This window comes from Variovorax sp. PAMC28562, from assembly GCF_014303735.1.
Classification (GTDB): domain Bacteria; phylum Pseudomonadota; class Gammaproteobacteria; order Burkholderiales; family Burkholderiaceae_C; genus Variovorax.
Map to the genome: position 1 here is coordinate 1,251,320 of NZ_CP060296.1, position 56,444 is coordinate 1,307,763.

Consider the following 56,444-nt stretch of genomic DNA (forward strand, 5'->3'; position numbering starts at 1 on the left):
CGGGTGGCGGCGATTCGACGGCTGGGCGTCGAGCCTGTGACGCAAGCCCGCGCCGAGCGCGTCGGCAGCAACGAGGATCGATGGCGCGTTCTCATGGAAGCCGGTGGCGGCACGTGGAACGGAGAAGCCAGGCTCGACACCACGCCCGCCGGACTGCTGCGTGTCACAGGTCGATTCGAAGCAAAGGCGATCGACATCGAGAGCCTGGTGAAAGCATTCGACCGGCGTGCGCCACTGGCCGGCAAACTTTCGGGCACGACCGAGATCGATGTCGAGGGCGAGCAGGTCACCGAGTTCGCCCGAAAGCTGCACACGCGCACGCGGTTCTCGGTCAAGCCCGCAGCGCTGACACGAATCGATCTCGCCAAAGCAGTCAGCACCGCCGGCATCAGCCGCGGCGGCCGCACGCCGCTCGATGAGCTCAGCGGCACGCTCGACACCCAAGGCACCGACGACGGCGTCGTCCTCAAGTACACCAACCTGAAGGCACGTTCCGGCGTGCTCACCGCCACGGGCAACGTGCGATTGTTCAACCGCAAGATCGATGGCGATGTGGCGGTCGACATCGTCGACGGCGTGGTCGGCGTGCCATTGAAAGTGGCTGGCACGGTCGATGAGCCGGAGGTGTCGCTGACTGGCGCTGCGCTCACCGGGGCTGCGATAGGTACCGCGGTGCTGCCGGGCGTGGGAACCGCGATCGGGGCGCGTATCGGGCAGAAGGTCGAGCAGATGTTCGGTGGGAAGAAGGACGATAGAGCGAAGGCCGGGGTGGGGCGGCCTTAGCTGCTTGGCTGGTTGTGTGCCGTTGCAGGCAATCAGACCCCCAGCCACCCAGCCAGTTCATCGGGCGCCGCACTCAATTCAGCGGAAGAGGACGCCAGCACGATGCGCCCCTTCTCCATCACCACCGCCCGGTCGGTATGGGCCAGCACGCGGCGCCAGTCGCGGTCCACGATGAGCGTCGCGATACCGGTGGCCCTGATGTCGCCGATCACGCGCCAGATCTCCGCGACCACCAGCGGCGCGAGTCCTTCGGTCGCTTCGTCGAGCACCAGCAGGCGCGGGTTCGTCATCAGGGCCCGGCCGATCGCGAGCATCTGCTGCTCGCCGCCCGACAGTTGCTGCCCGCCGAAATTGAGCCGCTCGGACAGCCGCGGAAAGGTCGCCATCACGCGCTCGAAAGTCCAGTCGCGAGCGCCGCCGATGCCCGCCCGTTCGCTCATCACCAGGTTCTCTCGCACCGACAGATTGGGGAAGATGCCGCGGCCCTCGGGCACGTAGCCGATGCCGCGTCGCGCCATCTTCTCCGGTGCGCTGCCGGTCACGTCGATGCCGTCGAGCAGTAAACGGCCCGACGCCGGCCGCACGTAGCCCATCAGCGTGCGGATGAGCGTGGTCTTGCCCATGCCGTTGCGCCCGAGCAAGCCGAGCGACGTGGCGGCAGGGAGTTCGATATCGACACCGCGCAGGATGTGGCTGTCGCCGTAGTACGTGTTGATGGCTTCGATCTGGAGCACGTCAATGTCCTTCGCCGAGGTAGGCGGTGCGCACATCGGCGTTGTTGCGGATCGCGGCCGGATCGCCGGTCGCGATGACGGTACCGTTCACCATCACCGTGATGCGATCGGCGATGCGAAACACCGCGTCCATGTCGTGCTCCACCAGCAGGATCGCATGCGTCTTTTTCAGACGCGTCAGCAAGGCGAGCATGCGTTCGGTTTCTTCAGCGCCCATGCCTGCGAGCGGTTCGTCGAGCAGCAGCACGCGCGGCTTCGTCGCCAGGCACATCGCGACTTCGAGCTGTCGCTTGGCACCGTGGCTCAGCGTACCGGCAATGCGCCCTGCATCGGCCTCGAGGCCGGCGGCAGCGAGTGCTTCTCCCGCCGCTGCATTGCTCGCCGCGCAACTGCCCGATGCCTGCCAGACCGCCCACGGCCGTGCCGTCGCGGCCTGCGCCGAAAGCCGGCAGTTCTCGTGCACGCTGAACTCCGGAAAGATCGTGGTGCGCTGGTAGCTGCGACCCACTCCGTCACGCGCGCGGCGCGACTGCGCGCGCGTCGTGATGTCGACACCATCGAGCGCCACGCGCCCGCTCGATGCGGCGATCTCGCCCGACAGCATGTTGATCAAAGTCGACTTGCCTGCGCCGTTGGTGCCGATCACCGCGTGGATTTCGCCGCGGTGCAGGTCGATGCTGACTGCGTTGACGGCGACGAGCCCGCCGAAGCGGCGCGTCAATGCATCGACGGACAACAGCGCGCTCATGCTGGCGCCCTCGTCATGTCGCCGCCCTCGGCGAGAGCCGCGCCGCGATGCCGATGATCCCCTTGGGCAGCAGTGCGACGAACGCGATGATCGACAGGCCCAGCGTCAGCTGCCAGTGATCCGCCAGCGGACCGACCACGGCGTGCGTCGACAACAGCTCCTTCAACAGCGTGAAGGCGACAGCACCGATCACTGCGCCGCGCAGGTGGCCGAGACCGCCCAGGATGATCATCAACAGCACCTCGCCGGAGTTGTGCCATGCCAGCAATTCAGGATTGACCACGCCGTCGCGTGCGGCCAGCAAGAAGCCCGCGAGCCCGGCCAGTGCGCCGGCAATGACGAAGGCCGCGAGCTTGTAGCCATACACCGGATAGCCCGCCGCCCGCATGCGCTGTTCGTTGACGCGGATGCCGGCCAGTGCCGCGCCGAACCGCGAGCGCCGGATCAACGCCAGCAAGCCGAAAGTGAACACCAGCGCCGCCAGCACGAAGTAGAACTGCATGCTGCGGTTCTCCATATCGAGCGCGCCCAGCGCGGGCCGCACGTACATGTAGATGCCGTCGCTGCCGCCGCCGAGCTTGGTGTCGTGGAACACGAAGAACGCCATCTGTGCGAAGGCCAGCGTGACCATGATGAAGTACACGCCGCGCGTGCGCAGGCTCAACGCACCGACCACCAGCGCATAGGCCGCTGCCGAGCCCATCGCGAGCGGCAGCAGCCATGCGATGGAGCCGCCTTCGGCGCCCGAGCCGAGCACCGTCGCGTAGGCACCGATGCCGTAGAACGCCGCATGGCCCAGGCTCACCAGCCCGGTCATGCCGACCAGCAGTTCGAGGCTCAGCGCAAAGATCGACAGGATCATCACCTTGACGATGAAATCCGAAACGTACGGGCTCAGCAGTGGGCCGAGCAGCGCCAGTGCAATGGCACAGGCGAGCGGAAGAAATCGGTTGAACTGGTGCATCAAGCCCTGCGCCCCATAAGACCTTCAGGCCGCCAGATCAGCACGATCGCCATCAGCACATAGATACCCATGCCGCTCACTTCGGCAAAGAGCACCTTGCCGAAGGTGTCGACGAAGCCGACCAGAAGCGATGCCACCAGTGCCCCGGTGATCGAGCCGATACCGCCGATCACCACGACCACGAAGCAGACGATGAGCACGCTGGCGCCCATGCCGGGATAGACCGAAGACATCGGTGCCGCGATCATCCCGGCCAATGCGGCGAGCGCTACGCCGGCGGCGAAGACGATGCGGTAGAGCTTGCGGATGTCGATGCCCAGGCCGCGCACCATGTCGCGGTTGCTGCCACCAGCGCGAATCATCATGCCCAACCGCGTGCGGTTCACGACGAAGTAGAGAGCGGCCGCCAGCACGATGCAGGCGGCCGATGCGAAGAGCCGATACCACGGGTAGCTCATGAGGTCGCCGAGCGCGAAGCTGCCTTCGAGCCACGGTGGCGCCTTGACGCCGTGCACGTCGTTGCCGACGAGGATCGAGCGCACCTCTTCGAACATCAGGATGAGGCCGTAGGTCATCAGCACTTGCTGCAAATGGTCGCGCTGGTACAGGTAGCTGAAGAAGGCCCATTCGAGCAGATAGCCGAACACCGCAGCGAGCACCACGCCGGCCAGCAGCATGACTATGAACTGGTCGCCGAAGAGCGGTGCCAGCGCGAACGCCATGTAGGCACCCAGCATGTAGAAGCTGCCGTGTGCCAGATTGATGACGCCCATGATCCCGAAGATCAGCGTCAGCCCCGACGCCACCAGGAACAGCAGCAAGCCGTACTGCACGGCGTTCAGGCACTGGACGAGAAAGGTCCCCAATTCCACGCGGTCGATCTCGCTTCAGGCCATCACATGCGGCAGCCGCGGGCCGGGTCGGCCAAAGCCTTGCTGGCAATGCTGATCATCTTGTTTTCCTTGCCCTCGACCTTGCGCAGATAGATGTCCTGCACCGGGTTGTGCGACTTGCTGATGGAGAACGCGCCGCGTGGGCTGTCGATCTTCGTCTTCTCGATAGCGGCTGCGAACTCGGCCTTCTTCGAGATGTCGCCCTTGACCGCGGCGAGGCCGATGCCGAGCATCTGCGCCGCGTCGTAGCCCTGCACCGCATACACGTCGGGCTGCAGCTTGAACATCTTGGCGTAGGCCGTGCGAAAGCTCGTGTCGCGCGGTGTGTTGAGGCCATCGGCGTAATGCAGCGCGGTCAGGATGCCCTGCGCCGCGTCGCCCTGCGCATCCAGCGTGCCATCCGTCAGGAAGCCGGGGCCGTACAGCGGGATGGTCTTGTTGAGACCTGCCGCGGCATAGTCCTTGACGAACTTCACCGCGCCACCGCCTGCGAAGAAGGCGAAGACGGCATCCGGCTTGGCCGCCGCGATCTCGGTCAGCAGCGCCTGGAACTCGACATTGGGGAACGGCACGTTGAGCTGCTTGCTGACCTGCCCGCCGTTCTTCTCGAAGCCTTCCTTGAAGCCGTTGACCGCTTCGTCACCTGCCGCGTACTTCCAGGTGATGGTGATCGCCTTCTTCTTTTTTTCCTGCCTGGCTGCGACCTCGCCCATGGCGTAGGCGGGCTGCCAGTTGGTGAACGAACTGCGGAAGATGTTGGGCGCGCACATCGGGCCCGTCACTGCATCCGCGCCGGCGTTAGGCACGATCAGGATCGTGCCGCTCTCCTTCGCCGCCTTGGCCATCGCCATCGCCACACCCGAGTGCACTGTGCCGACAATGACATCGACGTTGTCGCGCTTGATCAGCTTGTTGACGTTGTCGGTGGCTTTGGACGGATCGGACTCGTCGTCGACCTTCACGTACTCGATCTCGCGGCCACCGAGCTTGCCGCCTTGCTCTTCGACGCGCAGCTTGAAGCCGTTTTCAATCGCGACACCCAGCGCGGTGTAGGTGCCGCTGTAGGGCAGCATCAGCCCGACCTTGAGTTTGGCTTGCTGTGCATGACCGAGCGTGGCGATGCAGGCCAAAGTCAACGCCGTGAACGTGGCACGTGCGGCGCAGGTGAAGCGAGGGGTCATGAAAGTCTCCTTTTATTGATGAACGAAACGGTCGCCAATATGGCTTGTTCCGGCTGATCGCGATGCGGGGAATGCCCGCAGTCGGCCAGCTCGAGCAACTCGGTTTGCGGCAGGCGCCGCTTGATGCCGCGAATCTGTTGAAGCGTGCCGTATTCGTCGTCGACGCCCTGCATCGCCAGCACTGGGCAGTCGATGCCGGTCAGCTCGGCCTCGATGTTCCAGTGCCTGAAACTCTGGTGCAGCCAGATGCGGCTCCATCCCAGAAAGGCCGAGTCGGCGCTGTCGTGATAGCGACCCAGTCGCTGCGGCAGGTCAGTGGTCTCGTAGGCTGCGCGCGCCTGTTCGATGGCCTGCACCGTCTTGTCTTCGACAAGGATGTGCGGCGCGGCGACCACGAGGCCCGCCACCTGTTCGGGCGAATGGGCGGCGAACAGCAGCGCGATGGAGCCGCCATCGCTGTGGCCGAACAACCAGATGGGTTCGTTGATGCCGAGGGCGCCCAGCAGCCTGGGCAGCACCTCTTGCGCCTGCCGGTGCATGAAGTCGAGCTCCCATTTCTCGTTGACGCCGCGGGGTGTGGAGCGACCGTAGCCGGGGCGCGAAAACACCAGCCCCCGAAAGCCGCCCGCCTCGCACAGCCGCTGCGGGAAATCCTTCCACATCGCAACCGAGCCGAGGCCTTCGTGCAGAAACACGATCAACGGTGCACCGACGCGCTCGGGCGCGATGCGCACGACCTCGATGCGCACCGCGCGCTCGCGCCACTGGAGGGTGGCGAATTCGCAATCCGACGTCACGCGGCCTGTTCCCGCTCGCGCAGGCGGAAGCGCTGGATCTTGCCGGTGGCGGTCTTGGGCAGTTCGTCGACGAACTCGATGAAGCGTGGGTATTTGTAGGGCGCCAGTCGGTTTTTGACGAAGGCCTTGAGCTCGTCGTCGCTGGCGGTCTGGCCGGCCTTGAGCACCACGTAGGCCTTGGTCTTGGTCAAGCCGTCCGCATCCGGTTTGCCGATCACCGCGGCTTCGAGCACGGCCGGGTGCAGCATCAGCGTCGACTCGACCTCGAAGGGCGAAACGTAGATCCCGCTGACCTTCAGCATGTCGTCGCTGCGGCCGGCATAGGTGTAGTAGCCGTCTGCATCGCGCGAGTATTTGTCGCCGCTCTGGGTCCAGCCGTCCTTGAAGGTGGCGGCTGTTTTTTCGGGATTGGCCCAGTACATCAGCGCGGCGCTCGGGCCTTTGATGTAGAGGTCGCCGACCTCGCCGTCGGCCACGGCGTTGCCGTCTTCACCGCGCAGCTCGATCGCATAGCCTTCGACCGGCTTGCCCGTGGTGCCGTAACGAATGTCGCCCGGCCGGTTCGAGATGAAGACGTGCAGCATCTCGGTGGAACCGATGCCGTCGATGATTTCGCAGTCGTAGTGCGCCTTGAAGCGCTGTGCGATCTCGCCCGGCAAAGCTTCGCCGGCAGACGAGCACATGCGCAGTGCGACGGTGTCGGCCATCGGCAATGCAGGCGAGGCGAGCATGCCCGCGAAGCCGGTCGGCGCGCCGAAGAAGACGGTCGGCTTCATCGCCGCAGCTACGCCGTGCGCGGCATTGCCGGTCCAGCGCTTGAACGTGGCATCGGGCGTCGGGCGTTCGGCCATCAGCACCACGGTCGCACCCACCGACAGCGGAAAGGTCAGTGCGTTGCCCAGCCCATAGGCGAAGTACAGCTTGGCGGCCGAGAAACACACGTCGTCTTCGGTCAGCGCCAGCACCGGCTTGCCGAACAGTTCTGCCGTCCACCACAGGCTGCCGTGCGCGTGCACCGTGCCCTTGGGGCGCCCGGTCGAGCCGGAGGAATAGAGCCAGAAGGCGTGGTCGGTCGGCTCGGTTGCCAGCGGCTCGGCCATCGGCATGTGGCTGGCGATCATCGAGTCGAAATCCAGTGCGCCGTCGGGCAGTGTGGTGATCGGATGCGATACGAAGAGCCGACGCAGCGCGTGCGGTGCGCGCGACATGCCGTCCTGCAACACCGGCAGCAAGGCGCCCGACACCAGCGCCGCGACCGAGCCGCTGTGGTCCAGCATGTAGGCGTAGTCGTCTGCCGTGAGCAGTGTGTTGACGGCCACCGGCACCACGCCGGCATACAGGCAACCGAGGAAACTGACGGGCCAGTCGATGCTGTCGAGTTGCAGCAGCAGTACGCGCTCCCCGCGCCTGATTCCCGCAGTGAGGAGTGCGGTGGCAAAACGACGTGCCCGATCTTCGAGCTGGCCGTAGCTGAGCGCGCCATGGTCGTCGAGGTAAGCAGTTTTTTGCGCACGTCCGCGGTTCAGTGCAAACAGGTGCTCTGAAAAATTGAAGGGGCTCGGCAGGCTCATCGTGGGTCTCCGTCTCGATCACTTGCGGTATCAGTTCATGTGCAGTATCTTGCTTGTGCACGCACCATAAGCACGGCCCCATAGGGTGTCAAGCAATATAGTGCATGTATGGTGTTTACCCCGAGGGATCGAATGAACGAGCAAGTCGAGGCGGTGCTGTCGGCACCCGAAGAGATCGCGGAGAGCGAGGAAAAGAATCCACTGCTGGTGGCGCTGGGCGACCGGGTGCGCAACCTGCGCGCCCAACGCGGGCTCACGCGCAAGGCGGTGGCGAAGACAGCCGGCGTGTCGGAGCGGCACCTGGCCAACCTCGAATACGGCACCGGCAATGCATCGATCCTGGTGTTGCAGCAGGTCGCGACCGCACTGCACTGCCCGCTGGCCGAGCTGGTCGGCGACTTCACGACGAGTTCGCCTGAATGGCTGTTGATTCGAGAGCTGCTGGAGCACCGCGACGAGGCCGATCTGCGCCGCGTGCGCGTGGCCATCGGTGAGCTGCTCGGCACCGCGGGCGTCGACGCGGCACGGCACCGGCGCATCGCGCTCGTGGGCCTGCGCGGCGCAGGAAAATCCACGCTCGGCCAAATGCTCGCGGACGAGCTGGAACTGCCCTTTGTCGAGCTCAGCCGCGAGGTCGAAAAGCTGGCCGGCTGCAGCGTGCGTGAGATCCACGATTTGTATGGCACCAACGCCTATCGCCGCTACGAGCGGCGTGCGCTGGAAGAGGCGATCCAGATCTATGGCGAGGTCGTCATCGCGACGCCGGGCGGCATCGTGTCGGACCCGGCCACCTTCAATGAACTGCTGGCGCATTGCACCACCGTGTGGCTGCAGGCCGCACCCGAAGAGCACATGGGCCGGGTGGTCGCGCAGGGCGACACGCGGCCCATGGCGGCCAGCAAGGAAGCGATGCAGGACCTCAAGCGCATTCTCGACGGCCGGGCGGCTTTCTATTCGAAGGCCGACCTGACGATCGACACGCACGGCCAGACGCTGCAGCAAAGTTTCGACGCGCTGCGCAGCGCGGTGCTGCCTGTGGTCGGCGCGCAAAACGGCACCTGAGGCCGATTTTGAAATAAGGCATTCCAGTCGTCGGGCGGTATTGACTCGCTCCGTTGCATGCACGATCATGCATGCGATCGGAGAAAGACGGCGCACGGACATGCACTATCTTTCATGTTTGCCAAAGTCTTCAGGAGATAACCCACCATGAGCGACCTTTCTCAGCCCCTGCAGCTCCACCTGGCTCCGCAACCGCCCCGCGTCGATTACCGGACCGACCCCACCCAGTACCGCCACTGGAAGCTGGACGTCGAAGGCGCCGTGGCCCGCCTGTCGCTCGACATCGCCGAGGACGGCGGCATCCGCCCCGGCTACAAGCTCAAGCTCAACAGCTACGACCTGGGCGTCGACATCGAACTGAGCGATGCGCTGAACCGCGTGCGCTTCGAGCATCCGGAAGTGAAGTCGGTCATCGTCACCAGCGCCAAGGACCGCATCTTTTGTTCGGGCGCCAACATCTTCATGCTGGGCGTGTCGAGCCACGCCTGGAAGGTCAACTTCTGCAAGTTCACCAATGAAACGCGCAACGGCATCGAAGACACGTCGAAGCATTCGGGCCTCAAGTTCCTGGCCGCAGTCAACGGTGCCTGCGCCGGTGGCGGTTATGAACTGGCGCTGGCCTGCGACGAGATCGTGCTGGTCGACGACCGCTCGTCTTCGGTGTCGCTGCCCGAGGTGCCGCTGCTCGGCGTGCTGCCCGGCACCGGCGGCCTGACGCGCGTGACCGACAAGCGCCATGTGCGGCACGATCTGGCCGACATTTTCTGCACCAGCGTCGAAGGCGTGCGCGGCCAGCGCGCGGTCGACTGGCGACTGGTCGATGCCATCGCCAAGCCGGCACAGTTCGCGGCAGCGGTGCAGGAGCGGGCTGCGAAGTTGGGCGAGGGCAGCCTGCGTTCCGGCGTTGCAGGCAAGGGCGTGCCGCTGACCCGCATCGAGCGCACCGACAGCGCCGACGGCATCGCCTACGAGCATGTCACGGTCGTCATCGACCGCACGCGCCGCACCGCGACGCTGACGGTCAAGGCGCCGCCGTCGGCCCAGCCGACCGACATCGCCGGCATCGAGGCGGCAGGTGCTGCGTGGTGGCCATTGGCGATGTGCCGCCAGCTCGACGACGCGATCCTCAATCTGCGCACCAACGAACTCGACATCGGCACCTGGCTCCTGAAAACCGAAGGCGACGCGCAAGCCGTGCTCGCCAGCGACGCGACATTGCTCGCCCACAAAGACCATTGGCTGGTGCGCGAAACCATCGGTGCGCTGCGTCGAACGCTGGCGCGGCTCGATGTGTCGTCGCGCAGCCTGTTCGCGCTGGTCGAGCCGGGCTCGTGCTTTGCCGGCACGCTGGCCGAAATCGCCTTTGCAGCCGACCGCAGCTACATGCTGGCGCTGCCCGACGATGCCGCCAAGGCACCGAAGCTCACGCTCAACGAATTCAACTTCGGCTTCTATCCGATGGTGAACGACCAGAGTCGGCTGCAGCGCCGCTTCTACGAAGAGGCTGCGCCGCTCGAAGCGGTGCGCGGCGCGGCGGGTCAAGCGCTCGATGCCGACGCTGCACTCGCGCTCGGACTGGTCACCGCCGCACCGGACGACATCGATTGGAACGACGAGATCCGCATCGCGATCGAAGAGCGCGCTGCCATGTCGCCCGACTCGCTGACCGGCCTCGAAGCCAACTTGCGTTTCGCCAGCAAGGAGAACATGAACACGCGCATCTTCGGCCGGCTCACCGCCTGGCAGAACTGGATCTTCCAGCGCCCCAACGCCGTCGGCCCCAAGGGTGCGCTGAAGGTCTACGGCACGGGCGAAAAGGCCGGCTTCGACACAACCCGTGTCTGAACTACATCCACAGAGACAACCCAAGGAACAACGATGAGCACCGTCAACTACAGCGAGAAGATCCCGAACAACGTCAACCTGGGTGAAGACCGCACGCTGCAGCGCGCGCTCGAAGGCTGGCAACCCAACTTCATCAACTGGTGGGACGACGTCGGCCCGGACGGATCGACCGACCACGATGTGTACCTGCGCACGGCCGTGAGCGTCGACCCGCAGGGCTGGGCGCAGTTCGGCCACGTCAAGATGCGCGACTACCGCTGGGGTATTTTTTTGAACCCGGGCGATGCCAACCGCGAGATCCACTTCGGCGACCACAAGGGCGAGAAGGCCTGGCAGGACGTCCCCGGCGAGCACCGCGCCAACCTGAAACGCATCATCGTGACGCAGGGCGATACCGAACCCGCATCGGTCGAGCAGCAGCGCCACCTGGGGCTGACCGCGCCGTCGATGTACGACCTGCGCAACCTCTACCAGATCAACGTCGAAGAAGGCCGCCACCTGTGGGCCATGGTGTATTTGTTGCACAAGCACTTCGGGCGCGACGGCCGCGAAGAAGCGGAGGCACTGTTGCAGCGCACTTCCGGCGACGTGGACAACCCGCGCATCCTGGGCGCCTTCAACGAGAAGACGCCCGATTGGCTGGCGTTCTTCATGTTCACCTACTTCACCGACCGCGACGGCAAGTTCCAGCTGTCGGCGTTGGCCGAAAGTGCCTTCGATCCGCTGGCACGCACCACCAAGTTCATGCTGACCGAAGAGGCGCATCACATGTTCGTCGGCGAGAGCGGCGTGTCGCGCGTGCTGTCGCGTACCGCTGCCGTCATGAACGAACTCAAGACCGAAGACGCCGGACTGATCCGGGCCGCGGGTGCCATCGACCTGGGCACGATCCAGCGTTACCTCAACTTCCACTACAGCGTGACCATCGACCTGTTCGGCGCCGACCAGTCGAGCAATGCCGCCATCTTCTACAGCTCGGGCCTGAAGGGCCGCTACGAGGAAGGCAAGCGCGGTGACGACCACATCCTCAAGGGCCAGACCTACAAGATCCTGGAGGTGCAAAACGGCCAGTTGCAGGAAAAGGACGTGCCGATGCTCAATGCCCTCAACGAGGTGCTGCGCGACGACTTCATCAAGGACTCGGTGGCCGGTGTCGGCCGCTGGAACAAGGTGCTGGAAAAGGCCGGCATCCCGACGCGTCTGGTGGTCCCGCACAAGGCTTTCAACCGACAGATCGGCGCACTGGCCGGCATCAAGATGTCGCCGCTCGGCGTGGTCGTGAACGAAGTCGAATGGGCTGCCAAGAAAAACGAATGGCTGCCGACGCCCGGCGACTTCGCCTTCGTCGCATCGCTGATGGGCCGCGTGGTCGACCCCGGCAAGTTCGCTGGCTGGATCGCGCCACCGGTGATGGGTGTGAACCGGCAGCCGGTGGATTTCGAGTACGTGCGCTTCAACTGAATCGCCATGAACATGGTCGTTGAAGCCGGCGTCATCAAGCAGCACTTGATCGACCCGGAGATCTGCATCCGCTGCAACACCTGCGAGGCGACCTGCCCCATTGGTGCGATCACGCACGACGACAACAACTACGTCGTGCGGGCGGACGTGTGCAACGGTTGCATGGCCTGCATCTCGCCGTGCCCGACCGGCTCGATCGACAACTGGCGCACCGTGCCAATGGCACGTGCGTACTCGATCGAGGAGCAACTCACCTGGGAAGAGCTGCCAGCAGAACTTACGACGGAACAGCTCGCTGGGGAAGGCGTTTCGCCGAGCGCAGCCGAAGCAGTGGAAGCGCCCGCAACGGCCGCGACGCAATCCGCTGCGACGGCCGAGCCCGGCACCGTGCCTTTCAATTCATCGGCTTTCGGCGCGACGATGCCGCCCTGGTCGGCCGCGCACGCTTACACCAATCTGTTCTCGCCGAAGAAGGCAACCAGCGCGACGGTGGTCGGCAACTTCAACTGCACCGAGGCCGGCTTCGACAGCCAGACGCACCACGTCGTACTGGACTTCGGCACGATGCCGTTTCCCGTGCTCGAAGGCCAGTCGATCGGCATCGTGCCGCCGGGCACCGACGCGATGGGCCGCGCCCACCAGCCACGCCAATACTCAGTCGCGAGCGCGCGCAACGGCGAGCGCCCCGGCTACAACAACCTGTCGCTCACGGTCAAGCGCGTCACCGAAGATCACGTCGGCAACGCCGTGCAGGGCATAGCGTCCAACTACGTCTGCGACCTGAAAGTCGGCGACAAGGTCACGGTGGTCGGCCCGTTCGGCTCGACCTTCCTGATGCCGAACCACCCCCGGTCGCACATCGTGATGATCTGCACCGGCACCGGCAGCGCGCCGATGCGGGCCATGACCGAATGGCGAAGGCGCCTGCGCAAGAGCGGCAAGTTCGAAGGCGGCAAGTTGCTGCTGTTCTTCGGCGCGCGCACGCAGCAGGAGCTGCCGTACTTCGGCCCGCTGCAGTCGCTGCCGAAAGATTTCATCGACATCAACTTCGCCTTCTCACGCACGCCTAACCAGCCCAAGCGCTACGTGCAGGACCTGATGCGCGAGCGCGCCGCCGACCTCGTCGCGCTGCTCAAGGACGAGCAGAGCCACTTCTTCGTGTGCGGCCTGAAGAGCATGGAAGAGGGTGTGGTGCTGGCGCTGCGCGACGTGGCGCAAGAGGCCGGGCTCGACTGGGAAACCGTGGGTGCTGGTCTCAAGCGCGAAGGCCGCCTGCACCTCGAGACCTATTGAGCGTGCCGAAGATCGATCCGCGACAATCCGGCGCATGAAGTTCGCCGAGTTCCACGCAGGCCAGCGCATCGAGGCAGGGCCACATCACGTGACCGAAGCCGAGGTGCTGTCGTTCGCCACCGCATGGGACCCGCAGTGGTTTCACACCGACGCCGAGGCCGCGGCCAAAGGTCCGTTCGGTGGCCTGATCGCCAGCGGCTGGCACACCTGCGGCATCGCGATGCAACTGGTCGTCGGCGCGGCGCTGGCCGGCTCGGAATCCTTCGCCTCGCCGGGGCTGGCCTACGTGCGCTGGCCGAACCCGGTGCGTCCTGGCGACGCGCTGAAACTCGTCGTCGACGTGATCGAGGTGCGTCGCTCGGAGAGCAAGCCGCGGCTGGGGATCCTGCGCTGGCGCTGGCAGCTCTTCAACCAGCGCGGACTCGAGGTGCTGGACCTCGAAGCGACCAGCCTGTTTCGGCTGAACCCGATGCTGTGAGGTCGATGAAGCGCGTCGTCGCACAGGCGACCTCGCGCCTCCGTCACCGGGCATTCCCGCTGGATCTGCGCCAGCTCAGCCGATACGCTCAGGCCCCATGACTGCCCCTTTCGTTCCCCAGATCCGTCTCTATCAAAACTGGCTGCGCGACACGCGCGGCATCGCCTTCGATTCGTACGATGCGCTGTGGCGCTGGTCGGTCACCGACCTCGATGCTTTCTGGCAAAGCATCTGGGACTTCAGCCGCATGCAGTCGCCGACGCCACACACCGCCGTGCTGGCCGAGCGCCGGATGCCGGGTGCTGTCTGGTTCCCCGGCGCCAAGGTCAACTACGCGCGCGAAGTGCTGCGCCACGTCAAGGCGGCGCATGCGGCCGGCATGCCCGCGATGGTCACGGACAACGAGCTCGGCGAAGTGCGCGAGATGTCGTGGCCCGAGCTCCAGCGCCAGGTCGCTTCGGTCGCGCTCACGTTGCGTGGCATGGGAGTGCAGCGCGGCGATCGGGTCGCCGCCTACCTGCCGAACGTGCCCGAAACGATGGTGGCCTTCCTCGCGTGTTCGAGCCTCGGGGCCGTGTGGAGCGTGTGTGCGCCCGACATGGGCACCGCCGCGGTGGTCGACCGCTTTCGACAGATCGAACCCAAGGTGCTGATCGCGGCCGATGGCGTGCACTACGGAGGCAAGCCGATCGACCGCAGCATGGTGGTGCGCGAGTTGCGCGATGCGCTGCCGAGCGTGCAGAGCCTGCTGGTCTTGCGCACACCGTTCGCGGCCGAGGCGGTCGCGGCAGAAAGCGACTGGGCCACGGCCACGGCGCGCGACGATGCCGAGGTCCACGCCTTCGAGCCCGAGTGGCTGCCCTTCGATCACCCCATCTGGATCCTGTATTCGAGCGGCACCACCGGCCTGCCCAAGCCGATCGTGCACGGCCACGGCGGCATCATCCTCACGATGTACGCGTGCGGCCTGCACAACGATGTCGGCGCCAGCTACAGCGCCAACAACCTGGGTGAGCGCTACCACTGGTACAGCTCGACCGGCTGGGTCATGTGGAACGCGCAGCTGTCGGGGCTCGCCTTCGGCGCGACCATCTGCATCTACGACGGTCATCCGGCCGGCAGCAAGGACAAGCCCGACTGGAGCGTGTTGTGGCGCTTCGTGGTGCGGCACAAGGTCACGTTCTTCGGCGCGGGCGCCGCCTACTACGCCAACTGCATGAAGTCCGGCATCGAACTCAAGGACAGCGGCGACCTGTCACGTGTGCGGGCGCTCGGCAGCACCGGCTCGCCATTGGCCGAAGACGTGCAGCGCTGGGGCACCTCGCAGCTGAAGGCGGCCGGTGCGGACCACGTGTGGTGGTGCAACATTTCGGGCGGCACGGATTTTTGCGGCGCCTTCGTCGGCAGCCACCGCGAATTGCCCGAAGTGCCCGGCCAGATGCAATGCCGCCAGATCGGCCATGCGGTCGAAGCCTGGAACGAGCAAGGGCTCCCGGTCATCGGCGAGGTCGGCGAGCTGGTCTGCGTGCAACCGATTCCCTCGATGCCGCTCTACCTGTGGGGCGACACCGACAACGCGCGCTACCTGTCGAGCTACTTCGACACCTATCCCGGCGTGTGGCGACATGGCGACTGGCTCAGGATCGGCCTCGACGGCGGCTGCATCATCTACGGGCGCAGCGACGCGACCATCAACCGCCAGGGCCTCCGCATGGGCACCAGCGAGATCTACAGCGCGGTCGAAGGCCTGCCGGAAGTGCTCGATTCGATGGTCGTCGATCTCGAGTACCTGGGGCGCGACAGCTACATGCCGTTGTTCGTCGTGCTGCGCCCTGGCATCGCGCTCGACGATGCGATGCGCGCCAAGCTCAACAACGCGATCAAGACGCAGTTGTCGCCGCGTTTTCTGCCCAACGACATCTTCGAAGTACCGGAGATTCCGCGCACGCTGTCGGGCAAGAAGCAGGAACTGCCGATCAAGAAGCTGCTGCTCGGCCAGCCGATCGAGAAGGTGGTCAACAAGGAAGCGATGGCCAACCCGGGCAGCCTGAATTGGTACCTGGCGCTGGCGGCGGACGAGCGCATTCAGCGGCTGCGCGCGGTGGCCGCCTGATTGCCCAAAGGAAACCGGTCAGCGTCGCGATGAGCGAAGACGCTGGCTCGGTGCGGCTTTGCCCTTGAACGAAAGCCACTGGACTCTCTACTGCGACGGCAGCGCCATGCCCAATCCCGGGCGCATAGGTCTCGGCGCGGTCCTCACCGGACCTGATGGCACGCGCCACGAACTGTCGGTGGCAACGCACGCCATCGGCTGCAACAACGAGGCGGAACTGAAGGCGCTGACGCACGGCCTCGAAGCAGCGAAGGCGCTGGGTGCGACGGACGTGCGTGCCTACAGCGACAACAGCGTGCTCGTCGAGCAGCTCGGTGCGAAGACCGCAGGGGCGGTGAAGCCGATCGCGCGCCTCGCGCACTTGTTCGACGACGCGCGCACCTTGCTCGATTCGTTCGACCACGTAAGCGTCGAATGGATCCCGCGCCATCGCAACGCGCAGGCCGATGCACTCGCGCGTTCAGCCTTGGGGCTGGAGCCCAAGCGCGTGGCGCGCTTCGGCAAACGGGGAGCTGATCTGATTCGCAACAAAGCGAACTCGGTTCAGGGAAAGCACTGACTACTTTCGCACGGCAGCGCGTAAAAATGAATCGATAGGAACACAAGCGAACTGTTCGCTTTGTTCACTCAGTGCTCTGTCCAAGGAAAACTCCCATGTCCCGAACCATCAGTAGAACCATGCGTTGGGTGGCTGCAGCGGCCGCCACCGTTGCCATGTCAGGTGCGGCGCTGGCCGCCGATGTCGAGATCCTGCCGAACGGGCTGATGGCGCCGACCACGACAGAGCAAACCAAGCCCGACCAGTTCAAGAAGGCGCCGCCGTGGCGCATCGGCGTGTCGTTCGGCGGTGTGGGCAACACATGGATCGTCCAGATGATCCAGGAGATGAAATACGAAGCGTCGCTCCACAAGGAGATCGGCGAGTTCATCTTCGTGGAGGCCAACTGGCAAGCCGCCAAGCAGGTCGCCGACGTGGAAGACCTGCTGACCAAGAAAGTCGATGCGATCATCATCGGGCCGATCTCGGCCGCCATTGGCGCGCCGTTGTCCGCGAAGGCCGTCAAGCAGGGCATTCCGGTCGTCGTCTTCGGTGCCTTCGGCAAGGCGATGCAGTCGACCACCGAGATCGGCGCGGGGGGCGAGGTGTTCGGCCGCCAGGGCGGCGAATTTCTGCGCAAGGAACTCAATGGCAAGGGCAGCGTCTGGGCCTTTCGCGGCGTTGCCGGTGTCGATGAAGAGACGCTCCGCTATGACGGCTTTCGCAAGTCGCTGGTCGGCTCCGACATCAAGATAACCAACGAGGTGTTCGGCGACTGGGGCTACGCCAAGGGCAAGCAGCTCTGCGAGAACCTGGTGTTGTCGGGCAACGCGGTCGACGGCATCTGGTTCTCCGGTGCCGAGATGACCCGGGCGTGCCTGGACGTGTTCAAGGAAAGCGGCAAGGCGCTGGTGCCGATGACCGGCGAAGGCAACAACGGTTTTCTGCGGGCCTGGAAGCAGACCGGCGTGAAGAGCGTCGCTCCGTTGTTCACGCCCGGACTCGGCGCCGCGGTGGTGCGTGCGTCCGTCGCTTTGCTCGAAGGCAAGCCGCTCTACAAGTCGTACTTTTCGGCGCCCGCTGCCGTGCAACAGGGCGATCTCGACAAGTTCTACCGGCCCGACCTGAACGACGCCTACTGGCTGCCTTCGACCTTGCCCGAAGCCAAGCTCAAGGAAATGTTCCACCGCTGAGTCAGCGTCATGTCCACGAACACGGCACAGCCGCCGAGGACCGGCGACGGGGCGGTGCGCGACCTGATCGTGGTGCGCGGCGTCTCGAAAGCGTTCGGATCCACCGCGGCGCTGCGCGATGTCAGCCTGGTGGGTCGCTCGGCTTCCATTCATGCCATCACCGGCGAGAACGGTGCCGGCAAGTCGACCCTCATGAAACTGCTGGCTGGCGTGCACCGGCCGGATGCAGGGGAGCTCTTGGTCGACGGCCAGTCGCTGCGGTTGAACAGCCCGACCGCTGCGCGCCACGCCGGCATCTCGACCGTGTTCCAGGAGCTGACCGTATTGCCCAACCTGACGGTCGGCGAGAACCTGATGCTGGGGCGGGAGCCGACGTATTTCGGCATGCTCGACCGCTCCCGCATGCTGCGTGAAGCGCGCGACGTCTTGCGCCGCATCGGCATCGAGCTCGATCCGGATCGCCTCTGTGGCAGCCTGACCGTCGGCGAGCAGCAGTTGGTCGAGGTCGCCAAAGGCGTGTCGACCGACGCCAAGGTCTTCATATTCGACGAGCCCACGGCCGCGCTGAATCGCGCGGAGGTCGACAAGCTCGAAGCTCTGCTGGCGAGCCTGAAGGCGCAGGGCAAGCTGGTCTTCTATATCAGCCATCGGCTCGACGAAATTTTCAGGCTGTGCGACACGGTGACGGTGCTGAAGGACGGGCAACTCGTCGCCACCGAACCCACCACGGCGCTGACGCCCGAGCGGCTCGTCACCTTGATGGTCGGGCGTCCGCTGCAGGCCTTGTTCCCGCCGCGCGACGGCAGCGATTCCGGAGCTCTCGCGCTCGACGTCCGTTCGCTTACGCCGCACGCCAGTGGACCGGCGGCGCGCTTCCAACTGCGGCATGGCGAGATCGTCGGTCTCGGCGGTCTGGAGGGTCAGGGCCAACGCGAGATCGTGCGGTCGTTGGCCGGCGTGATGCGCCCCGCGCACAGCGACGTATGGAGAAGCCGCGCGGGCGAACAGCCCGCGCGTTTCGACCCGCGCGAGGGTGTCGTGCGGGTCGTGGAAAACGGCCTCGGCCTGATTCCGGAGGACCGAAAACTGGAGGGCCTGTATCTGGAGCTGCCGATCATCGACAACGTCTGGCTGGGCGGGCTGCGCGGCATGGGGCTGCTGCGCAAGGCGCCGCGCGATCGCTCGGTCGTGACGCGCATCGCCGAGCGCATGCAGCTGCGGGCACGCGACTTGGCGCAAGAGGTGGGCGCGCTGTCGGGGGGCAACCAGCAGAAGGTGATGCTCGGTCGCTGGCTCGCGGCCGGCGTCGATACCTTGCTGGTCGAGCAGCCGACCCGCGGCGTCGACGTGGGCGCCAAGGCCGAGATCTACACCCTGCTGCGCGAGTTCGTCCAACAGGGCGGCGCGGTGCTCGCGGTATCGAGCGATTTGCTGGAACTCATCGGCCTGTGCGACCGGATCCTCATGGTGCGCGGCGGCGAGATCGTCGGTGACGTCCAGGCCGAGGCGGCCACCGAAGAATCGCTGCTGGCGCTCGCGCTTTCCGGTGCGTGCGAGACGGCCGCATGAGCAAGACGCGCTCCGGCCTCAGCCGCTACACGATCGGCCTGCCGATCCTGCTGTTCATCGTGCTCGCGGCGGCGGTGCCTAATTTTTCGGAGACACGCAACCTGGCCAACATCAGTGCGCAGATCACCGCGCTGCTGATCGTCACGCTGGGTCAGCTGGTGGTCGCGCTCATCGCCGGAATCGACCTGTCGGTAGGCTCGGTGATGAGCCTCGCGAGCTGCATCGTGGCGACCCATGCCGACCCGGTCGTGGGCATCGCGCTGGCACTGGCGTTGGGCGTTGTCGTGGGCCTCGTCAATGGCCTTGGCGTGGCGTTCGCCAACATCCATCCGCTGGTGATGACGCTCAGCTCGATGACGTTTCTGCAGGGCCTGGCCTACCTGATCCTTCCGATCCCGGGCGGCCAGGTGGCGCCCGGTCTGGGCCTGCTGGCCAATGGCAGCCTGTGGGGTGTTCCGCTGGCGCTGTTCTGGTGTGTGCTGTTCGCCGCGCTGGTGGCATGGCTGCTGCACCGCTCGCGTCTGGGGCTGCACATCTTCGCGGTCGGCGCCAACGCCCGCAGCGCCAGCCTCAACGGGGTGCGCACCCAGGGCGTCGTGGTCGCGGCTTACGTCATCTGCAGTCTGCTGGCGGTGGTCGCAGGGGTTTACCTGGCAGCCCGCGTCGCGTCGGGCGACCCGAGCATGGGCGCGTCGTTCAGTCTGGAGTCGGTGACCGCCATCGCCCTTGGCGGCGTTCAGCTCACGGGCGGTGTCGGCAGCATCATCGGGGTCGTCACCGGAGCCCTCAGCCTCGGCTTGATCACCAACGGCATCAACCTCTTCGGCATCTCGCCTTTCCTGCGCGGCGCGATCACCGGCGTTCTGTTGCTGGCGGCCGTGTGTTCGCAGCGTCGCGCGGCGGTGGGCTTGTGAGCACGCAAGCGCCGTCGGTTCCGGGCGTGGTCGCAGTGGGCCGTGCTGCGTCGCGCTGGCGCGCGATCGCTGCGGCGATCGTCGCCGTGCCGCCGGCCTATCCCGGAACCGTGATCCTGCTGTTGCTGGCCGCCTTCATGCGGCCCCAGTTGCTGTCGCTCACGCTGCTTCCGTTGATCGTCCGCCAAGCAGCGCCGCTCGGCCTCGCGGTGATCGGGCAGTCGCTCGTCATGCGGGCGCGATCGATCGACCTGAGTTCCGGCGGCGTGATCGTCGCCGTGTCGTACATCCTGACGAGCGGCCTGTTCCGGGTGCCCGATGCCGTCGCGATGGCGATGTGCGTGGTGCTCGGGTTGGTGGTCGGGACGATCAACGGGCTCCTGATCGTGCGCGCCCGGGCGTCGTCGATGATCGTGACGCTCTCCGCCGCGATGATCCTGCTCGGCGTCGTGATCGCGCTGTCGCAGTTCCGTGCGCCGGGTGATGCGCCAGAGTTCCTGAGGGAGCTCGCGCGGTTGCGATTGAGCGGCATACCCGTGCCGGTGCTGGTCTGGCTGGCCATGCTGATTCCTGCCGCTCTGCTGCTCAAGGTGACCGTGTTCGGGCGCTACCTGGACGCGGTCGGCGCGAACCCGCAGGCCGCCGCGCTGTCCGGCATTCCGTACTTGCGCGTGATCTTCGTCGGGCATGTCGCCTCGGCCCTGATCTCGGTGTTGTGCGGCTTCATCCTGGTGGGCTTCGTCGGTGTCGGGAGCGTCACGCTCGGGCAGGAACTGGCGCTGAATTCACTCGCCGCAGCGATTCTCGGTGGCGTCAACTTCGGCAACGGCAAGGGCGGCATGGCGGGGCCGGCGGTGGCCGCTTTCATGCTCACCTTCCTGTTCAACTTTCTGACCAGCCTCGGCCTCGGCGAGCCGGGTCGACTGATGCTGCAGGGCGCCATCATCGCCGGCGCTGCGTTGATCTACAGCATCGGAAAACGTTGACCGGGCCACGACCCGCTTTTTCTTGAGACAAGGAAATCCCATGACAGACGAACCCATCCTTTCCGGCGCCGAACCCTTCTTCTTCAAGGGCAACGACATCGGGGTGTTGCTGTGCCATGGCTTCACCGGCACCACGCAGAGCATGCGTTACCTCGGTGAGCAGTTGCACGGCGCCGGCTACACCGTCATCGGCCCGCGCCTCAAAGGCCACGGCATATCGCCGCAGGCGATGGCCAAAACGACCGCCGGTGACTGGATCGATTCGGTCGACGAGGCACTGGTCGAGTTGCGCAAGACGTGCTCGAAAATCTTCATGGCCGGTCTTTCTATGGGCGGCACGCTGACGCTCTACACCGCGGCGAAGCACGCCGATGTCATCCAGGGCGCGATCCCGATCAACGCTGTCGTGCACATTGGAAAAGCCGAGATGGCCGGCGTGGCGTTCGACCGCTCGATGCCCGAGACGCTCCCGGGCATCGGCTCTGATGTGAAAGACCCGAACGTCACCGAGCTCGCATACAAGGAGGTGCCGGTGTCGGCATTCAGTCAAGTCTATGCGCTGGCGGCGGTGACGCAAGACCTGCTTCCACTCATCAAGTGCCCGACGCTGGTGATCCAGTCGCGCGAGGACCATGTCGTCAATCCGTCCAACGGCCCGCGCATCGTCGGACTCGTGGGTTCGGGTCGCGTCGAACTGCTGTGGCTCGACGATTCGTATCATGTCGCCACGATCGACAACGACAAGGACCTGATCGCGCGCCAGACCATTGCCTTCATCCGCTCGATCGCGGGCGTCTGACCGGGCCGGTGCGGCTTGCAGCGCGGGTTCGTGAGCAAGATATGAATGCAGGTTTAAACCCGATGGCGTCGATCGAAGCGGCCAGCTCCAAAAACGCCATGCGCCGCGTCTTCGACGTGCAGCGCGCCGCCTTCGCCGCCGACATGGCGCCGTCGCATGCGGTGCGGCTCGACCGGCTCGACCGCCTCTTCGCCATGACCGAGCGCATCGCGTCGGCCCTCGAAAGCGCCGCCTCTGCCGACTTCGGCCATCGCCCCGTGCAGGTCACGCGCCTGGCCGACGTGATCATGGTGCTGTCTGCCATCAAGCATGCGCGCCGCCATCTCAAGGCGTGGATGAAAGCCCGCCGCGCGCCGACGGCGTTGGCCTTTTGGCCGGGCTCGAACCGCATCGTTGCGCAACCGCTCGGCGTGGTCGGCGTAGTGAGCCCGTGGAACTACCCGTACCAGCTGGCGATGGGCCCGGCGATTGCCGCACTCGCCGCCGGCAATCGGGTGATGATCAAGCCGTCGGAACTGACGCCGCGAACATCGGAGCTGATGCGGCAGGCTGTCGCCGAGACTTTCGCGCCCGACGAGTTGACCATCGTCACCGGCGACGCCGACATCGGCACGGCGTTCGTCGCGTTGCCGTTCGACCATCTGCTCTTCACCGGCTCTACCGCGGTGGGCCGCCGCGTCGCGCTCGCGGCTGCGGTCAACCTCACACCGGTCACGCTGGAACTCGGGGGCAAATCCCCTGCGTTGTTGAGCCCCGACGTGAATATGAAGCACGCCGCCGCGCGGCTGGTCATGGGCAAATTGTTCAACGCCGGCCAGACCTGCATCGCGCCCGATTACGTGGCCGTGCATCGCCAGGCCATCGACGCGTTCGCGGAGGCGATGCGCCTTGCGGTGTCGCGGCAATACCCGACCATCGCGGGCAATGCCGACTACACCGGCATCGTTAGCGAGCGCCATTTCGCGCGGCTGCAGGCGCTGGTCGACGATGCGCGTGTGCGCGGCGCGCGTGTCATACCGCTGCATCCCGAAGGCCTGGCCGCGCAGGCCGACACGCGCACCTTCCCGCCGATGCTCATCCTCGACGCGACCGACGACATGCGGGTGATGCAGGAAGAAATCTTCGGCCCGCTGTTGCCGGTGCTGGCCTACGACGCACTCGACGACGCCATCGGCTACGTCAACCGGCACGAGCGCCCGCTGGCGCTGTACTGGTTCGGCGCCGACAAGGCCGACCGCGACAAGGTGCTGGCCCGCACCATCTCGGGCGGCGTCACGGTCAACGATTGCATGTGGCACTTCGGGCAGGAAGACCTGCCCTTCGGCGGCGTGGGCGCGAGCGGCATGGGGGCGTACCACGGGGAGTACGGCTTTCGCACCTTCAGCATGAACAAGCCGGTGTTCTTTCAGTCGCCGCTGTCGGGTACGCGCCTGCTGTTTCCGCCGTACGGAAAGACATTCGAGCGGATGACGCGGCTGCTCAAGATCATCACCTGATAAGCAAGCGCTCGGCCTATAGCCAGTTGCCGCCGCTCGGCATCTGGATCGTCGTCTCCGGCGTGCCGCTGTCGACCAGCGAGCCGACCGCGATGCCCAGGATCGAGACGAAGATGCTGGCGAAAAAGGCGGTCCAGAAGCCCGACACCTTGAAGCCGCGCACCAGCGCCGACACCAGCAACACCATCAGCGCGTTGATCACGAGCAGAAAGAGCCCGAAGGTGAGCAGCGTGAGCGGCAAGGTCAGCACGATGAGCAATGGCTTGACCAGCGCGTTGGCCAGGCCGAGCAGCAGGGCGGAGACGACGAGCGCCGAAGTGCTTTCGAACTTCAGGCCTCGGAAGATCAGGCTGGCGACCCACAGCGACAGTGCCGTGATGGCCCACTGAACGAGAAAAGGCATCAGGTTTTGCATCGATCGATCATAGGGCGATCAGCCGGTGCACCACCGTTCAGCGCGCGTCGTGAAAGATCAGCCCCATCGTCTCGCGCCGACCCGATCGCACGCGGCTGACGCCGTGCCGCATCGCTACGCGATAGACGCCACGCGTCCCCGTCACCGGCCGTTGGTTGACCGCGAAGATCACCGCTTCCCCCTGCGCCAGCGGCACGACCTCGGCCCGTGACTGCATGCGCGGTCGTTGCTCGGTCAGGACGAACTCGCCGCCGCTGAAATTTTGCGGCGCACTCAGCAGCACGGTGAGCTGCAGCGGGAATTGCAGGTCGCCGTACAGATCCTGGTGCAGGCAGTTGTAGTCGCCGGCGTCGTAGCGCAGCAGCAGCGGTGTCGGGCGGAGTTGACCGGCGCCATGACACCGTGCGAGGTAGCTGGCGTGGTCGAGCGGGTAGTCGGCCGGCAGCTTCATCGCGCTCGCCCATGCGTTGGCGAGCGGCGCGAGGCGCGTGTACATCGCGCTGCGCAACCCGACGATGGCCTCCGGCAGCGGGTTGTCGAAGTACTGGTACTCACCCTGGCCGAAGCCGTAGCGCTGCATGACGACGCGGCTGCGAAACAGCGCGGGGCGGTCGTACAGGGCGGTGAGCGCATGGCATTCGGCGGCGGTGAGCAAGGGGCCGGTGGCGGCGCAGCCGCGTGCGGCGAGATCGTCGAACAGGCGTGGCCAGTCGAGCCGGTCCAGGCGGTCCGTGGGGGTTTGAGTCATGGGTCGGGGCAGAAAAAGCAGCAGCGTGTGCCACAGGGAAAGCGGAAAGGGCGGGGTGGCTTTGGTCGATCGCGCAGTCTGCTGCTGCTTGCTGCAAGGTGCACGCCGTTTCCGGACCCGTGTTTGCAGAATAATCGGGGCCGGCAGCAACAAGGAGACAGCATGGGCGCGCAGTGGAAAGCAAAACACAAGGACCTGGCGGCCAACGCCCGAGGTCGGGTCTTCGGCAAATTGGCGAAGGACATCATGATCGCGGCGCGCGGCGGCGCCGACCCGGCCTCGAACGCCCGGCTGCGGCTGGTGGTCGAGCAGGCGCGCAAGGTGTCGATGCCCAAGGAAACGCTCGACCGCGCCATCAAGAAGGGCGCCGGCCTGACCGGCGAGGCGGTGCACTTCGATCATGTGATCTACGAAGGCTTTACGCCGCATCTCGTGCCGTTGATGGTCGAGTGCCTGACCGATAACGTGAACCGCACTGCATCCGAAATGCGGGTGCTGTTTCGCAAGGGCCAGCTCGGATCGTCGGGCTCGGTGGCGTGGGATTTTGACCACGTCGGCATGATCGAGGCCGAGCCTTCGACCAAGGATGCAGACCCGGAAGTGGCTGCCATCGAAGCCGGCGCGCAAGACATGGAGCCGGGCGCGGAAGACGGCACGACGATGTTTTTGACCGACCCCGCCGACCTCGATCTGGTGAGCCGCGCGTTGCCGGCGCAAGGCTTTTCGGTGCTGTCGGCCAAGCTCGGCTACAAGGCGAAGAACCCGGTCGATCCGGCCACGCTGAGCGCCGAACATCTGGAAGAGGTCGAAGCGTTTCTGGCGGCGATCGATGCCAACGACGACGTGCAGAACGTGTTCGCGGGATTGGCGGGCTAGACCTGCAAAGCAGGAACGGCGCGCTGTCCGATTGCCATGCGGCACAACGGGCGTCAGCATCTTCTCCAGTGCACGCATACCGCGCAACGTAACCCGAACCTAAAGGACATTGCATGGCATCCCTTTCCGACAATTCCCCCGTCTGGTTCATCACCGGCTGCTCCACCGGCTTCGGCCATGAACTCGCCACACTCGTGCTCGCGCGCGGCGGACGTGCAGTGGTCACGGCGCGCGACAAGGCAAGGCTGGCTCCCTTGATCGAAGGCGCTGGCGATCGCGCACTGGCACTCGATCTCGATGTGACCGATGCGGCGCAGATCGCGTCGGCTGTCGCGGCCGCCGAGTCGAAGTTCGGCCGCATCGACGTGCTCGTCAACAACGCGGGCTATGGCTATCAATCGTCGGTGGAAGAAGGCGACGAGGCCGAGATCCGCGCGCAGTTCGATGCCAACGTGTTCGGTCTCTTCGCGATGACGCGCGCGGTGTTGCCCGGCATGCGCGCACGGCGCAAGGGCCATGTGCTCAATGTCACCTCGGTGGCAGGCTTCCTCGGCTTTCCGGGCTCCGGCTACTACGCGGCGAGCAAGCACGCGGTCGAAGGTTTCTCGGATGCGCTCGCGTTCGAAGGCGAGCCGCTGGGCATCAAGGTGACCTGCGTGGCACCAGGTCCGTTTCGTACCGACTGGGCCGGTCGCTCGCTGAAGCAGACGCCCAACCGCATCGCCGACTACGCCGAAACGGCCGGCGCACGGATGAACACGACCGCGACCAAAACTGGCACGCAGCCTGGTGACCCGGCACGCGCCGCGGCCGCGATGATCCACATCACCGAGATCGACAATCCGCCGCGGCATCTGGTGCTCGGCGCCATCGGTTTCGAGAACGTGACCAAGACGTTGAAGAAGAGCCTGGCAGAGATCGAGCAGTGGAAAGAAACCAGCGTGGGCACCGACTTTCCGGCCACGTGATTGCAGCGTTACGCGCGCGCCTGGCCCACCAGCCACTCCCCGAACGACTTCAACAGCGCCCGCTCGTCGCCGCGATCGGGCATCACCAGGTAGTAGTTGCGCTCGCCGGACAACGGCTTGGCACACGCTACGACCAGGTCGCCGCGACGCAGCTCGTCTTCGACCAGCATCGTCGGCATCAGCGCGACGCCCAAGCCATGCGTCGCTGCGCCGGCAAGGATCGAGAACAGCTCGTAGCGCGGGCCGCTGCGTGCGTTGGGCGCGTCGACTTGCTGCGCGTCGCACCATTGCCGCCAGCCATCCGGTCGCGTGCTCATTTGAAGCAACGGCAGCTTCGCGATGGCTGCCGGCGTGACGGCCTTGCCGCGCGGTAAAAGGCGTGGGCTGCATACCGGCACCACGTCTTCTCGCATCAAAAGCAGCGCGCGCGTGCCGGCCCAGTTGGCGACCTGCGCAGGCGTGCCGGCATACAGCGCGGCGTCGAACTCGGCGTCGGCGAACAGAAAGGGGCGTGTGCGGGTTTCGATGTGCACGACCACGTCGGGCTGCAGCCGCGCGAAGTCGGGCAGGCGCGGCACCAGCCAGCGCGTGGCAAAGGTCGGCACTGCGGCCAGCGCCAGGGAGCCGCCCTCGCCCTGGTGTGCCATGGCGTCGAGCGTGTCGCGCTCCATGGCTTCGAGGCGCTTGGTGATCTGGCGTGCGTACGCAGCACCGCTGGCGGTGAGCGCCACGCCGTGCCGGGTGCGGCGGAACAGGGCGATGCCGACGAAAGCTTCGAGCGTCGCGATCTGGCGCGAGACCGCGCTTTGCGTCAACGCCAGCTCTTGCGCGGCGCGCGTGTAGCTTTCGTGGCGGGCCGCAGCGTCGAAGCAGACCAGTGTTTGAAGGGGCGGAATCTTGCGGCGCATTCAGGGCTTTCGGAGGTTCATGTATTCCATCGACGCATATCTGACTGAGTATTGCTCGTTTGCGCCAGGCTGCGTGCGTCGCTACGATCAAGCCAATCACCTCACCTCATTTCCGGAGACAGCCTCATGGCCGCCAAAGCGCAATTTCACTGGGACGATCCACTCCTGCTCGACCAGCAACTCACCGAAGACGAGCGCATGGTGCGCGACGCGGCCAACGCCTACTGCCAGGAGCGGCTGTTGCCGCGCGTGGTCGAAGGCTTTCGCTCGGGCGAGACCGACCCGGCGATCTTTCGCGAAATGGGCGCACTGGGCTTGCTTGGCCCGACGATCCCTGAAGAGTACGGCGGCCCCGGCCTCAACTACGTCTGCTACGGCCTGATCGCGCGTGAAGTCGAGCGCGTCGACTCGGGCTACCGCTCGATGGCCAGCGTGCAAAGCTCGCTCGTCATGGTGCCGATCTACGAATTCGGCACTGAGGCGCAAAAGCAGAAGTACCTGCCCAAGCTCGCGACCGGCGAGTGGATCGGCTGCTTCGGCCTGACCGAACCCGACCACGGCTCCGACCCCAGCAGCATGGTCACGCGCGCCAAGAAGGTGCCGGGCGGTTATTCGATCAGCGGCGCCAAGATGTGGATCAGCAATTCGCCGATCGCCGATGTTTTCGTCGTGTGGGCCAAAGAGGTGAGCGAGAGCGGCACGGTCGGTCCGATCCGCGGCTTCGTACTTGAAAAGGGCATGAAGGGTTTGAGCGCTCCGGCCATCCACAGCAAGGTCGGCCTGCGTGCCAGCATCACTGGCGAGATCGTGATGGACGGCGTGTTCTGCCCTGAAGAAAACGCCTTCCCTGAAGTGCAGGGTTTGAAAGGTCCGTTCACCTGCTTGAACAGCGCACGCTACGGTATCTCCTGGGGCGCTCTCGGTGCGGCTGAAGACTGCATGCACCGTGCACGCCAGTACGTGCTCGACCGCAAGCAGTTCGGCCGCCCGCTCGCCGCCAACCAGCTGATCCAGAAGAAACTGGCCGACATGCAGACCGAGATCGCGCTGGGTCTGCAGGGCTGCCTGCGCCTCGGTCGCATGAAGGACGAAGGCACGGCGTCGGTCGAGATCACCTCGATCATGAAGCGCAACTCGTGCGGCAAGGCACTCGACATCGCACGGCTGGCGCGCGACATGATGGGTGGCAACGGCATCAGCGACGAGTACGGCGTCGCGCGGCACTTGGTCAACCTCGAAGTGGTCAACACCTACGAGGGCACGCACGACATCCATGCGCTGATCCTGGGCCGCGCCATCACCGGCATCGCTGCTTTCGCGAACTGATCCGACCAGACTTCATTGGGTAGACATGGCAGCAGCAGCCCTCGACGGCATCAAGGTTCTCGATCTTTCGCGCGTGCTCGCAGGCCCGTGGTGCACGCAGATCCTGGCCGACCTGGGCGCCGATGTCGTCAAGATCGAGCGACCTGGCGTGGGCGACGACACGCGCACCTGGGGCCCGCCTTTCCTGAAAGATGCGGAAGGCAACACGACCAATCAGTCGACCTACTACACCGCATGCAACCGCAACAAGCGCTCGGTCACCATCGACATGACGACGGCCGAAGGCCAGGCGCTGTTGAAGCGCATGGCGGCGCAGAGCGACATCCTGGTGGAGAACTTCAAGACCGGCGGACTCGCGCAATACGGGCTCGACCAAGAGAGCCTGCGGGCTGCCAATCCACGGCTTATCTACTGCAGCGTGACCGGCTTCGGTCACGATGGTCCGCACGCCACGCGCGCTGGCTATGACCTGATGATCCAGGCGACCAGCGGCATGATGAGCATCACCGGCCGGCCCGACGAAGTGCCCGGCGGTGGACCATTGCGCGTAGGCGTGGCGCTCACCGACCTGTTCACCGGCGTCTATGCGAGCACCGCCATCCTCGCCGCGCTCGAAGTGCGGCACCGCACCGGCGAGGGCCAGCACATCGACATGGCGCTGCTCGATGTCGGCATGGCGATTTTGGCGAACCAGGCTAGCGCTTTTTTGAACACCGGCGTGGCGCCGCATCGACAGGGCAACAGCCATCCGAGCCTGGCGCCGTACCAGGACTTTCATACGCAAGACGGCTCGATGCTGCTGGCGATCGGCAACAACGGCCAGTTCGCGCGCTTCTGCGAGGCCGCCGGCCATGCCGAGTGGGCGAGCGATCCGCGCTACGCCACCAACACGTTGCGCGTGAGGCACCGCGAGGTGTTGATCCCCGACATGGAAGCCGTCACGCGCACGCGGACCACCGCCGCGTGGATCGCGCTGCTCGAAGACAAGGCCGTGCCCTGCGGCCCGATCAACGACATCGCGCAAGCCTTCGACGACGAGCAGGTGAAGTCGCGTGGCCTCGCCGTGACGATGCAGCGCGATGCCGGCGACGGCATCGAAAGTATCGTGGGCGTCGCGAGCCCATTGCGCCTGCAGGCCACGCCGCCGGTGTTGCGTCATGCGCCGCCCGCGCTAGGTCAGCACACCGACGAGGTGTTGGCCGAACTCGGCATGGGCGCGGCGCAGATCGCGGCACTGCGAACGGCGGGCGTGCTCTGACGCTGCACCGGCGCTCGAGCGAAGAGCGTGCAGAGCGCGCAGCGGCCGCGCCTGCGCCCGATACGCTGACGCCGGCCGATCGCTACGCCGAGCTCTTTGCGGCGGTGCAGGGCGCGCGCGTCTTCGCCGACAGCAAGACTTTCGTCGATTGCGCGCCGCGCATCGATCCTGCAGCGATCCTCGCGGCGTACCGCGCGCAACGTGACCGGGCAGACTTCGATCTGCCGGCTTTCGTCGATGCGCATTTCGAGGTGCTGCAGCCGACCCCCAGCGATTACGTGTCGGTGCCGGGTCAGCCCATCGCCGATCACATCGACGACCTGTGGCGCGTGTTGACACGGGAGCCGCTCGACCATCCGCCGCGCGGCTCGTTGCTGCAGGTGCCGCACGCCTACGTGGTCCCGGGTGGCCGCTTCGGCGAGCTGTACTACTGGGATTCGTACTTCACGATGCTGGGCTTGTCGGCGAGCGGCAAGGCCGGGTTGCTGCACGACATGGTCGGCAACTTCGCGCACCTGATCGACACCTATGGCCATGTGCCGAACGGCACGCGCACCTATTACCTGACGCGGTCGCAGCCACCGTTGTTCGCCTTCATGGTCGAGTTGGCGGAACAACTCGACGATGCCGACGGCATTGATTTTTTACGGCAGTTGAAGCGTGAGCACGCGTGGTGGATGAGCGGCAGCGACGCGCTCGAATCGGATCGGACAAGCGAAACGGGCGCCGCGAACCGCCGTGTCGTGCGCTTGCCCGATGGCGCATTGCTGAACCGCTATTGGGACGAGCGCGACACGCCGCGCGAAGAAGCCTGGCTCGAAGACGTCACGACCGCCAAGGCCGCGGAAGCCCAGGGGCGCGACGCTTCGGAGGTGTGTCGGCACCTGCGCGCGGCGGCCGAATCCGGTTGGGACTTCAGTTCGCGCTGGCTGACCGAGCCGTTGCAGTGCGATGCGGATGCGGCCGTGAAGGGCGGCGCGGCCGACGCCGCATCGCTGGCCGGCATCTGCACCACCGACATCGTGCCCGTCGATCTCAACGCCCTTTTGTACAAGCTCGAATCGGTGATCGCGACCGTGTCTGCACGCGCCGGCGATGCGGTCGGCGCAAGCGACTTCGCGAACCGCGCTTCCGTGCGCAAGGCGGCCGTCGTGAAGTGGCTTTGGGACGATGCGCAGGGCGCGTTCTTCGATCACGACTGGCGGCTCGGCCGTCGCCGCAGTTGCCTGACGGCTGCCGGCATCGCAACGCTGTTCGCCGGCCTCGCCGATCCGGCGCAGGTCGAAGCGATGGCGGCAACCGTTTCGCGCAGGCTGCTGGCCCCCGGCGGCCTGTCGACCACCGCATGCACCAGTGACCAGCAGTGGGACCAACCCAATGGATGGGCCGCGCTCCAGTGGATGGCGATCCAGGGCTTCGCGCACTACGGCGAGGAAGCACTGGCACGCACCATCGCGCACCGCTGGCTGGCCACCGTGGCCGCGGTGTACGAGCGCGAAGGCAAGCTGGTCGAAAAGTACACGCTGCGCCAGCAAGAACACGACGCGTCGGCTGGCGGCGGAGGCGGTGAGTACCCGTTGCAGGACGGCTTCGGCTGGACCAACGGCGTCACGCGGGCATTGCTGGCAGCACATCCGGCGCACACCGCCAACGACTGCGTCTCGAACGCACCGATGCCGACGCACCGTTAGCCCGACCGGAAAACGGTCCTGCCCATGCGTGGTGTGGGCGACAAATCGCGGCATCCAGGCGTTGGCACGGCCTGGAACGAAGATTGCGGTGAAGGAAGTAATCGACACTTTTGTCGGTATTTTTTCCCGACACGCAGGCATCGCCGATCCCATGAAAGCCCTCGACCAACTCATTCGCGACGTGCCGCCCGGACGCACGATCGTCGTGCGTGCGCAGGCGCTTGGCTTGAGCGAGAGTGCGTTCGTCAGGTTCGTGAACGAAATCAAGGAAGACGAAGGCATCGACGATTTCGATCTGGTTCAGCTGCACCGTTTGGGCGACAGCGGATGGCAATCGCTCGACTTGCTGGCCGCGGGTGCCGCGAGCGGCGCAGTCGACGCGGTCTCGCTGCGCCGACGCAAGGCCTAGCTGCGGTCGGGCGACTGAGGTCGCCCGGGGGTCGTCCGGGCGGCCGTCCGGAGATAAGCTGCGCCGGTCTGCCTTTGCCAGTAAACCGAGGAATCCGCCATGTCGAATCGCCCGTCCGTTCCCCACGCTGACCGCGCGCATGCCGTGGCGCTCCCCAGGTCGGGCCGAATCGCCGGCCTCTACGACGGCGCGTTTCTGGCAGACGCCTTCGCGATTCGCCTGCCGGCCGGCGCAACGCACGACCCGCTCGCACTCGCGCGCTTCGCCCTCGAACGTCCGGCGCCATGGGTCGACCGCCTGATGAAGGTGCGCGACGGCGTCGTTTCTTTCTTCGGCCTCAAAACCGCCAAAGCACTGCGTGCCGACACGTCGACTCGCACGCCGCGTGTCGGCATCTTTCTGATCTACGAAACGCATACCGATGAAGTCGTGCTCGGCGAGGACGATCGGCATCTGGACTTTCGGGTGTCGGTGCGGCGCGGCACGTCTGCCACGGCGGGCGAAGTCGACGAGCTGGTCGCAGTCACGGTGGTGCATTGCCACAACCTGCTGGGCCGCAACTACATCCGGCTGATCGCGCCGTTCCACCGCATGGTGGTGCGTTCGGCGCTCGACCGCGCAGCGCGTTCGGGCTGGCCGATGGCTGCTGCCGCCTGACCTGGGCGATCACCTGCGCGATGGCCTGCGTGGCTGATCAGCGCACCTTCGACGCGTACCCGCCCTCGATCCAGGCCTCCGCGCTGGCCGACGTCAGCTTGAAGGTCGGTGGCACACGCGCCTCGCCCAGTTGCACGCCGGACTCGTCCTGCGCAGTGAGTACGGCGTAGGGGTTGTCTTCGTCCGGCACGATTTGCAGGGCGACGCGTATGCGCCCCGAGCCGTCGCCGATGTTGACGTGCTTGTTGAGCTGCCCGTGGAGCTGCTGCTCGTGACGGCGCAGCACTTCGGCAGCCGTTTTGACGAGCGTGTGAAAGGCAGAAGGGTCGAGCGGCTTCGGATTCTTCTTGTCGCGTCCCATGGTCCACGGGCCGACCAGTGCCGGCTCGGGGTCGCCGTGGCGCGTCATCTCGACCGCCCAGCCGTCGTCGTCTTCGTTCTTCACGACCTTGGCGGTCCAGACCTCGTCGCGCCAAAGCCTTGGTTCCTGAATGGGGAGGTTCTCTTCGCTATCGTTGTTGTCGTTCATGCCTGAAGTTTTGCACAAGGAGCCCATCGTGAATCCAATGTCCGATCGTTTGCGGCAGGCGCGCGCCCAATGGCACCACGTGGGCGACGAGCGCCCGGCCTTCGCCACCCCGCCGCAGCCAGGTCAGGAATCGGTCTGGGACTATCCCCGGCCGCCGCGCATCGCGCCTGATGCGCGTGAGGTCGTCGTCACATTCGGTGCGCTGGAGATCGCCCGCACGCGGCAAGCTTTGCGGGTGCTCGAAACAGCGAGTCCGCCCACCTTCTACCTGCCGCAAGCGGACGTGCAGATGGCACTGCTCGTTGCGGTCGCTGGCAATTCGTTCTGCGAGTGGAAGGGCGATGCGCGTTACTGGTCGGTGGTGGCGGGCGCCGATCGCCTCGACGCGGTCGGTTGGTCGTACCCAGCGCCGTTCGATGAGTTCGACGCGCTGCGCGACCACATCGCTTTCTATCCGCAGCAGCTGGTGTGCACCGTCGATGGCGTGCGGGCACAGCCGCAACCGGGTCGCTTCTACGCCGGCTGGATCACGCCCGAAGTGGTCGGGCCGTTCAAGGGAGAGCCGGGTTCCGGCGGCTGGTGATGCGACGCCCGGGTTGAGAAATCAGAACACCGACAAGCCGGTCTTTGCGACGAACAGCTCCAGCGCCCGCATGCCGAGCAGCGAGTTGCCGGTGGCGTCCAGCGCCGGCGACCATACCGCCAGCGTGAGCCGATCGGGCACCACCGCGACGATGCCGCCGCCGACGCCGCTCTTGCAGGGCAGGCCGATGTTGAAGGCCACGTCGCCTGCCGCATCGTAGGTGCCGCAGGTCAGCATCAGCGCGTTGATGCGCCGCGTCTGCCGCTCGTTGGTCACCTCCGAATCCTTGTCGAAGGGGTGCGCCCCGTCGCGGCACAGGAAGCCGGCAGCGCGTGCCAGTTGCCGGCAGTCCATGCGGATCGCGCACTGGTGAAAGTACGTGTCGAGCACCGGCGCCACGTCGTTGTCGAGCTTGCCGAAGCTCTTCATGAAGTTGGCCAGCGCGATGTTGCGGTAGCCGGTCGCGGCCTCGGACGCCGCCACTTCCGCATCGAACGCGATCGGCTCGCCGCTCAGGCTGGACACCAGCGCCAGGATGTCCGCCTTGGCGCTGCCGCGGTTTCCCTTGGCCTGCACGTGGCTCACCAGCCGGTCTGCCACTGCGATGGCACCGGCATTGATGAACGGGTTGCGCGGCTTGCCCTGCTCGTTCTCCAGCTGCACAAGCGAGTTGAAAGCGCTGCCCGAAGGCTCGCGGCCGATGCGCTCCCACAGCGCGTCGCCGAGGCGCTGCATGGCGAGCGTGAGCGTGAACACCTTGGACACGCTCTGGATCGAGAACGGTGTCGCGCTGTCGCCGGCCGCGGCTTCTTCGCCGTTGCAGGTGTGCAGTGCGATGCCGAGCTGCTTCGGGTCGATGGAGGCCAGCGCCGGAATGTAGCTGGCCACCTTGCCGTCCGCCCCGAGAAAGGGGCGCAGCGTGGTCACGATGTCCTCGAGTACGGCCTGGTAGTTCATCGCGACGATCGCCGGTTCACCAGCACGATGCCCGCCGCCACGCCCACCAGTGCGAGCACCAGTTGCAGCGTCAGCGCTTCGCCGAGCAGCACCACGCCGAACACCAGCGCAAAGAGCGGTGTCAAAAAACTGAACGACGACATCTGCGTGGCGGGATAGTGCCGCAGCATCCACATCCATGCCAGGTAGGTCGCGAAGGCGCCGACGATGGTCTGCACTGCAATGGAACTCCAGGCCCATGTCGAGTAGCTCAGGCTCCAGTGCTCCCCGAGCGCCATCGAGACGAAAGGGCACACGATGGCCGCTACGCCGACTTGATAGAACAGCGTCTTCTCGGGGCTTGCGGTTGCGAGCTTCGTCGTGCGCAGCGCCAGCGTCGTCAGGCCCCAAAGCATGCCGGCCGCAAGGCCCAGCGCGTCGCCCCGCAACTGGGTCGACGTGCTGTGGCCGAAGCTCTCGCTGAAAGCCAGCACGACGCCCGCGAAGGCGATGGCGAGACCGGTCCATTGCAGCGCGCGCATGCGCTCGGACGGCACCCAGCGCGGCAGCAGCAAGGCGACCCAGAACGGCGCTGTATAGAGGAACACGGTAAGGCGGGAGGCAGAAGTGTTCTGCAGCCCGATGTAGATGCCGATGAACTCGCCGGTGAAGAGCAAGCCGGCCAGCAAGCCGGCGCCCAGGGTGCCGTCGCGCTGGAACAGCGGTACGCTGCGCCACCGGCACCAGAGCCATAACAGCAGTACGGCGCCGGACGTGCGGATCGAGGCTTGCCACAACGGCGGGACTTCCGCGACGGTCGTCTTGATGAGAATTTGCTGCCCGCCCCATACGGCGCAGCAGACGATAAGGAGGGTGATGGCGAGGGCGTCGAGATGGGTTTTTCGTTCGATCATTCGGGGGGGTCGGGTCGCTGTCTGGAAACGTGAAGATAAACCTATCGGCATGGCCCACCCGGGGTGCGCTGGCGCGTGTGCGTCCCGACATTGGATCTAGGCCGCCGCGCCCGTCGGGGGCTACAGTGGATCGGAATGCACCCTTCCACCTCAACCACCAGACCGATCATGACCCCTCTGCCCTTGCTAGCCATCCCCGGCCTGATGAACGACGAACGCGTCTGGAAGCACCAGCATGCCGCCCTCGCGCCGGACCGCGAAGTGCACATTGCCGACATCACGGCGTACGGCAGTGTGCGCGAGATGGCCTCCGCTGCTCTGGCGAGCGCCCCCGGTCCGCGCTTTGCACTGGCGGGGTTTTCGCTCGGCGGTTATGTCGCCCTGGAGATGCTCCGGCAGGCACCCGACCGAATCGCAGCGCTGGCGTTGGTCGACACGGGTGCCCGTGCGGACACGCCGGAGTCGACCGACATGCGTAAGAGAATGATGGCTGCCGTGGGCGCCGCGCCGACCAACTTCGGCGCGGTGGCGACTGCCTTTCTCCCGCGCGTCATCCACCCTTCGCGGGCGCACGATGACGAACTGATCGACCTGTTCACGGACATGGCCAGGGCCGTCGGCGTCGAAGGATTCGTGCGGCAGCAACAAGCGGCCATGCTGCGCGTCGACAGCCGCCCCACGCTTCCGGATATTCGTTGCCCTGTTCTGGTGGTGTGCGGCCGCGAAGACCAGACCACGCCCCTCGCGCTCAGCGAGGAAATGGCCGCAATGATTCCCGGCGCCCGGCTGGTCGTGATCGAGGCGTGCGGGCATATGGCACCGCTGGAGCGACCTGACGAGGTGACGCAGGCCCTGGTCGAATGGCTGGGTCGGGCGCAGTAAACCGGGCCCCGGGATCGGCCAGACCAGTCCGAACCGGCCCCATGCCCGTGCCCAGGCCCGTCCAGGCCGCGCGCCACCAGCCTGCGCTGGCTAAAGAGGGTGCTCGGTGTAGAAGCGCCCGCCGTGATACAGCAACGGCGACGCGCCCACGTTGTGCGTGCAGCGCTCCACTTCGCCGACGAAGATGATGTGATCGCCTTCGTCGTAGCGGCTGCGGTTGAAGCATTCGAAACTCGCTGCCGCACCCACCAGCACGGGGGCGCCACTCAGCCCTTCGGTGAACGCGACATCGGCCCAGCGGTCGATGTTCTTGGTCGCGAAGCGTTGGGCCAGCGCCTTCTGGTTCGCCGCGAGGATGTTGACGGTGTAGTGCGATCCGGCGCTGATGGCCGGCATCGACGATGCGCTCAGCGCCAGGCTCCAGAGCACCAGCGGCGGATCGAGCGAGACCGAGTTGAAGCTGTTGGCCGTGAGCCCGACCAATTTGCCGTTGGCCGCGCGCGCAGTGACGATGGTCACGCCGGTGGCGAACATGCCCAGCGCGTTCCGGAACTCGTCGACCGAGAAAGAGGGCGCTTGCGCCTGGGCGGGGAGGGTCACTGGCATCACTGGCATCACTGGCTGAGCAGTCGTCTAAAAGAAGACCGTCATTCTGGCCGATCGCGCTGCGCTGCGCTGTCGTCGAAGCGCCTGTTCGCACGCGAACGCGACTAGCCAAAGAACCAGTAGCAGACCGCGATCGCCGCGACGACGCCGGCCAGTTCTGCCAGCAGCGCACAAGCCACAGCGTGTCGCGCCCGCTGGATGCCGACCGCGCCGAAGTACACCGCCAGCACGTAGAAGGTGGTCTCGGTGCTGCCCTGAATGGTGGCGGCGACCAGCGCCGGAAAGCTGTCGACGCCCTGGCTTTTCATGGTCTCGATCAGCATCGCGCGCGCCGCGCTGCCCGAGAAAGGCTTGACCAGTGCGGTCGGCAGCGCCTCGACGAAGCGTGCGTCCAGGCCGCCGGCCGTCACCAGCCAGCGCAGCCCGCCGAGCACGATGTCGAGCGCGCCCGAGGCACGCAGCACCCCTACGGCGCACAGCATGGCGACCAAGTAAGGCAACAGGTTCTTCGCGATGTCGAAGCCTTCTTTCGCGCCTTCGACAAAACATTCGTAGACCTTCACACGGCGCAGCGCACCGGCCACGACGAAGATAAGGATGATGCAGAACAGCACGAGGTTGCCGAGCAGCGACGACAGCGACGCGATGGCCGCCGCCGAGAGCGTGCCGAGCAGCGCCATGAAGCCGCCCAGCAGCAGCGCGCCCGGCAACAGATAGGCCAGCACCACCGGGTCCCACAGCCGCAGGCGCTGCACGACTGCGACCGACAGCAGGCCGACCAGCGTCGATGCGCTCGTGGCCAGCAAGATCGGCAAAAAGACCATCGTCGGGTCGGCCGAGCCCTGCTGCGCGCGGTACATGAAGATCGTTACCGGCAGCAGCGTGAGCGACGATGCGTTCAGCACCAGGAACAGGATCTGCGCATTGCTGGCCGTGGTCGTGCTCGGGTTGAGCGTCTGCAACTCGCGCATCGCCTTCAGGCCGATCGGCGTGGCCGCGTTGTCCAGGCCGAGCGCGTTGGCCGCGAAGTTCATCGTGATGAGGCCCAGCGCCGGATGGCCTGCCGGCACTTCCGGCATGAGCCTCCGGAACAGCGGCCCGAGCGCGCGGGCCAGTGCAGCGACGAGCCCCGCTGCCTCGGCGATGCGCAGGAAGCCAAGCCACAAGGTCAGCGTACCGAACAGCAGGACCATCACCTCGACCGACAACCGCGCCATCGCGAACAGGCTCTCGACCAGCGCTGCGAACACGGCCGCATCGCCGCCGATGAGCCAGCGCCCGAATGCGGCCAGCGCCGCCACCACGAAAAACCCCAGCCACAACCCGTTGAGCACGCGCGTCCTTCTCGATGCCGGCCGATGATAGAGGCGACCCGAGCCAGACCCAGAGATGTTCACGGCGGACTCAGGAGAAGGAATTCAAGACGATTGAGGGTGACTCGATGGCGGCGCGCACAGGCCGCAGTTCCTCACTACAGTTCGCCCATGCAGTTTCCCCCACGACATTTCACCAGCGGCCTTCTTGCGCTGGCGACCCTTTTGCTCGGCGGGTGCTTCACGCTGCCGCCTGCCGTGCCGAACACACCGAGCTACGCCATCACCGACGTCGCGAAGACGACGCTTGCCAAGCTGGCGGCGCAGGGCGCACCCCCCGTGGCGCCCGACGGCTCGCCGTTCTCCGGGTTCCGCCTGTTGCCCGAGGCGGCCTTCGCTTTCGATGCGCGCATCTCGCTGGCGCGCAATGCAGAGAAGTCGCTCGACGTGCAGTACTACCTCATCAACAACGACGACGTCGGTCTGCTCCTGCTGAGAGAGCTGCGCGAGGCGGCTGAGCGCGGCGTGCGCGTGCGCCTGCTGGTCGATGACCTCTACACCGGCGGAGAAGACGAGTTGTTCGCGTCGTTTTCGGCTTTTCCGAATGTCGAGGTGCGGTTGTTCAATCCGTTGCCGTCGCGGGTGAGTTCGCTGCCGGCCCGGCTGGCCTTGTCGATCTTCGATTTCGCACGCATCAACCACCGTATGCACAACAAGCTGCTGGTGGCCGACAACAGCTTCGCCGTCTCGGGTGGGCGCAACATCGCCAACGAGTACTTCATGCGCAGCACCGAGGCGAACTTCATCGACATGGACGTGGTGTCGAGCGGGCCGATCGTGCACGACATGTCGAAGGCGTTCGACATGTACTGGAACAGCTCGCACGTTTGGCCGATCGAGAGCATTGCTCCGCTCACCGTCTCGAAAGAGGAGGCGCGGCACCGCTTCGACGAGTTGGCGCGCACCGCTGTGCCCGACGTGCCGCTGCGGCCGCGCGACGTGCTCGAGAAATCGCCATTGGGCGAAGAACTGCTGACCGGCAGGATCGATCGCCGCTGGGCCACGGCGCATCTCTTCGCGGACAACCCCGACAAGATCACGCGCGACCGCAACGCGGCGTTTCGCGGCAGCGTGACCGAAGGGGCGTTGGGCGTGATCGACACCGCGAAGAAGAAAGTGGTCATTGCTTCGCCGTACTTCATTCCCGGGCCGATCGGCATGGCGATGATGCGCAAGCAGATCGACGCCAACGTCAGCGTGGTGGTAGTCACCAACTCGCTCGGCTCGACCGACGAGCCGCTGGCCTACGCGGGCTACGAGCGATACCGGGCCGACATGCTGAAGGTCGGCGTGACGATCTACGAAATCGCGCCGCGCTACACCTTCAACAAGCGCTTCGGCGATTTCGGCAAATCGATCAGCCGGCTGCACGCCAAGCTCGCGATGATTGACGACTCGCGCATGTTCGTGGGCTCGATGAATCTCGACCATCGATCCGCCGCGGTCAACACCGAACTCGGGCTGGTGATCGACAGCCCGCCGATGGTCGAGGAGTACAACAAGCTCGTGACCGGCCCACGCACCGACGACCTCGGCTACCGCCTGCGCCTGACGCCCGATGGCCGCCGCGCGCAGTGGGTCGAGTACGACGACGAGGGCGGCGACATCGTTCATGAAGACGTGCCGGGGGAGTTCCTGTGGCTGCGCTTCAAGAACTGGCTGCTGCTGCCGATCGTGGGGGAAGACCTGCTCTAGGCGCTTCGTTTCGCCTGCTTTTCACAATTCGCGGCGCCGCACAATCCGGGCGATGAATTTGCGCCGTCGTGATTTGAACAGGGCTGCTCTCTGGCTGGCCCTGGGAGCTTGGGGAGTGCGGCCGACGACGACACGTGCTGCAGGCGCGGTGGGTGCGCCGCGCTGGCAGGGCAATCCGTTTTCGCTCGGCGTGGCGAGCGGCCAGCCGCGGCCCGACAGCGTCGTTTTGTGGACACGCTTGCTGCCGGATGCGGCAATCGAATCGGGCTGGAATGCCGAGGCCGAGTGCCCGGTGCGCTACGAAATCTTCGGCGACGAGGCGCTGCGGCAATCGGTGCGAAGCGGCGAGGTCATGGCCTGGCCGTCACGCGCGCACAGCGTGCATGTACGCGCCGACGGGCTCGCGCCGGGGCGCAGTTACTGGTACCGCTTCACCTGCGGCAATGCGGTGAGCACGGTCGGGCGTACCTGCACCGCGCCAGCAGCCGATGGCGAGGTGCAACGCCTTCGTTTCGCCCTGGCCTCGTGCCAGCATTGGGAGCAAGGTTTCTTCACTGCCCACCGCGAGATCGCGCAGCGCGATCTCGACTTCGTGATGTTCGTCGGCGACTACATCTACGAGGGCAGCAGCCCGGCCTACACCGTACGGCAGCACGGCAGCTGGACGCCGCATACGCTGCCGCAATACCGGGCGCGGCATGCGCTCTACAAAAGCGACGCCGACCTGCAGGCTTCGCACGCCGCGCATCCGTGGATCGTGACGCTGGACGATCACGAGGTGGTCAACGACTACGCCGACGATCGCGATCCGGCGTACACCGATCCCGCGCGGTTTTTGCAGCGTCGGGCCGCTGCTTATCGGGCTTACTTCGAACACATGCCGCTGTCGGTTCCGCCGCAGGGCGCGGCCATGCAGATCCACGACCGATTTACATGGGGTCGGCTGGCCGACATCTGGACGCTCGATTCCCGCCAGCATCGCAGCCATCATGCGTGCCCCGATTCGCAACGCGACAACGGCCGCAGCGTGATCGGCTGCGCCGAGCTCGAAGACGCATCCCGCACCATGCTCGGCGCTGAGCAGGAGCAATGGCTGGCGGCTGGCCTCGCGGGGGCGGCGCGTCGCTGGAAGCTGATCGGACAGCAGACGCAGATCAGCGCCACCAGCGTCGACACGCCGCAAGGCCGCAGCGTCTGGACCGACGGCTGGGACGGATATCCGGCGGCGCGCCACCGCTTGCTGCAGGGCATCGCGGAGGCCGGCGTGCGCAATGTCGTCGCGCTCGGCGGCGACGTGCATCGCCATGCTGCCGCCAACCTGCGCGTGGTGCCTAACGATGCAGCGTCGCCGATCGTCGCGACCGAGTTCGTCGGCGGCTCGTTGACCTCGCGCGGAGCCAGCCAGGTCGCCATGGCGCGCATGCGCCGCGACAACCCGGACGTGCTGCATGCCCGAGGCGACGAGCGTGGCTGGGCACTGCTCGATCTGCGGCCCGATGCGTTGCAATGCGAGTTCAGGGCGACCGCACATCCGGTGGCGGCCGATGCGGTGTTCAGCCGGCAGGCGGCGTTCACTGTGCTGGCAGACCGTGCCGGGATCGAAGCGGCTTAACGAGGCTGCTTGGGCACGGTGATCAGCATGTCCGGTCGAAACGCATCCTGCTCCCCCTTGCTTCGGTAACCCAGGGGATTGGCGACCACCCGGCAGCCGTCTTTCACATAGTCGAAAGCGCAGTGCAGATGCCCGTGCAGCCAGAGGTCGGTGAGCGGCAACAGTCCATCCAGGGAATTGCAGAAGCCGGCGGTACCGGGTGCGAGGCCGTAACGCGGGTCGGCGCTGGCGAGCGTCGGTGCGAAGTGGGTGACAGCGACCGTGGGGCCGTCGAACGGTTCATTCAAGGCTTTGCCCAGCCACGCTTTACACGTAAGTGAGTGCTCTCTCAGCAGGTCGGACATGAAGGGCTGACCGCCTCGCGTGGTGGCGGCCTTTCTCAAGTAGAAGTCGGCAGCGCGCATCGCCTTGCCTCGCTTCTTGAGCGCCTGGGCCAGGCCGTCCGACGGTTCGATCAAGGCGTCGAAATCAGCCCAGAGGGTGGTCCCGACAAAACGCACGCCATCGATCACCAAAGTTTCGCGCTCGAGCCAGTGGATGCCGAGAACCCCGCAAAGTTGGCGCAGCCGCGAATGCGTGGCGTCGAAATCGGCGTTGTCGTATTCGTGGTTGCCAGGCACGTACAAGACAGGCACCGGCCAGCCATGCAGCGGAGAAAAGCGTGTGAGCCCGAAGTCCGGCTCGGTCAGCCGCGAGCCTTCCTGGTACGAGCCGACATCGCCGGCCAACACCAGCAGGTCGGCGCCCGGCGCCGGTGCAATCTGGAGGCGGGGATGGGATTCGATGTGCAAATCCGAGAGCAACTGCAGTTTCATCGTCGATTGGTTTTCATGGCGCCATGCAGAGCGCGCATAAGGTCGCTCTGGATATCTAAGGGATAACCCTTATTATTCTTCTCTACCTACTCAGGCGCCGCCCCCAGGCTGCGCAATGTCATGTTCAGTCTATTTGCCTTTTCAGCCACGTTCGTTCGTTCGTTCCTCCAAACCAGCGCCAGCGCGGCGCCCGAGAGCCTGGCTGCCGTGTTGATGGAGAGCGCTGGCAGCCGTGCCGGCAGCGACGCCCGCCAGGCACAAGAGCTGCGCGTCGCAGCCAGCGCCTGGCTCAGCGTCGTCCGCTGAGTACCGATGTTGCGAACGCCGCTGCGGCCGACCGCAGCAAAGCATCGCGCAGCCACTCGTGCGCATGGATGTGCTGCGCGCGCCGGTGCCACACCGCATCGACATGCACCAGCGGCTGGTCGAACGGCAGGTCGCGCATCACCAATCGCTCGTCCACCCCGGTGACGTTGACGAAGTGGCGCGGCAGCACGGTCAGCAAATCGGAGCCTGCGACGACACGGCCCGCGGTAAAGAACTGGTTCACCGTGACGGCGATGCGTCGTTCGCGGCCCAGGGCGCCCAACGTCTGGTCGACGAATCCGTACGGCCGGCCCGAGAAACTCACCAGCAGATGCCGTGCGGCGCAGTAGGCGTCCAGCGTGAGCGGGCTGGCGGCCAGCGGATGGTCGCGCCGCATCACGCACACGTATTGACCGACATACAGCCGTTGTGTTTCGAACGGCACGCCGACGCCCGACTGGCTGCGCGCCGCCAGGCTGGCGGTGACCGCCGGAAAATAGCCGATCGCCATGTCGGCCTCCTCGTGCTCCAGCAAGCCCCGCGGGTCGCGCGTCGTGAGCGGCAACACGCGCAATGAGATGCCGGGCGCTTCCAGTTCCGCGATCCGCACCAGGCCCGGCATGAGCTCGGCAGCGGTGGCGTCGGCCATGGCCAGCAGAAAAGTGGTGTCGGATGTGCTGCTGTCGAATTCGCCCGGCGCGAGTGTGTGTTGCAGCTGACGCAATGCATCGCGCACGGTGGGCCACAGCGCCAGGGCGCGAGCCGTTGGTTCCACTCCGGCACCGGAGCGACGCACCAGCTCGTCGCCGAGCACGTCGCGCAGGCGCCGGAGCGAGTTGCTGACCGCCGGCTGGGTGATGGCGAGGTTGCGGGCCGCCCGCGTCAGGTTGCGCTCCGCCATCACTTCGTCGAAGACGCGAAGCAAGTTCAGATCGAGTGTGCGGAAGTTAACGTCCATCAGTGGTGTGAATGATAAACATCAAGAAGATAAAGTGGCGAAGCACTAGGGCAAACCCTAATATCACTGCATCGGCTCACGCCACACCCGTTCCTTAGGAGGAGCACCATGACTTCTTTCGTTCATGTCGACCAACCCTTGCAGCACGCAGGCTTGAACCGCGCCACCGCCGCCTTCGACAACATTCGCAATGCCGGCCAAGGCGCGACCCGCTTCGGCCTTGCCTTCCGCTTGTTGATCGCTGCAGGCGTCGTGCTGCTCGCTGTATCTACCCAACTCACTACGCATGAATTCGATGCCGGCTGGATGGCCGCCTGGATTTCGCTGTGCGCCATCGCTTTTGGCGTGATCGCGTTGAGCGCCAACAAGATCGGCCCGACGGCGAGCCGCATCGCCACCGCCTGGCACGGTATGGCACAGCGCCGCGCCAGCGCGTTGGCCGATGAGCGCTTTCTGGCGCATGCCTCGTACGACCCGCGCGTGCTGAAGGAACTGCAAGCTGCCATCACACGCCAGCAGGCCGACGGAGAGCTGCCATTGGTAGCATCCGCAAAGGTTGACGCCGTGGTTCGCGCTCATCAAACCCGCCGCACGCCGACGCTGCATGAAGTGCTGGCCAACCACAAGAACCTGTCGCGTTACTACTGAGTGACGGAGCTGTCATCGAGCGCCCGCCCGGTGCGCAAATGAAAAAGCCGCCCTTGGGCGGCTTTTTTCATGGCAAGCGCGTTGTCGCCGATCAGGCGGCCAGCCGCTTCTCTATCGCTGCCTTGGTCGCCGGCAATTCCGCAGGCAGATGGTGCGCCAGCTGGGCGAACAGCTCATCGTGCAGCTTCAGCTCCGCAAGCCAGGCGGCCTTGTCGATGCTGGTCACGGTGTCGAACTGCGCGGCGCTGAAGTCGAGGCCGGTCCAGTTCAGGTCTTCGTAGCGCGGGCTCACCCCTGTGATGTGTGCCACGCCTTCCCCTGCCTTGCCTTCGATGCGGTCGATCATCCACTTGAGCACGCGCATGTTCTCGCCGTAGCCGGGCCAGACGAACTTGCCGTCTGCACCTTTGCGGAACCAATTGGTCGTGTAGATTTTCGGCAACGATGCCCCCGATGCTTTGAGCTTTTTGCCCAGATCGAGCCAATGCTGGAAGTAGTCGCTCATGTTGTAGCCCATGAACGGCAGCATCGCGAATGGGTCGCGGCGCACCACGCCTGCTTGGCCGGTCGCTGCGGCCGTGGTTTCCGAACCCATCGTGGCAGCCATGTACACGCCTTCCACCCAGTCGCGCGCTTCGGTCACCAGCGGCACCGTCGTCGAGCGACGGCCGCCGAAGATGAAGGCGTCGATCGGTACGCCCTTCGGGTCGTCCCAAGCTTCGTCGAGCGCAGGGTTGTTGCTCGCGGCGACAGTGAAGCGCGCATTCGGATGCGCAGCGGGCTTGAGCTTGCCACCGACACCGGTTTCCTTTGCGATGGCGGGCGTCCAGTCCTTGCCCTGCCAGTCGATCAGGTGCGCGGGCAACGCCTTGCCGGGCGCATCCTGCTCCAGGCCTTCCCACCACACGTCGCCATCGTCGGTCAGCGCGACGTTCGTGAAGATCACGCCGTCGTTCAGGCTGCGCATGCAGTTGGGATTGGTCAGCATGTTGGTGCCCGGGGCCACGCCGAAATAGCCGGCTTCGGGGTTGATGGCGCGCAGTGACCCGTCTGCCTGGGGCTTGATCCAGGCGATGTCGTCGCCGATGGTCGTGACCTTCCAGCCTTCGAAGCCGGCGGGCGGCACCAGCATCGAAAAGTTGGTCTTGCCGCACGCACTGGGGAAGGCTGCGGCCACGTGGTACTTCTTGCCCTCGGGATTCGTCACGCCAAGAATGAGCATGTGTTCGGCCAGCCATCCTTCCTCGCGGCCCATGGTCGAAGCGATGCGCAGCGCGAAGCATTTCTTGCCGAGCAACGCATTGCCGCCGTAGCCCGAGCCGTAGCTCCAGATCTCGCGTGTCTCGGGGTAATGAACGATGTACTTGGTCGTGTTGCAGGGCCAGGCCACGTCTTTCTGCCCGGCCTGGAGTGGCGCGCCTACCGTGTGCACGCAGGGAACGAACTCGCCATCCGCACCCAGCACGTCGTACACGGCCTTGCCCATGCGCGTCATGATCTTCATATTGACCGCGACATAGGGCGAGTCGGACAACTCGATGCCGATATGCGCAATCGGCGAACCCAAGGGGCCCATCGAGAACGGCACGACATACATCGTGCGGCCCTTCATGCAGCCGTCGAATAGCGGTTGCAGCGTCGTGCGCATTTCAGCCGGTGCCATCCAGTTATTGGTCGGGCCGGCTTCTTCTTTTTTGGCCGAGCAGATGTAGGTGCGGTCTTCGACACGGGCCACATCGACCGGGTCGGAATTGGCGAGGAAAGAGTTGGGCCGTTTGGCGGGATTGAGTTTCTTGAATGTGCCGGCGTCGACCAGTTGCTGGCAGAGGCGGTCGTATTCTTCTTTGCTGCCGTCGCACCAGTGAATGGCGTCTGGCTTGCACAAGGTGGCCATGTCGGCGACCCAGGCGATTAGCTTGGCGTTTTTTACGTACGAGGGTGCCTGAGTATTCAGGCCCTGCATCACGGGTGCGTTCATCGGAAGTCTCCTAAGTTGAAAATCGTCTTTTCGAACGGGACTTGGCGAGGCGCATCAACAGAGGGCACCGGCGCAAAAGCCGTCTGAGAAAACGTTTCTTTTTTTAAGAGTGCATCGACGCGGGCCGCACCGCCCGCAGACAACAGCGCGAAGCGCTGTCAGGCCAGGAAGACGGCGATGGACGCCAGCAGCAGCATCAGCACGGCGCCGGCAAGCGGCAGCACGATGGGCATCATCGGCACGATCGACTCGACAGCGTCGTGTTCGACGGCGGCCGCGTGGCCTGGATCGACAGGGGTGGGGGTGGACATTGAATTACCTCGGGGGACCAAAAAACTGGTGTCATTTTACTGGCGACGGGCCTTTATGCGGTGTAGGTGCTTGCCAGCCCCTGCACCTTCGCGACACCTGCTTGTCGCGCGTAGCGAAGACGCTCAGTGCTGCTCTTCGGCCTCGAAACCGGCCGCATGGAGTGCATCGAGCACGCTGGCCAGGTGAGGCCGACCGCGGGTCTGCAACACCAGTTCGACATCGACGTTTTGCGCTGCCTGCATGGTGAAGGCGCGCTGGTGATGCACTTCGTCGACGTTAGCGCCCGCTTCCGCGACAGTGGCCGTGATCTCGGCAAGCGATCCCGGCACATCGCGCGCACTCACCCGCACACGAGCGAGCCGACCGGCGCGCACCATGCCGCGTTCGATGATGGCCGCCAGCAGCAGCGGATCGATATTGCCGCCCGACAGCACCAGCCCGACGCGCTTGCCCTTGAAGCGCTCCGGATGCCGGATCATCGCCGCCAACCCTGCAGCGCCTGCCCCCTCTACCAGCGTCTTTTCGATCTCGAGAAGCATCAGCACTGCCTGCTCGATGTCGCCCTCGTCGACCAGCAGCAAATCGTCGACGTGCGTTGCGACGATGGCCTGCGTCAGCACGCCAGGCGTACCCACCGCGATGCCCTCGGCGATCGTGCTCCTGCCCTGCTTATAGTGCGTGCCCTGAATCGCGTTGACCATGGCCGGGAAGCGTGTCGTCTGCACGCCGACGATCTCGATCCCGGGCTGGATCGCCTTGGCCGCCACCGCCATGCCGGCAATGAGCCCGCCGCCGCCGACCGAGATGACCAGCATGTCGAGGTCTGGCACGGATGCCAGCATTTCGAGTGCCACCGTGCCTTGGCCCGCGATGATGGCTTCGTCGTCGTACGGATGCACGAACGACAGGCCTTCGCTTTCCGCCAACTCGTAAGCATGGGCCCGAGCTGCCTCGAGCGTGTCGCCGTGCAGCACGACTTCAGCGCCGAAACCCCGCGTGCGCTCGATTTTCACGCCCGGCGTAAAGCGCGGCATGACGATCAATGCGCGCATGCCGAGCCGCTGTGCGTGGTACGCCACGCCCTGCGCATGATTGCCGGCCGACATCGCCACCACGCCCTTTACGCCGCTGTCGGACAGGTCGACCAGCTTGTTGCAGGCGCCCCGCTCCTTGAACGATGAAGTGAACTGCAGATTCTCGAACTTGAGAAACACCTGCGCGCCGACGATCTCCGACAACGTGCGTGACTCGACGCACGGGGTGTCGAGCAATTGTCCTTGCAGGCGCGCCGCAGCTCGCCGGATGTCTTCGATGCCAACCATGTGAGAGATTGTGGACGGGATCGCAAACGCTAGGGTTTTTACTCTTCCCAAGTCTTCCCCAATCCGGAGGTCTGCGTTATGGTTTGCGTGGGTTTCCTTTTGCTAGCTGGAGATTGTCCGATGGTCAAGCGTTCCGGGGTCGATGTGGTGGCTGCTGCCGTGCGCGGGCAGGCATTGCCGTCCCCCGGGCTAAAGGAAGCGCCGGTGCTGGAGCTGATGTGCTCGCATTTCGTGCTCACGCTCGCGGCCAAGCAGGGACCGCGTTTCAACGTGCGGCGCGACCTCAATGGACTGCTTTCGCTGACCGGTCGCCACTTGGTCTGGCCCGAAACGGTGCTCAAGCGCCTGGGCGAATTTCTGGGCCGACGCTGCGCCGGCAACGAAGCCTGGAAGGGCGTCGAAACGCTCGATGGGCGAACGCTGCTCGAACGCCACGGCATGTGGCGCGGCCCCTACGAAGAAGGCACGCTCTTCTTCTATCTCGACGAATACGCAAAGGACCAGCCGAAGGATCTGCTGTCGGTGCTGTCGGTCACGCGCGACTGGCTGACGCATGCGTTGCGCAAGCAATCGACGCTGGTCGAGAAAAACATCGAGGCGCTGGCCGGCCTGCTGCAACTGAACAAGGCCGAGCGCGCCCTGCTGCTCTACGGCACCTTGGCGCGTTATCAGCGCGACCTGCGCTCGCTGCTCGTCGAGTTCAAGGTCAACAATGCGCCCGAGGCGTATGCCGCCATCGCCGACATCGCGGGCGTGAGCGCCAGCGACGTGGGCGAGGCATTGCGCGCGGGCTCACGGCTGGAGCGCATCGGGCTGGTCGAAAACCTGATCTCCGAACACAACATCACCGACCTGGCCGACCTAATGAAGGTCAGCGAAAAACTGCCGCCGGTATTGATGCGCGAGTACCGCGACCACAACGAACTGATGGCGGTGTTCACCCGGCCATCGTCCAAAAGCACGCTCACGCCGCACGACTTTTCTTTCGTGCAGGAAGACGCGCAGATGCTTGTGACGCTGCTGCAGGCTGCCGTTGCGCGCAAGGAGCCCGGCGTGAACGTGCTGCTCTACGGGCCGCCCGGCACCGGCAAGACCGAGCTGGCCAAGGTCGTGGCGCAGGCTGCGGGGCTCGAACTCTTCGAGGTCGAGTACGCCGACCGCGACGGCAATTCGTTGAGCGGCCGCGACCGCTATCGATCGCTGCAGATTGCGCAGGTCTTTCTCAAAGGCAGCGCGCAGGCCGCCTTGCTGTTCGACGAAGTCGAAGACGTGTTCCCGCCCATCAGCACCGAGGCCGCGCAGTTCATGGCGCGCGCCGAGCAAGTGTCGTCGTCCACCAGCGGCAGCGTGAGCGGCAAAGCCTGGGTCAACCAGATCCTCGAGTCGAACCCGGTGCCGACGCTGTGGGTCACCAACCGCATCGAGCAGATCGACCCGGCCTTTCGGCGACGCTTTGCGTACCACCTCGAGCTCAAGTCACCGCCGCCCGGCGCGCGCGAACAGCTCATCAAGAAAACGCTGGAAGGCGTGATCGTCTCTGAAGCCTTCACCGCCAAGCTGGCCGAGCGCAAGGGCCTCACGCCAGCGCAGATTCGCACCGCTGTGCGCTTTGCAGGCCTCGCCAAAACCGACGATGCCTCGGTCGAATCACTGATCGAACGCCAGCTGAAAAATGCCGACCTGGCATTGGGCACGCTCGACAAATCACCTGGCAACCGGCGCAGCGTGACCACGTACGACCTCGACATGCTGAATGTCGAAAGCCGGTTCGAGATCCCGCGCATCGTCGAGGCATTGAAGGCGCGGGGTCACGGCACGATGTGCTTCTACGGCGCGCCGGGCACCGGCAAGACGGCGCTGGCCGAACACATCGCCAAGGCGATCGGCCGGCCGCTCATCATCAAGCAGGCCAGTGACCTGATGAGCAAGTACGTGGGCGAAACCGAGCAGAACATGGCGGCCATGTTCAAGGAGGCCGAGGCTGAAAAGGCCGTACTGCTGCTCGACGAGGCCGACAGCTTTTTGCAAGACCGGCGCGGCGCGCAACGGACGTATGAAGTGACGGAAGTCAACGAAATGCTGCAGGGCATGGAGCGCTTCGATGGCATCTTCGTGTGCACGACCAACCTGCTCGAAAGGCTCGACCAGGCGGCGTTGCGGCGCTTCACCTTCAAGATCAAGTTCATGCCGCTGACGGCAACGCAGCGGGAGTGCATGTTCGTGACAGAGGCGCTGGCCGGTGACGCGTCGCTGATGACTTCGGAGATCCGCAAGCGCCTTGCGCACCTCACGCAGTTGTGTCCGGGTGACTTCGCGGCGATCAAGCGCCAGACCGAGATTTTGGCGGCTGAGTTTTCAGCCGCTGAGTTTCTGGATCAGCTCGAAGCGGAGCACCGCATCAAGCCTGAAGTGCGTGAATCCCGAGGGATCGGATTCGTGCAGTAAGGCAAAAGTTTTCTGAAAATTTGCGACGCCGTTCAGGCGCGCGGACAGGGTCACAACCAACCGTTGTAGCCGTCCTACTTGAAATCTTTTTTGCACGGGAGTTCGTGTTCTTTTGCACGCGCATGCCGAGCCAATCAACGCGCTGACGCCCCGGCCAATGGGTGCAAGCCCGAGCATCGGCGCAGCACGGCAACGCAGTCTGCGTGGCCGGCTTTCAAGAAAAATATTCAGGGAAATCACAATGAAACATTCGTTTCGCCTCGCGGCGCTGGCCGCTGCATTTGTCTCGCTGAACGCTTCGGCGCAATTCAGCAACGTCGTCGTCGACAATGGCGCCGCAGCAACGACGTATTCGGCCACTAACGCAACACCCGGCGTTACTTCGGGCACGCCACGAGTGCAAACCGCGGTGTTGGGGGCGGGCGGGCTCAGCGTCGTCACAACGACAGCGGCTTTTACAAGAGCCGATCATCTGCAGGCCAATGGCGATTTAACGTCCATGTCGTTGAACTCCACCGGGGGCAGCGTCTCCTACACGAACAACACGACGAACACGATCTCGCACTTTCAGGCTCTGCCTTCAGGCACCTTTGTCGGCGTGTCCGATGGCACGACGTTCATGGCGACGACCGGGCTGTTTTCTGATGGCACGACAGGACAAAACACGTTCCTCGGTCTGACCAATGCGGCGGGAATAGCGAACGTCGGTGGCATGACGAACGCCGGTGGCTTCAACAATAGCGCCAGCGGCATCACCAACGCCGGTGCCATCTCGGGCGTCACCTCGCTCATCGCAAGCGGGCTGGTGTCTGCGGGCAGTCTGAGCGTGAGCGGCGCGACAGTGACCAACGGCATCACCAACAGCGGCAATCTCACGACCACCACTCTCGGCACCACCGGCAACGCCACGATCGGCGGAAATTTGAGCGTGGCGGGCGTCACGTCGACCAGCGGCATCAACAACAACAACAACGTCATCAGTGGCGTTGCAGCGGGTGTGGCCAGCACCGATGCAGCCAACGTGAGTCAGCTCAAGCAAATCTCCGATGCGCAGGCGACGGTCAACGTCAACCAGGCCACGACGAATGCCAGCCAGTCGACGTTCAATACGAATCAGGCCAACATCAATGCGGTCCAGGCGCAGACAAATGCGTCGCAGTCCGGCACCAATGCAAGGGTGCAGCAGCAACTCGTCGACAACCGAAAGGTCGCGAGTTCAGGGGTGGCATCTGCAGTGGCTGCAGCTTCGATTCCAGCACTCGAGCGTGACAAGAAGGTGGGCGTCGGCCTGGGTGTCGGCAACTACGACGGCAGCTCTGCATTTGCGCTCGGCGTCGCGGCGCGTGTCTCCGAATCTTTGCAACTGAAGTTCACGGTCGGTAGCGGCAATGGCGGCCGTGTGTCGGCCGGCGCGGGCGGCATGTTCTCCTGGTAAGAATCCAAAGCGGCGTGCAGTCGTTTCAAGCCCGGAAGGCAATTGCCTTGCCGGGCTTTTTTGCGTTCGCCGCGCTGCTCAGTGGTCGGCCACTACCCGCAGCACTTCCGTCCCGTACGCTTCCAGCTTCTTCGCCCCGATACCGCTGAGCCCCTGCAGGTCTTCCAGGGTCGCAGGTGCGCACTCGGCGATGGCGGCGAGCGTGGCGTCGTGAAAGATCACGTAGGCCGGCAGGTTGTGTTCGCGCGCCACTTCGGCGCGCCAGGCCTTCAACGCGGTGAAACGCGATTGCCCCGCTTCGTCGAGCTTGGCTGCGGCTGGCGAGGGCGCGCCGCGCGGCGTCTTTTCGCGGCGCGATTTGCCTGAAGCACCACTGCCGCCGCCACTGCGCCCCACCGGCGACGACACCGACTCCCGCAACATCACCGTCGCCTCGCCCTTCAACACGGCACGCGAGCCATCGGTCAGCTGCAGGGTGTTGAAAGCCTGCGAGTCGACCGCCAGTGCGCCGGTCGCGATCAGTTGCCGCAGCACGCCGCGCAACTGCACTTCACTGAAGTCACTGCCGATGCCGAAGGTGCTGACCGACGCGTGACCGAACTGCGTCACCTTGTCGGTGGCCTTGCCGCGCAGGATGTCCATGATGTGGCCGGCGCCGAAGCTGATGCCGCTCATCTGCTGTACGCGGTAGATGGTGCTGAGCAGCTTGCGCGCGGCGTCCGTGCCGTCCCACACCTGCGGCGGCGTCAAGCAGTTGTCGCAGTTGCCGCAGGGCGTGCTCTGCTCGCCGAAGTAGCCGAGCAGGCGCACACGGCGGCAGTCGCTGGCTTCGGCCAGCGAGAGCAGCGCATCCAGCTTGCCGCGCATCACCTGCTTGAACTCTTCGCCGGCCGGGCTCTCGTCGATCATGCGGCGCTGGTTCACCACGTCTTGCAGGCCGTAGGTCATCCAGGCATCGGCGGGCGCACCGTCCCGACCGGCGCGGCCGGTTTCCTGGTAGTAGCCCTCGATGTTCTTGGGCATGTCGAGGTGCGCGACGAAGCGCACGTCGGGCTTGTCGATGCCCATGCCGAAAGCGATGGTCGCGGTCATGACCACGCCTTCTTCGCGCAGGAAGCGGTCCTGATGTTTTTGTCTGATCGAAGCGTCGAGTCCTGCGTGGTACGGCAGCGCGTTGATGCCTGCCGCCTGCAGCGCGACCGCCACGTCTTCGACGCGCTTGCGTGACTGGCAATACACCACGCCGGCATCGCCTTCGTGTTCGCGCTCGATAAAGCGCAGTAGCTGTGTGGTCGCCTCTTTCTTCTCGACGATGGTGTAGCGGATGTTCGGCCGGTCGAAGCTGGAGACGAACTGGCGCGCTTCTTCGAGTTGCAGCCGCTCGACAATGTCGGCCCGGGTCAGGTCGTCGGCCGTGGCGGTGAGGGCAATGCGCGGCACGCCGGCATAGCGCTCGTGCAGCACGGTGAGTGAGCGGTACTCGGGCCGGAAATCGTGACCCCACTGGCTCACGCAATGCGCCTCGTCGATGGCGAAGAGCGACAGCTTGCCGCGCTGATGCAACGAGTCGAGCTGCTGCAAAAAGCGCGGCGTGTTGACGCGCTCGGGTGCGGCGTAGAGCAGCGTGATCTCGCCACTCAGCATGCGACGCTCGACGTCTTGCGTTTGCTCCCAGTCGAGCGTCGAATTCAGAAAGGCCGCGTTGACGCCGGCCTCGTGCAGCGCGCCGACCTGGTCGTGCATCAGCGCGATAAGCGGCGACACCACGATCGACACGCCGTGGCCCGCGCGCTGCCGTGCGATCGCCGGGATCTGGTAGCAGAGCGACTTGCCGCCGCCAGTGGGCATCAGCACCAGCGCGTCGCCGCCATGCACGACGTGGTCGACGATCTCGGCCTGCGCCCCCCGAAAGTGCTCGTAGCCAAAGATTTCGTGGAGGATCTGCGCTGGGTCGGCGGAAAGAATGTCGGAGGGCAGTGCGGACAAAACGGGCAAGCTGAAGTGACGCGCACCCTGCGGCGCGCAAGCCGCCATTGTCGCCGTTCGGCCGCGGCTCGGCGCCTCAGTGCCCGAACTGCTCCGCCCAGGCAAGCGCCTGTAGATGCGTGTCGATCATGTGGCTGGACGCGATGCGGTTGCGCACAGAAAGAATTTCCAGAAGCGCTTCGTCGGTGTGCTCGCAGGCCTTGGCGATGGCCAGGTATTGCGCGAACGGTCCGTCGCCCGACAGGATCGCATCGGTGATGGCCTTCGGCAGATTCACCAACGCCAGCGCGTCCTCGAGCGGCATACCGAGCAACACATCGAGCATCGAGAACATGCCGGTGACGAAGGCCAGGTCGGCGTCGGCCGTGGGCATCGTTTCGAGCGCCAGCAGTTCCATCAGCCTTCCGCGAACGATGGCCCGGGTGCCCGCAGCCGGCGCCACGCTGCCCGGCGGCGTGTTGGTGATGAGCAGCGCCGTCCAGCGAAACAGCTTCTTCAGGCCGACCGTCAGCACTGCGTGCCGGAACGAGGTGATCTCGATGTTGGAGCCGAAGCCGACCGAGTTGATGTGCCGCAAGAGCTTGTACGCCAGCGTCGGCTCGTGCTTGAGCAGCTCTTCGATTTCCGTGGAGTCGGCTTCGCGCATCACCATGTTCAACAGCTTGATCAGGCCGGCGTACGACAGCTGGATCGACTTGTCGGTTCTGACGGGTGGCTGCGCGTACCAGTGGCCTTCGAACATCTGCACGCCGGCGTCGGCCAGCGTTTCGTATTCAGCCGAAGTGCGTACCTGGGCGGCCATCGGCACCGCCCTGGTGCTGGAGCGGATGCCGCGTGCCAGCGCCGCGGCACGGTCCAGCTCCATGACACCCATTTCGAGAATGATGTAGGAGGCCAGGGCGACGAATCCCGCGTACTCCTTCTTCAACAGGCGCGCATCGAACGCCAGCTTGAAGCCCTTGGCCCGGGCCTCCTTGAGCACGGCTTCGTCGAGCCCGCCGCCGCCTTCAGGGCCACCGGGGTCGCTGTCGGCACCGTCGCGGATTTCGAGCACCACGGTTTTCGGGTCGAGCTTGTCGAGCTGTCCGTTCATGAGGTCGCGGCAGGTGCAGCGGATGAAGGTCGGCTTGGCGAGTCGCGTCGCACTCTCGGCCGATTTGGCAGTGCCCGCATCGTCGAAGCATGCACCCGCAGTCTGCGGCGGCGCCTTGGAAGGGACCAGCTGATAGCCACTGACCACGCGCTTCTCGTCCACGAGCATGCGCCGCGCCCGGGGCGGTGCGGGCACAGGGACGAAGTCGTCTTGCTGCATCAGCGGCATCGGCTGGCTGTTTGCAGCGGCGCGCGGTGCGCTGGCAGTGGTGGTGAACATCGCAATCTCCTCTTTCTCAGGTCCGGAGGCTCATCCGGAGGTTCGTATTTGTTATCGGCGTGCCGATGGCGAACTTGAGCAGCGTGTGGATCGTCGCGTTGGCATACGCCTTGCAAACGGAGTCCGGCATTCGCCTCGAAACGACCTGTATAGACAGCAATCTGGTGCATCGGTCACGGCTGCTGCACCAATAGCGCCAAGGCGCTGGCACTTTCCGTGCACGTTGTCTCGGGGTTACCTTGTATATACAAGCTCGACGCAGGCGGATGACACTGTTCCCATCTTGTTCGACGCTTCACCCATCCACAGGAGAGCCGCATGGCCATCACAGTTGCTACCGTTCCCAGCCTCAAGAAATTCGCCCGCTCGCTGATGGCGGCCGGTGTTTGCGTCGCAGCCGGAACGGCGTCGATCGGCGCCGGTGCGCAGACCACCATCGCGCTCGGCATGTCGGGCTGGACCGGCTTCGCGCCGCTGTCGCTGGCCGACAAGGCCGGCATCTTCAAGAAGAACGGCCTGGACGTCGAACTCAAGATGATTCCGCAAAAAGACCGCCACCTGGCGCTGGCGTCCGGCGCGATCCAGTGCGCGGCCACCACGGTCGAAACACACGTGTCGTGGAACGCGAACGGCGTGCCGATCACCCAGATCTTCCAGATGGACAAGTCCTATGGCGCCGACGGCCTGGCCGTGCGCAACGACGTCAAGACCTTCGCCGACCTGAAGGGCAAGGCCATCGGTGTCGATGCACCCGGCACCGCGCCTTACTTCGGCCTGGCCTGGATGCTCAACAAGAACGGCATGACCCTGAAAGACGTCAAGGTCGTGACGCTGGCACCGCAGGCTTCGGCGCAGGCTTTCGTCGCCGGCCAGAACGATGCCGCGATGACGTACGAGCCGTATCTGTCGACCGTGCGTGCCAACCCCGCCGCCGGCAAGATCCTGGCGACCACGCTCGACTATCCGATGGTGATGGACACGGTTGGCTGCGCGCCGACCTGGCTCAAAACCAACGCCAAGGCGGCGCAGGCGCTGACCGACTCGTACTTCGAAGCGCTTGAAA

At 65.2% G+C, this 56,444-nt stretch carries 52 protein-coding genes (2 of these 52 running past the window's edge); 30 read left to right on the top strand and 22 right to left on the bottom strand.

Annotation, left to right across the window (positions count from 1 at the left end):
- Positions 1-783, top strand: the 3' portion of a protein-coding gene (locus H7F36_RS05935; RefSeq protein WP_187053808.1) for an AsmA-like C-terminal region-containing protein. Its footprint begins 537 nt before the window's first position; only the last 783 of its 1,320 coding nucleotides appear in the window; the start codon falls outside the window, past its left edge; it ends in the stop codon at positions 781-783.
- Between the two features lie 32 nt (positions 784-815).
- On the opposite strand, the gene H7F36_RS05940 is transcribed toward H7F36_RS05935, so the two are convergent.
- Genes H7F36_RS05940 through H7F36_RS05970 form a run of 7 tightly spaced genes read right to left on the bottom strand, consistent with a single transcriptional unit; the run spans position 816 to position 7,671 of the window.
- Positions 816-1,517 (bottom strand): ABC transporter ATP-binding protein, encoded by a 702-nt coding sequence (locus H7F36_RS05940; RefSeq protein WP_187053809.1) that lies wholly within the window; start codon positions 1,515-1,517, stop codon positions 816-818.
- Position 1,518: 1 nt separating this feature from the next.
- Positions 1,519-2,265, bottom strand: coding sequence for an ABC transporter ATP-binding protein (locus H7F36_RS05945; protein WP_187053810.1), 747 nt, complete (start codon positions 2,263-2,265; stop codon positions 1,519-1,521).
- Positions 2,266-2,278: 13 nt separating this feature from the next.
- Entirely contained in the window at positions 2,279-3,229 is a 951-nt protein-coding gene (locus H7F36_RS05950; RefSeq protein ID WP_187053811.1) for a branched-chain amino acid ABC transporter permease, read from the bottom strand.
- Positions 3,229-4,101, bottom strand: coding sequence for a branched-chain amino acid ABC transporter permease (locus H7F36_RS05955; protein WP_187053812.1), 873 nt, complete (start codon positions 4,099-4,101; stop codon positions 3,229-3,231). Before H7F36_RS05955 ends, H7F36_RS05950 begins: the two co-directional genes overlap by 1 nt.
- A 23-nt stretch (positions 4,102-4,124) precedes the next feature.
- Complete coding sequence (locus H7F36_RS05960; protein WP_187053813.1) at positions 4,125-5,303, bottom strand: ABC transporter substrate-binding protein; 1,179 nt, start codon at positions 5,301-5,303, stop codon at positions 4,125-4,127.
- The gene (locus H7F36_RS05965) at positions 5,300-6,100 is read right to left on the bottom strand and encodes an alpha/beta fold hydrolase (protein ID WP_187053814.1); all 801 of its coding nucleotides are present in this window, start codon (positions 6,098-6,100) and stop codon (positions 5,300-5,302) included. The genes H7F36_RS05960 and H7F36_RS05965 overlap by 4 nt, the downstream gene beginning before the upstream one ends.
- Positions 6,097-7,671: a benzoate-CoA ligase family protein gene (locus H7F36_RS05970; protein ID WP_187053815.1), complete on the bottom strand. Its 1,575-nt coding sequence runs from the start codon at positions 7,669-7,671 to the stop codon at positions 6,097-6,099. The genes H7F36_RS05965 and H7F36_RS05970 overlap by 4 nt, the downstream gene beginning before the upstream one ends.
- A gap of 132 nt (positions 7,672-7,803) precedes the next feature.
- Here H7F36_RS05970 and H7F36_RS05975 point away from each other — a divergent pair, with 132 nt between their 5' ends.
- The 13 genes from H7F36_RS05975 (at position 7,804) to H7F36_RS06035 (ending at position 23,418) form a co-directional block, all read left to right on the top strand.
- Positions 7,804-8,733 (top strand): helix-turn-helix transcriptional regulator, encoded by a 930-nt coding sequence (locus tag H7F36_RS05975; protein WP_187053816.1) that lies wholly within the window; start codon positions 7,804-7,806, stop codon positions 8,731-8,733.
- 147 nt (positions 8,734-8,880) lie between these two features.
- Entirely contained in the window at positions 8,881-10,578 is a 1,698-nt protein-coding gene (gene boxC, locus H7F36_RS05980) for a 2,3-epoxybenzoyl-CoA dihydrolase (protein WP_187053817.1), read from the top strand.
- 33 nt (positions 10,579-10,611) lie between these two features.
- The gene (gene boxB / locus H7F36_RS05985) at positions 10,612-12,039 is read left to right on the top strand and encodes a benzoyl-CoA 2,3-epoxidase subunit BoxB (protein ID WP_187053818.1); all 1,428 of its coding nucleotides are present in this window, start codon (positions 10,612-10,614) and stop codon (positions 12,037-12,039) included.
- Positions 12,040-12,045: 6 nt separating this feature from the next.
- On the top strand, positions 12,046-13,332 hold the full coding sequence (boxA, locus tag H7F36_RS05990; protein ID WP_187053819.1) for a benzoyl-CoA 2,3-epoxidase subunit BoxA: 1,287 nt from the start codon (positions 12,046-12,048) through the stop codon (positions 13,330-13,332).
- 34 nt (positions 13,333-13,366) lie between these two features.
- Positions 13,367-13,810, top strand: a complete 444-nt coding sequence (locus tag H7F36_RS05995; RefSeq protein ID WP_187053820.1) for a MaoC family dehydratase — start codon at positions 13,367-13,369, stop codon at positions 13,808-13,810.
- 97 nt (positions 13,811-13,907) lie between these two features.
- Positions 13,908-15,923 (top strand): acetoacetate--CoA ligase, encoded by a 2,016-nt coding sequence (locus H7F36_RS06000; protein WP_187053821.1) that lies wholly within the window; start codon positions 13,908-13,910, stop codon positions 15,921-15,923.
- A gap of 64 nt (positions 15,924-15,987) precedes the next feature.
- A complete protein-coding gene (locus H7F36_RS06005; protein WP_187053822.1) occupies positions 15,988-16,482 on the top strand; it encodes a ribonuclease HI family protein in 495 nt (164 codons plus the stop codon).
- Between the two features lie 95 nt (positions 16,483-16,577).
- On the top strand, positions 16,578-17,654 hold the full coding sequence (locus H7F36_RS06010) for an ABC transporter substrate-binding protein (RefSeq protein WP_187053823.1): 1,077 nt from the start codon (positions 16,578-16,580) through the stop codon (positions 17,652-17,654).
- Between the two features lie 9 nt (positions 17,655-17,663).
- Entirely contained in the window at positions 17,664-19,223 is a 1,560-nt protein-coding gene (locus H7F36_RS06015; protein ID WP_222620440.1) for a sugar ABC transporter ATP-binding protein, read from the top strand.
- Entirely contained in the window at positions 19,220-20,137 is a 918-nt protein-coding gene (locus H7F36_RS06020) for an ABC transporter permease (RefSeq protein WP_187053824.1), read from the top strand. Before H7F36_RS06015 ends, H7F36_RS06020 begins: the two co-directional genes overlap by 4 nt.
- Entirely contained in the window at positions 20,134-21,123 is a 990-nt protein-coding gene (locus tag H7F36_RS06025; RefSeq protein ID WP_187053825.1) for an ABC transporter permease, read from the top strand. Before H7F36_RS06020 ends, H7F36_RS06025 begins: the two co-directional genes overlap by 4 nt.
- A 40-nt stretch (positions 21,124-21,163) precedes the next feature.
- Positions 21,164-21,922: an alpha/beta hydrolase gene (locus H7F36_RS06030; protein WP_187053826.1), complete on the top strand. Its 759-nt coding sequence runs from the start codon at positions 21,164-21,166 to the stop codon at positions 21,920-21,922.
- Positions 21,923-21,984: 62 nt separating this feature from the next.
- The gene (locus H7F36_RS06035) at positions 21,985-23,418 is read left to right on the top strand and encodes a coniferyl aldehyde dehydrogenase (protein ID WP_222620461.1); all 1,434 of its coding nucleotides are present in this window, start codon (positions 21,985-21,987) and stop codon (positions 23,416-23,418) included.
- A 16-nt stretch (positions 23,419-23,434) separates the two neighbouring features.
- Here H7F36_RS06035 and H7F36_RS06040 read toward each other — a convergent pair whose 3' ends face one another.
- Positions 23,435-23,821, bottom strand: a complete 387-nt coding sequence (locus H7F36_RS06040) for a phage holin family protein (RefSeq protein ID WP_261802513.1) — start codon at positions 23,819-23,821, stop codon at positions 23,435-23,437.
- Between the two features lie 49 nt (positions 23,822-23,870).
- Positions 23,871-24,581 carry a 2OG-Fe(II) oxygenase gene (locus H7F36_RS06045; protein ID WP_187053829.1) on the bottom strand — a complete coding sequence of 237 codons (711 nt, stop codon included), beginning with the start codon at positions 24,579-24,581 and terminating at the stop codon, positions 23,871-23,873.
- Between the two features lie 162 nt (positions 24,582-24,743).
- Here H7F36_RS06045 and H7F36_RS06050 point away from each other — a divergent pair, with 162 nt between their 5' ends.
- Together H7F36_RS06050 and H7F36_RS06055 are read left to right on the top strand one after the other, a co-directional pair.
- Positions 24,744-25,457, top strand: coding sequence for a YebC/PmpR family DNA-binding transcriptional regulator (locus H7F36_RS06050; protein ID WP_187053830.1), 714 nt, complete (start codon positions 24,744-24,746; stop codon positions 25,455-25,457).
- Positions 25,458-25,570: 113 nt separating this feature from the next.
- Positions 25,571-26,425, top strand: coding sequence for an oxidoreductase (locus H7F36_RS06055; RefSeq protein WP_187053831.1), 855 nt, complete (start codon positions 25,571-25,573; stop codon positions 26,423-26,425).
- An 8-nt stretch (positions 26,426-26,433) separates the two neighbouring features.
- Here H7F36_RS06055 and H7F36_RS06060 read toward each other — a convergent pair whose 3' ends face one another.
- Positions 26,434-27,333, bottom strand: a complete 900-nt coding sequence (locus tag H7F36_RS06060) for a LysR substrate-binding domain-containing protein (protein WP_187053832.1) — start codon at positions 27,331-27,333, stop codon at positions 26,434-26,436.
- Positions 27,334-27,459: 126 nt separating this feature from the next.
- Between H7F36_RS06060 and H7F36_RS06065 the strand changes: the two genes are divergently transcribed.
- The 5 genes from H7F36_RS06065 (at position 27,460) to H7F36_RS06085 (ending at position 32,674) form a co-directional block, all read left to right on the top strand.
- Positions 27,460-28,659, top strand: coding sequence for an acyl-CoA dehydrogenase (locus H7F36_RS06065; RefSeq protein ID WP_187053833.1), 1,200 nt, complete (start codon positions 27,460-27,462; stop codon positions 28,657-28,659).
- Positions 28,660-28,684: 25 nt separating this feature from the next.
- Entirely contained in the window at positions 28,685-29,917 is a 1,233-nt protein-coding gene (locus H7F36_RS06070; RefSeq protein ID WP_187053834.1) for a CaiB/BaiF CoA transferase family protein, read from the top strand.
- A gap of 2 nt (positions 29,918-29,919) precedes the next feature.
- On the top strand, positions 29,920-31,608 hold the full coding sequence (treF, locus tag H7F36_RS06075; RefSeq protein ID WP_187054823.1) for an alpha,alpha-trehalase TreF: 1,689 nt from the start codon (positions 29,920-29,922) through the stop codon (positions 31,606-31,608).
- Between the two features lie 151 nt (positions 31,609-31,759).
- Positions 31,760-32,017, top strand: coding sequence for a hypothetical protein (locus tag H7F36_RS06080; RefSeq protein ID WP_187053835.1), 258 nt, complete (start codon positions 31,760-31,762; stop codon positions 32,015-32,017).
- Positions 32,018-32,116: 99 nt separating this feature from the next.
- Entirely contained in the window at positions 32,117-32,674 is a 558-nt protein-coding gene (locus tag H7F36_RS06085) for a DUF2867 domain-containing protein (protein WP_187053836.1), read from the top strand.
- 37 nt (positions 32,675-32,711) lie between these two features.
- Here H7F36_RS06085 and H7F36_RS06090 read toward each other — a convergent pair whose 3' ends face one another.
- Positions 32,712-33,203 (bottom strand): hypothetical protein, encoded by a 492-nt coding sequence (locus H7F36_RS06090; protein WP_187053837.1) that lies wholly within the window; start codon positions 33,201-33,203, stop codon positions 32,712-32,714.
- Between the two features lie 37 nt (positions 33,204-33,240).
- Here H7F36_RS06090 and H7F36_RS06095 point away from each other — a divergent pair, with 37 nt between their 5' ends.
- Positions 33,241-33,786 (top strand): DUF427 domain-containing protein, encoded by a 546-nt coding sequence (locus H7F36_RS06095; RefSeq protein ID WP_187054824.1) that lies wholly within the window; start codon positions 33,241-33,243, stop codon positions 33,784-33,786.
- 21 nt (positions 33,787-33,807) lie between these two features.
- Here H7F36_RS06095 and H7F36_RS06100 read toward each other — a convergent pair whose 3' ends face one another.
- Positions 33,808-34,743, bottom strand: a complete 936-nt coding sequence (locus tag H7F36_RS06100) for a glutaminase (RefSeq protein ID WP_187053838.1) — start codon at positions 34,741-34,743, stop codon at positions 33,808-33,810.
- Positions 34,740-35,636, bottom strand: coding sequence for a DMT family transporter (locus H7F36_RS06105; protein ID WP_187053839.1), 897 nt, complete (start codon positions 35,634-35,636; stop codon positions 34,740-34,742). The genes H7F36_RS06100 and H7F36_RS06105 overlap by 4 nt, the downstream gene beginning before the upstream one ends.
- 168 nt (positions 35,637-35,804) lie before the next feature.
- Here H7F36_RS06105 and H7F36_RS06110 point away from each other — a divergent pair, with 168 nt between their 5' ends.
- The gene (locus H7F36_RS06110) at positions 35,805-36,518 is read left to right on the top strand and encodes an alpha/beta fold hydrolase (RefSeq protein ID WP_187053840.1); all 714 of its coding nucleotides are present in this window, start codon (positions 35,805-35,807) and stop codon (positions 36,516-36,518) included.
- Between the two features lie 90 nt (positions 36,519-36,608).
- On the opposite strand, the gene H7F36_RS06115 is transcribed toward H7F36_RS06110, so the two are convergent.
- Complete coding sequence (locus tag H7F36_RS06115; RefSeq protein ID WP_187053841.1) at positions 36,609-37,124, bottom strand: flavin reductase family protein; 516 nt, start codon at positions 37,122-37,124, stop codon at positions 36,609-36,611.
- Between the two features lie 104 nt (positions 37,125-37,228).
- Positions 37,229-38,458 (bottom strand): nucleoside recognition domain-containing protein, encoded by a 1,230-nt coding sequence (locus H7F36_RS06120; protein WP_187053842.1) that lies wholly within the window; start codon positions 38,456-38,458, stop codon positions 37,229-37,231.
- 150 nt (positions 38,459-38,608) lie between these two features.
- Here H7F36_RS06120 and H7F36_RS06125 point away from each other — a divergent pair, with 150 nt between their 5' ends.
- Together H7F36_RS06125 and H7F36_RS06130 are read left to right on the top strand one after the other, a co-directional pair.
- On the top strand, positions 38,609-40,192 hold the full coding sequence (locus H7F36_RS06125; protein ID WP_187053843.1) for a phospholipase D family protein: 1,584 nt from the start codon (positions 38,609-38,611) through the stop codon (positions 40,190-40,192).
- Between the two features lie 52 nt (positions 40,193-40,244).
- On the top strand, positions 40,245-41,804 hold the full coding sequence (locus tag H7F36_RS06130; protein WP_187053844.1) for an alkaline phosphatase D family protein: 1,560 nt from the start codon (positions 40,245-40,247) through the stop codon (positions 41,802-41,804).
- Here H7F36_RS06130 and H7F36_RS06135 read toward each other — a convergent pair.
- The gene (locus H7F36_RS06135) at positions 41,801-42,619 is read right to left on the bottom strand and encodes a metallophosphoesterase (RefSeq protein WP_187053845.1); all 819 of its coding nucleotides are present in this window, start codon (positions 42,617-42,619) and stop codon (positions 41,801-41,803) included. The two genes, H7F36_RS06130 and H7F36_RS06135, sit on opposite strands and share 4 nt — an antisense overlap.
- Positions 42,620-42,739: 120 nt before the next feature.
- On the opposite strand from H7F36_RS06135, the gene H7F36_RS06140 reads away from it, so the two are divergent.
- Positions 42,740-42,925, top strand: a complete 186-nt coding sequence (locus tag H7F36_RS06140) for a hypothetical protein (protein ID WP_187053846.1) — start codon at positions 42,740-42,742, stop codon at positions 42,923-42,925.
- Here H7F36_RS06140 and H7F36_RS06145 read toward each other — a convergent pair.
- The gene (locus H7F36_RS06145) at positions 42,909-43,883 is read right to left on the bottom strand and encodes a LysR family transcriptional regulator (RefSeq protein WP_187053847.1); all 975 of its coding nucleotides are present in this window, start codon (positions 43,881-43,883) and stop codon (positions 42,909-42,911) included. The genes H7F36_RS06140 and H7F36_RS06145 overlap by 17 nt on opposite strands.
- 108 nt (positions 43,884-43,991) lie before the next feature.
- Here H7F36_RS06145 and H7F36_RS06150 point away from each other — a divergent pair, with 108 nt between their 5' ends.
- On the top strand, positions 43,992-44,531 hold the full coding sequence (locus H7F36_RS06150; RefSeq protein ID WP_187053848.1) for a hypothetical protein: 540 nt from the start codon (positions 43,992-43,994) through the stop codon (positions 44,529-44,531).
- A gap of 91 nt (positions 44,532-44,622) precedes the next feature.
- Here the strand turns inward: H7F36_RS06150 and H7F36_RS06155 are convergent, their stop codons facing one another.
- The 3 genes from H7F36_RS06155 to H7F36_RS06165 all read right to left on the bottom strand — a co-directional run bounded on the left by H7F36_RS06155 (position 44,623) and on the right by H7F36_RS06165 (position 48,143).
- On the bottom strand, positions 44,623-46,509 hold the full coding sequence (locus tag H7F36_RS06155; protein ID WP_187053849.1) for a phosphoenolpyruvate carboxykinase (GTP): 1,887 nt from the start codon (positions 46,507-46,509) through the stop codon (positions 44,623-44,625).
- Between the two features lie 158 nt (positions 46,510-46,667).
- Positions 46,668-46,820 (bottom strand): hypothetical protein, encoded by a 153-nt coding sequence (locus H7F36_RS06160; RefSeq protein WP_187053850.1) that lies wholly within the window; start codon positions 46,818-46,820, stop codon positions 46,668-46,670.
- A 123-nt stretch (positions 46,821-46,943) separates the two neighbouring features.
- A complete protein-coding gene (locus H7F36_RS06165; protein WP_187053851.1) occupies positions 46,944-48,143 on the bottom strand; it encodes a threonine ammonia-lyase in 1,200 nt (399 codons plus the stop codon).
- Positions 48,144-48,263: 120 nt separating this feature from the next.
- Between H7F36_RS06165 and H7F36_RS06170 the strand changes: the two genes are divergently transcribed.
- Positions 48,264-50,588 (top strand): ATP-binding protein, encoded by a 2,325-nt coding sequence (locus H7F36_RS06170; protein WP_187053852.1) that lies wholly within the window; start codon positions 48,264-48,266, stop codon positions 50,586-50,588.
- Positions 50,589-50,829: 241 nt separating this feature from the next.
- Positions 50,830-52,023 carry a YadA C-terminal domain-containing protein gene (locus H7F36_RS06175; RefSeq protein ID WP_187053853.1) on the top strand — a complete coding sequence of 398 codons (1,194 nt, stop codon included), beginning with the start codon at positions 50,830-50,832 and terminating at the stop codon, positions 52,021-52,023.
- 78 nt (positions 52,024-52,101) lie between these two features.
- On the opposite strand, the gene recQ is transcribed toward H7F36_RS06175, so the two are convergent.
- Positions 52,102-54,057: a DNA helicase RecQ gene (gene recQ / locus H7F36_RS06180; protein WP_410003069.1), complete on the bottom strand. Its 1,956-nt coding sequence runs from the start codon at positions 54,055-54,057 to the stop codon at positions 52,102-52,104.
- 28 nt (positions 54,058-54,085) lie between these two features.
- Positions 54,086-55,381: an EAL and HDOD domain-containing protein gene (locus H7F36_RS06185; RefSeq protein ID WP_187053855.1), complete on the bottom strand. Its 1,296-nt coding sequence runs from the start codon at positions 55,379-55,381 to the stop codon at positions 54,086-54,088.
- 318 nt (positions 55,382-55,699) lie between these two features.
- On the opposite strand from H7F36_RS06185, the gene H7F36_RS06190 reads away from it, so the two are divergent.
- On the top strand, positions 55,700-56,444 hold the 5' portion of the coding sequence (locus tag H7F36_RS06190; RefSeq protein WP_187053856.1) for an ABC transporter substrate-binding protein. 245 nt of this gene lie beyond the right edge of the window; 745 of the gene's 990 nt are visible here — the first part of the coding sequence; the start codon lies at positions 55,700-55,702; its stop codon lies off the right edge, out of view.

Bases quoted from the DNA above. Each gene is read 5' to 3' on its own strand.
- H7F36_RS05945 (WP_187053810.1), bottom strand. From the start codon at position 2,265: ATGAGCGCGCTGTTGTCCGTCGATGCATTGACGCGCCGCTTCGGCGGG.
- H7F36_RS05950 (WP_187053811.1), bottom strand. From the start codon at position 3,229: ATGCACCAGTTCAACCGATTTCTTCCGCTCGCCTGTGCCATTGCACTG.
- H7F36_RS05960 (WP_187053813.1), bottom strand. From the start codon at position 5,303: ATGACCCCTCGCTTCACCTGCGCCGCACGTGCCACGTTCACGGCGTTG.
- H7F36_RS05970 (WP_187053815.1), bottom strand. From the start codon at position 7,671: ATGAGCCTGCCGAGCCCCTTCAATTTTTCAGAGCACCTGTTTGCACTG.
- H7F36_RS05975 (WP_187053816.1), top strand. From the start codon at position 7,804: ATGAACGAGCAAGTCGAGGCGGTGCTGTCGGCACCCGAAGAGATCGCG.
- boxC (WP_187053817.1), top strand. From the start codon at position 8,881: ATGAGCGACCTTTCTCAGCCCCTGCAGCTCCACCTGGCTCCGCAACCG.
- boxB (WP_187053818.1), top strand. From the start codon at position 10,612: ATGAGCACCGTCAACTACAGCGAGAAGATCCCGAACAACGTCAACCTG.
- boxA (WP_187053819.1), top strand. From the start codon at position 12,046: ATGAACATGGTCGTTGAAGCCGGCGTCATCAAGCAGCACTTGATCGAC.
- H7F36_RS05995 (WP_187053820.1), top strand. From the start codon at position 13,367: ATGAAGTTCGCCGAGTTCCACGCAGGCCAGCGCATCGAGGCAGGGCCA.
- H7F36_RS06000 (WP_187053821.1), top strand. From the start codon at position 13,908: ATGACTGCCCCTTTCGTTCCCCAGATCCGTCTCTATCAAAACTGGCTG.
- H7F36_RS06010 (WP_187053823.1), top strand. From the start codon at position 16,578: ATGTCCCGAACCATCAGTAGAACCATGCGTTGGGTGGCTGCAGCGGCC.
- H7F36_RS06015 (WP_222620440.1), top strand. From the start codon at position 17,664: ATGTCCACGAACACGGCACAGCCGCCGAGGACCGGCGACGGGGCGGTG.
- H7F36_RS06020 (WP_187053824.1), top strand. From the start codon at position 19,220: ATGAGCAAGACGCGCTCCGGCCTCAGCCGCTACACGATCGGCCTGCCG.
- H7F36_RS06030 (WP_187053826.1), top strand. From the start codon at position 21,164: ATGACAGACGAACCCATCCTTTCCGGCGCCGAACCCTTCTTCTTCAAG.
- H7F36_RS06035 (WP_222620461.1), top strand. From the start codon at position 21,985: ATGGCGTCGATCGAAGCGGCCAGCTCCAAAAACGCCATGCGCCGCGTC.
- H7F36_RS06040 (WP_261802513.1), bottom strand. From the start codon at position 23,821: ATGCCTTTTCTCGTTCAGTGGGCCATCACGGCACTGTCGCTGTGGGTC.
- H7F36_RS06045 (WP_187053829.1), bottom strand. From the start codon at position 24,581: ATGACTCAAACCCCCACGGACCGCCTGGACCGGCTCGACTGGCCACGC.
- H7F36_RS06050 (WP_187053830.1), top strand. From the start codon at position 24,744: ATGGGCGCGCAGTGGAAAGCAAAACACAAGGACCTGGCGGCCAACGCC.
- H7F36_RS06055 (WP_187053831.1), top strand. From the start codon at position 25,571: ATGGCATCCCTTTCCGACAATTCCCCCGTCTGGTTCATCACCGGCTGC.
- H7F36_RS06060 (WP_187053832.1), bottom strand. From the start codon at position 27,333: ATGCGCCGCAAGATTCCGCCCCTTCAAACACTGGTCTGCTTCGACGCT.
- H7F36_RS06065 (WP_187053833.1), top strand. From the start codon at position 27,460: ATGGCCGCCAAAGCGCAATTTCACTGGGACGATCCACTCCTGCTCGAC.
- H7F36_RS06070 (WP_187053834.1), top strand. From the start codon at position 28,685: ATGGCAGCAGCAGCCCTCGACGGCATCAAGGTTCTCGATCTTTCGCGC.
- H7F36_RS06080 (WP_187053835.1), top strand. From the start codon at position 31,760: ATGAAAGCCCTCGACCAACTCATTCGCGACGTGCCGCCCGGACGCACG.
- H7F36_RS06085 (WP_187053836.1), top strand. From the start codon at position 32,117: ATGTCGAATCGCCCGTCCGTTCCCCACGCTGACCGCGCGCATGCCGTG.
- H7F36_RS06090 (WP_187053837.1), bottom strand. From the start codon at position 33,203: ATGAACGACAACAACGATAGCGAAGAGAACCTCCCCATTCAGGAACCA.
- H7F36_RS06095 (WP_187054824.1), top strand. From the start codon at position 33,241: ATGTCCGATCGTTTGCGGCAGGCGCGCGCCCAATGGCACCACGTGGGC.
- H7F36_RS06100 (WP_187053838.1), bottom strand. From the start codon at position 34,743: ATGAACTACCAGGCCGTACTCGAGGACATCGTGACCACGCTGCGCCCC.
- H7F36_RS06105 (WP_187053839.1), bottom strand. From the start codon at position 35,636: ATGATCGAACGAAAAACCCATCTCGACGCCCTCGCCATCACCCTCCTT.
- H7F36_RS06110 (WP_187053840.1), top strand. From the start codon at position 35,805: ATGACCCCTCTGCCCTTGCTAGCCATCCCCGGCCTGATGAACGACGAA.
- H7F36_RS06115 (WP_187053841.1), bottom strand. From the start codon at position 37,124: ATGCCAGTGACCCTCCCCGCCCAGGCGCAAGCGCCCTCTTTCTCGGTC.
- H7F36_RS06125 (WP_187053843.1), top strand. From the start codon at position 38,609: ATGCAGTTTCCCCCACGACATTTCACCAGCGGCCTTCTTGCGCTGGCG.
- H7F36_RS06130 (WP_187053844.1), top strand. From the start codon at position 40,245: ATGAATTTGCGCCGTCGTGATTTGAACAGGGCTGCTCTCTGGCTGGCC.
- H7F36_RS06135 (WP_187053845.1), bottom strand. From the start codon at position 42,619: ATGAAACTGCAGTTGCTCTCGGATTTGCACATCGAATCCCATCCCCGC.
- H7F36_RS06140 (WP_187053846.1), top strand. From the start codon at position 42,740: ATGTTCAGTCTATTTGCCTTTTCAGCCACGTTCGTTCGTTCGTTCCTC.
- H7F36_RS06145 (WP_187053847.1), bottom strand. From the start codon at position 43,883: ATGGACGTTAACTTCCGCACACTCGATCTGAACTTGCTTCGCGTCTTC.
- H7F36_RS06150 (WP_187053848.1), top strand. From the start codon at position 43,992: ATGACTTCTTTCGTTCATGTCGACCAACCCTTGCAGCACGCAGGCTTG.
- H7F36_RS06155 (WP_187053849.1), bottom strand. From the start codon at position 46,509: ATGAACGCACCCGTGATGCAGGGCCTGAATACTCAGGCACCCTCGTAC.
- H7F36_RS06160 (WP_187053850.1), bottom strand. From the start codon at position 46,820: ATGTCCACCCCCACCCCTGTCGATCCAGGCCACGCGGCCGCCGTCGAA.
- H7F36_RS06165 (WP_187053851.1), bottom strand. From the start codon at position 48,143: ATGGTTGGCATCGAAGACATCCGGCGAGCTGCGGCGCGCCTGCAAGGA.
- H7F36_RS06170 (WP_187053852.1), top strand. From the start codon at position 48,264: ATGGTCAAGCGTTCCGGGGTCGATGTGGTGGCTGCTGCCGTGCGCGGG.
- H7F36_RS06175 (WP_187053853.1), top strand. From the start codon at position 50,830: ATGAAACATTCGTTTCGCCTCGCGGCGCTGGCCGCTGCATTTGTCTCG.
- recQ (WP_410003069.1), bottom strand. From the start codon at position 54,057: ATGGCGGCTTGCGCGCCGCAGGGTGCGCGTCACTTCAGCTTGCCCGTT.
- H7F36_RS06185 (WP_187053855.1), bottom strand. From the start codon at position 55,381: ATGTTCACCACCACTGCCAGCGCACCGCGCGCCGCTGCAAACAGCCAG.